The organism is Streptomyces minutiscleroticus (assembly GCF_014650875.1).
GTDB lineage: Bacteria > Actinomycetota > Actinomycetes > Streptomycetales > Streptomycetaceae > Streptomyces > Streptomyces minutiscleroticus.
The window spans coordinates 114,955-171,426 of record NZ_BMVU01000010.1; the positions used below are offsets into that span (position 1 = coordinate 114,955).

Consider the following 56,472-nt stretch of genomic DNA (forward strand, 5'->3'; position numbering starts at 1 on the left):
CCGGTCAGTTCCAGGTTCTCGCAGGTCACCGCCCGTACGCCGGTGCGTCCGCCGTGCAGCCGCATCGTGATGTCCTGCTCGCGCGGCGGCTCGGGCGGCGGGCCCGCCTCCTCGAACTTGCGCAGCCGGGTCTGCGCGGCGGCGTAGCGGGAGGCCAGCTCGTGGCTGACCGCCGCCGCCTGCCGCAGGTTCAGCACCAGCTTCTTCAGCTGGGCGTGCTTCTCGTCCCAGCGGCGGCGCAGCTCCTCGAAGCGCGCGAAGCGCTCCCGGCGCGCCTCGTGGTACGTGGCGAAGCCGCCGCCGTGCACCCAGGCGTCCGCGCCCGCGGGCCCCGGCTCCACGCTGACGATCCTCTCGGCGGCGCGGGCGAGCAGTTCGCGGTCGTGGGACACGAACAGCACGGTCTTGCGGGTCTCCCCGAGCCGCTCCTCCAGCCAGCGCTTGCCGGGCACGTCGAGGTAGTTGTCCGGCTCGTCCAGGAGCAGCACCTCGTCGGTGCCGCGCAGCAGCGCCTCCAGCACGAGCCGCTTCTGCTCGCCGCCGGAGAGCGTGCGCACCTGGCGCCACTGCGCCTTCTCGTACGGGACGCCGAGCGCGGCCGTGGTACACATGTCCCACAGCGTCTCGGCCTCGTAGCCGCGCACCTCGGCCCAGTCGGCGAGGGCCTGCGCGTACTGGAGCTGGGCGGTCTCGTCGTCGACGGTCATGATGGCGTGCTCGGCCCGGTCCACCGCCCGCGCGGCCTCCCTGATGCGGGGCGGCGCGACCGACACGAGCAGGTCCCGTACGGTCGTCTCGTCCCGTACGGACCCGACGAACTGCCGCATGACACCGAGGCCGCCGCTGACGGTGACGGTGCCGCCGTGCGGCTTCAGCTCGCTGGAGATCAGCCTCAGCAGGGTCGTCTTGCCCGCGCCGTTGGGCCCCACCAGGGCGACGGAGGTGCCCTCGCCCACCCGGAAGGACACGTCGCCGAGCAGCGTCCTCCCGTCGGGGAGGTGGTACTCGAGGTGTGCGGCTTCCAGATGTCCCATGGTCGGTCATTGTGGGCGGGCGGCCGGGCGCCCGGCAAACGGTTATGGGCTCCGGCCCGTCACCCGTTCCGTCCCGGGCCCGCCTTCCGTCCGCGTCGGCCCGCCGCCCTTTCGTTCCGGGCCCGCCACCCGTTCGCTCCGGGCCCGCCCGGTCCCCGGACGGTCTGCCGCGGCGGCCCCCGGGTAACCGGGGTCCATGACCGCACAAGCAGACGTCGACCTCACCGTCCCCGAGACCGGGCACTCCGTCGTCAGCCGCCTGCTGGGCCTGGACCGCCGGCTGTTCGAGGCGGTCGCGTCCCGGCACTGGCCGGGCGGCGACCGCGTCCTGCCGCGGCTCACCCGCGGCGCGAACCACGGCAAGCTGTGGTTCGCCACCGCGGCGGCGCTCGCGGCGACCCGCTCCCCCACGGCCCGCCGGGCCGCCGCCCGGGGCCTCGCCTCGCTGACGCTGGCCTCCGCCACCATCAACACGATCGGCAAGCGGTCGGTGCGCAGGCCGCGCCCGCTGCTCGACGCGGTCCCGCTGATCCGGCAGCTGAAGCGCCAGCCGGTCACCACGTCGTTCCCGTCCGGGCACTCGGCCTCGGCCGCGGCCTTCGCCACCGGCGTCGCCCTGGAGTCGCGCGGCCTGGGCGCGGCGGTGGCCCCCGTGGCGGCCGCGGTGGTCTTCTCCCGCGTCTACACGGGCGTGCACTACCCGAGCGACGTCGCGGTGGGCGCGGCGCTGGGCGTCGGCGCCGCCTTCGCGGTGCGCGTCCTGATGCCGGTGGGCGGGAGGCGGCGGCCGCCTGTGCCGGACCGGCGCGGCGCGGACGCGCCCGCGCTGCCGGACGGCGAGGGACTCGTCGTCGTGGTGAACCGCAGCGCCGCCGCGCCGGAGCGGGCCCGGGAGCTGCTGAAGGTCCTGCCGCGTGCGGAGAGCGTGGAGTGCGAGCCGTCCGAGGTGCGCGCCGCCCTGGAGAAGGCCGCGGCCCGCGCCCGGGTGCTCGGCGTGTGCGGCGGCGACGGCACGGTGAACACGGCGGCCGAGGTGGCGCTGCGGCACGGCCTGCCGCTCGCGGTGCTGCCCGGCGGCGCGCTGAACCGCCTCGCGCACGACGTGGGGGTGCGGGACGTGCGCGACCTCGTCACCGCCCTGCGCCAGGGGGAGGCCGTCCAGGTGCACGTGGGCCTCTTCTCCCCCGGCACCGGCGCGAGCAGGGCCGGTGGCGCGGGCACGGACGGTGTGAGCGGTCCGGGCGGGCCGGAGGGGTCGCCCGAGGTCCCGACGGTGACGGTCTACAGCCCGCTGTTCGCCCACTGACCGCGGGCCGGCGGCGACCGGCGGTGCCGGGCGGCACCCGGCGGCATCCGACGTCGTCCACATGGCAAGACGCCTATCTCATATTCCGGCACGGCCGCGTACCGTGGCGCCTGTCGCCGACCTCACGGCGGCGGGCGAGAGAAGGAGAACGGTCATGCCGAAGGAGACGGCCGTCTACACGCACGGCCACCACGAGTCCGTCCTGCGGTCGCACACCTGGCGCACCGCCGCCAACTCCGCGGCGTACCTCCTCGGCTCCCTGAAGCCCCACATGAAGGTCCTGGACGTCGGCTGCGGGCCCGGCACCATCACCGCCGACCTCGCGGAGCTGGTGCCGGACGGGCACGTCACCGGCGTCGACCGCGCGCCGGAGATCCTGGACAGGGCCCGGGCCACGGCGGCCGGACGCGGCCTGGGGAACGTCGACTTCGCGGTCGCGGACGTGCACGACCTGGACCACCCCGACGACACGTTCTGCGTGGTCCACGCCCACCAGGTGCTCCAGCACGTCGGCGATCCCGTACGGGCGCTGCGCGAGATGTACCGGGTCGTCAGGCCGGGCGGCTACGTGGCCGTCCGCGACGCGGACTACTCGGCGATGACCTGGTACCCGCAGTCCCCGGGCCTGGACGCCTGGCTGGACCTGTACCTGCGGGTCGCCCGGGCCAACGGCGGCGAGCCGGACGCCGGGCGGCGGCTGAGGTCCTGGGCCCTGGCGGCCGGGTTCACCGACGTCACGGCCACGGCGGGCACCTGGTGCTACGCCACCGAGGAGGAGCGGGCCTGGTGGAGCGGCCTGTGGGCGGACCGCACGGTCGCCTCGGCGTACGCGCGGCGCGCCACGGAGGGCGGCCACGCGACCGAGGCGGAGCTGCGGGCCGTCGCGCGGGCGTGGCGGGAGTGGGGCGGCCGGGAGGACGCGTGGTTCGCCGTCCTGCACGGCGAGATCCTCTGCCGCAAGCCGGCCTGACCGGCCCTGCGTGCCCGTCTCCGTGTCCGCCCCGATGGGCGCCCGTACCGCCCCCGGCCGGCGCGGACGCGAGGGGCCGCCGCCGGCCCGGACCGTACGCTCCGCCCGCCCGCACCCGGGCGAGGGCGGGAACGGCAGCGCGCCGGGACGGTGCCCGTGGGTTCCGTCCCGGCGCGCCCGTGACCGCTCGCCCGGCTCACCCGGTGCGCCGCCAGGCGGTCCGCCCGGCGGCTCACCCCCGCGGCAGCAGCGGACCCAGGGGGCCGAGGTCCAGGTTCAGGTCCTCGGGCCGCAGGCCGTAGCGTTCGCGCAGCTCCGTCATCCGGTCGTCGAGCAGCATCAGCGTCAGACCGATCCGCTCCTCCTGGTCCTCCGTCAGGTCCCCGGTGTCGAAGCGGCGCAGCGCCTGCCGCTCCATGAGCTGCCGCAGCAGTTCCACCACGGTCAGCACGAGCTTGACCAGGTCGCGTTCGACCGTGTCGGGTTCGAGCTCCACGCGCCTGCGGGGCCTCCCGCCGGCCGGCCCCGCCGCCACCACGCTCAGCGCTTCCCCCAGCGCGCCCACCGGCCCGCCCGGCGGTTCTCCGTGCGCCTCGGCCGGTTCCCCGGACGCGACCGACGGTTCTCCGTGCGCGCCCGCCGGCTCCCGCCCGGTCACCGGATCTCCGGCCACGGCGCGGGCACCTGCTCGTTCACCGAGCTGATCAGCGCGTTGAGGTCGATGCGCACGAGGTCGACGTCCGCGATGCGCAGGGTGAGGTCGCCGGTGATGACGACCCCGCCCGCGAGCAGCCGGTCGAGCAGGTCGACGAGCGCGACCTCCCGGTGTTCGACGACGGTCATCCGCCCGCCTCCCGTCCCCCGCCGGGTTCGTCGAGCCCGCTGAAGGAGTACGCGGCCCAGGGCCCGGTCAGCTCCACGCGCAGCCCCGGCTCCTCGCCCTTCGTGCGCTCCACCAGCTCCACGAACTCCTCCGCCGTCGCGCGCGGCACGAGGTAGGCGGCGTTGAGCACGTTGCGCCCCGAGGCCCCGGACAGCGCCGGGTTCTGCGGGGCGTGCAGCCGGGAGTCCTCCGCGCCCGCGGAGAGGGTGTCGTGCAGGCGCGTGGCGAACTTCTCGGCCCGCTCCCACAGCTCCTCGTGGGCGCTGCGCTGCCGGCGCCGCGCGAGCAGGTAGTCCCGCCCGCTGGCCGCCCGGGGCTGCGGCATCCGCCCGGTGGTGTCCTCCCGGGGCTCGGCGTAGATCTTCACGCCCCACTCGACCCGTCCGTCGAGCCGGTCGAGGAGCTGCCGGAAGGCGTCCGCGCGCTCCTCCAGCATGGTGCGGACGCCGCTGTCGTCGCGGAACACCGTGGCGAGGCGCAGCGGCAGCGGCGAGGTGACCTCGGTGAGCGCGTCGACCACGCTCTGGTGGGCGCGCGCCGTCCCGCTCAGCCAGTCCAGGTCCTCCAGGCGGGCCCGCAGCGGCTCCTCGGCGAAGTCCGCCTCGGGCACGTGGCTGACCACGGCGACCAGGTCGCCGTGGGCCAGCGGCTTCGGCGGCACGCCCGCGACCCCCGTCAGGTCCGCGGGCAGCGGCCTGTCGAACGGCCGGCACACGGCGTACACATAGCGCAGACCGGTCACGGCGCCTCCTCCCGCAGGCGCTCGCGCCCGCCTTCCAGTTCGGCCAGGCGAGCCCGCAGCTGGGCGTTCTCCCTGGCCAGTTCCTTGTCACTCGCGCGTGAGGACAGGGCCGGGTCGGACTCCCACCAGTCGATGCCCATCTCCTTCGCCTTGTCGACGGAGGCGACGACGAGGCGCAGCTTGATGGTGAGCAGTTCGATGTCGAGCAGGTTGATGCGGATGTCTCCCGCGATCACGACGCCCTTGTCCAGGACGCGTTCGAGGATGTCCGCGAGGTTGGCCCCGCCTTCCTGCCCGTACGATTCGGGGAGCCGCCCGGCCATGGTCATCGCCCGCTCCCCTGCCCGACGGCCTCGCGGGGTTCCTCCTCGGCCTCCCGCTCCTCGTCGTACGCCTCGTCCTCGTCGGCGTACTCGCCGGTGCCGTCGTCCTCGTACGCCTCCTCGTCCTCGTACGCCTCGCCGGCGTCCTCGTACGCGTCGTCGTCGTAGGGCTCGTCGCCCTCCGGCTCCTCCTCGCGGGAGTCCTCGGCGCGGCCGGCGTCCTCGCCCTCGTACGCGTCCGGCTCCTCGTCGTCGTACGCGTCCCCGGGCGCCTCCTCGGAGGAGTCCTCGGGCGCGTCCTCGTGCTCGGAGTCGTGCTCGTGCTCGGACTCCTCCTCCGCGACGGCGTCCTCGTGGCTGCGGACCACCTCGCCGTCGCGGATCTCGCCGCGCCAGCCGTCGCTCGCCTCGCCGCGCATCGTGACGAAGCGCGCGAAGTTCTTGAGGTCCAGGCGGGCCCGGCGGCCCTGCGCTCTCCAGATGTTGCCGGTCTTCTCGAACAGGCCCTTCGGGTAGTACTCGATGACCAGCAGCACCCGCGTCAGGTTCTCGGCGAGGGAGTGGAAGGTCACCACGCCCTTCGTCGTGCCCTTGGCTCCCTCGGAGGTCCAGGCGATCTTGTAGTCCGGGACCTGCTCGGTGGTGTGCGCCTTCCAGCTGCGGTTGGACCAGAAGACCTTCATCTGCCAGTCGGACGTGGTGTCGTCCGCTCGGCCGGCGCTCTTGACGCCCTTGGCGAAGGTGCTGAACTCCTGGTACTGCGTCCACTGGTCGTAGGCCGTGCGCAGGTCCACGCCGATGTCGATGAACTCGATGATGACGGTCGGCTTCTTGCCCGCGCCGCTCTTGCGGCCCTTGCCGCCCTTGCCGCCGAGCTGCTTGAAGGCGCTGACGACGCTGTCCTTGGCCCGTCCGGCGCCGACCTCCAGGGCGGCCCGCACCGGGCTCTTGCCCTCGACGAGCTTGCGGCCGCCGTCCAGGGCGAGTCCGGCGAAGCCGGGGCTGCGCCCCTCGGCGACGTCGTTCAGCTTGACGGTGGTCTCGCCGAGCTTGCGGCCGACGCCCATGAGCAGCCGCTGCGCCTGGGCCGCCAGGTAGTCCTGGGCCTCGGCCTTGAGCCGCTCGACGGCCTCGCTGTGGGCGACCTCGGAGAGCCCGCCGCGTCCGCCGGTCTCAGCCATCGTCGCCTCCCCTCGCTCGGCGGCGGGCCCGTCCGGCGGCGGCCGTCTTCTTGGCCGGCGCCTTCTTGGCCGCCTTCTTCGCCGCGCGCGGCGCGCCGTCGGCCGCCTTCCGGGCCGGCGCCTTGGCCGCCCTGGCCGTCTTCTTGGCCGGCGCCCTCTTGGCGGGCGGCCTCTCCCGTTCCTCCTCCGGTTCCGCGTCGGGGCCGTCGTCGTGGTACCCGGCCTCGTCGTCCCGGTCGTCCCGGTCGTCGTCGTAGGCGTCCTCGGGCTCCTCGTCGCGCCCCCGCCCGCCGCGGCGGGGACCCGGCACGTCGGGGACCACGCCCGCGATCCGGTCGCGCACCTCGGCGGTGCGCCCGTGCAGGCGGCCGGCGAGGGCCTCGACCTGGCGCTCGACGAGCGCCCCGGTCGCGGCCCTGCCGACCCCGCGCAGGTCCGTGCGGAGCTGGTCGCCCAGCTCCTTGAACTGCGGGTTGTTCTGCAGCTGGGTGGAGATCAGGTCCCCGATCGCTCTCGGGCTCAGCTGCAGCTTCTTCCCCGCCACCATGGTGCCGACGGCGAATGCCAGCTTCATCTTCTTGGTACGCCCGAGGACGTACCCGGCCCCTACCGCGAGGCCCAGTCCCAGTCGGTTCATGTCATCGTCCCGTTGCCCGTTCCCGTGCTTCTCTGCATGGCGATCTCCAGCCGGTCCAGGAGCTCGTCCTCCCTGCTGTCGAACTCGTCCTCGTCGATCTCGCCGGCCTCCAGCCGCTTCTCGAGGGCCGCCAGCTCCGCGCGTACCGCCCCCGGGTCGTAGTACAGGCGCTCGGCCTCGGCGAGCGCCTGTCTCACCGCCCAGAAGCTGCCGCGCACCGGTGCGAAGGGCAGCAGCAGGACCTCCGTGATGAGTCCCACGGCGGTCAGCGCCCCGCGCCGGCCTGCTCCACCGTCTCGGCCGGCTCCGCCGGGCCCGGCTCGACGAAGCTGTAGGGCGGCAGCGGCCCGTTGACCCGCAGTTCCAGGTGCGGGTTGGCGGCGCGGTGCGCCTCGACGGCGGCGAGGAACTCCTCGGCGGAGTCCCGCTTCACCAGGAACGACAGGTTGGCCAGCCAGCCGGTCGACTCCGCCCCGGTGCTCACGGCGTCGGCGGCCGGCTCCAGGGCGCGCAGCAGCTCGGCGCCGTCGTCGACCTCGTACTTCTGCACAGCGGCGACGACCATCTCGCCGAGGCGCATCTTCTCGTCGTGGCTGCCGCCGCCCGCCTTGCGGTTGGCCTCGGCGACCGCGCGGATCTCCGGGTTGTCCGCCATCACGCGGTGCAGCACGGCCTCTTCGTCGTGGCTGGCCTTGACGTTGTACTCCACCCGGCCGTCGAGCGCATGGAGCCGCTCGCGGTAGTGGTCGGCGCGCTCGGACAGGACGTCGAGGACGGCCTGGTCGTCCGGGGCCACGCTGCCGAAGCGCATGGGCAGCACCGCGCCGCCCGCGCCGGCCTCGGCCAGCACGTTCTGGTGGGCCAGCAGGTCCTTGCGCTTGGGGCGCAGGTTCTCGGGCGCGTCGCTGACCACGGCGGCCAGTCCGTCGCCGCGCAGGACGCGGATGGTGCGCGCCGGGTCGCCCACGCCGCCCATGCCCTCGGGGAGCGAGGGGTGCGACTCCGCCGCGATCCCGTAGACGTAGGTGCTCACTCCTGCTCCTCCTTCCGGCGCGAGGCCGTCTTACGGGCGCGCGGGCGGGACTCGCCCTCGTCACGGGCCTGCTGGAAGGCGCTGGAGATGGTCTCCGCGGCGCCGGACAGCGCGCCCTTGGACTTGCCGCGCGCCCCGGACTCCGTGATCTCGCCGACGAGGTCGGGGAGACCGGGGTTCTTGCGGGGGCCCGACTCCAGGTCGAGCCGGTTGCACGCCTCGGCGAAGCGCAGGTAGGTGTCGACGCTGGCCACGACGACACGGACGTCGATCTTCAGGATCTCGATGCCGACCAGGGAGACCCGCACGAAGGCGTCGATGACGAGCCCCCTGTCGAGAACGAGCTCCAGTACGTCGTACAGGCCGCTGCTGCCGCCCGATCCTCCGGTCTGTTGTGCCGGGACTACGGTCATACCGGCCAGTCCTCCTCGGTCTCTGACGCCCGCGCCTTCGGCGCGCGACGTCTTTGTCTGACGTCTTTGTCGGTGACGTTTTCGCGCAGGAGGGTCCGGGCGCCTAGCGCCGTGTGTCGGACCTTCCGCGCTCGTAGCGGCGGACGCGCCGGTACCCGGTGATCTCGCCCTGCGGGTCGAGGGTCACCTCGTAACTCGCCATCAGGCTCATCGTGTCGGGGACCCGGGCCAGTTCCAGGACCTCGACCTCGAGCGACCAGCCGTCCTCGGTGCGTTCGAACGTGGACACGGACTCCGCTTCCATGCCGGTGAGCTCGGTGAGCTGTGCGCGCGCCAGGCGCAGCACCTCCATCGGCTTCGGCGTGGCGGTTCCCGCGTCGTCCCGCTTCTCTTCCTCGGATGCTCTTCTGCGGGCTTGCGATGATTTCTGTGAATTCGATGTGTTGGTCATGGCCACCTCTCAACACCGTCTGGCCACACATGCGTTGACCAAACCTTGAAAGGTCGGTGGCTCAACCACGCACCGCTTCCAGCCTGCGCCGGGCCGGTCCGAGCGCGCGCCCGGCGCGCGGCAGTCCGGACCACGGCTCGGTCCGCGCCTGTTCGGCCGCGTCCGCTATCGTCCAGCGGCGTGCGGTGAGCCGGGGGTCGTCGAGCTGGTCCCAGGAGAGCGGGGCCGCCACAGGGGCGCCGGGCTTGGCCCGCACCGTGTAGGGGGCCACGGCGGTCTGCGCGTAGGCGTTGCGCTGCACGTCGAGGTAGAGCCGGTCACCGCGGTCCTTCTTGCGGGCCGCGGTGGTCAGCGTGTCGGGGTGGGCGGCGGCGAGCGTGTCGGCGACGTCCTTGGCGAACTCCCGCACCTCGTCGAAGGTCTCGCGTCCGTCGAGGGGCACCACGACGTGCAGCCCGCGCGAGCCGGTGGTCATCAGGCCGGAGGGCAGCCGGAGCTCGTCCAGCAGGGCTCCGAGCTGCCGGGCCGCCTCCCGTACGGTCTCGAAGTCGGCGCCGGGGGTCCCCCCGGGCCCTTCGGACACCGAGGAAGGGTCCAGGTCGAAGACGAGCCGGTCGGGCCGGTCGACGTCGTCCGCCCTCGACAGCCACCGGTGCAGGGTCAGGGCGGCCTGGTCGGCGAGGTAGACGAGGGTGGCGGTGTCGTCGCACACGGGGTGGACGACCGTGCCGCCCTCCTTGGGCACCTCCACCCGCCGGATCCAGTCCGGGTAGTGGTCCTGGACGTTCTTCTGCATGAAGCGCGGGCCGTCCAGGCCGTCCGGGTGCCGCTCCAGCATCAGCGGCCGCCCCTTCAGGTGCGGCAACATGAACGGCGCGATCTCCCGGTGGTAGGCGACGAGGTCGCCCTTGGTGTACTCGGGGGCCGCGCCGTCGGCCGGGAACAGCACCTTCTCGGGCCGGTGCACCTCCACCGTGCGGCGCCCGGCCCGCACCGTCCGCGCGCCGCTCATGCCGTTCCCCTTCCCGTGCCGCCGGCCGTCACCGCACGACCGCCTGCTCCACCAGCAGCCGCGCCGCCGCCGCGACCGACTCGGCGTCGATGCCCGCGGCGTGCAGCTGCTCCTCGGGCGACGCCGAGCCGGGCATGTTCCGCACGGCGAGGCGCACCAGGCGCGGCGCGGGCCCGCCGTCGGCGAAGGCCCCGGCGACGGCGTCGCCGATGCCGCCCTCCTCGCGGTGGTCCTCCACGGTGACCAGGCAGCCGGTGCGCTCGGCGGCCTCGCGCAGCGTGTCGCGGTCGACGGGCTTGACCGAGTACAGGTCGATCACCCGGACCGCGATGCCTTCCTGGGCGAGGGCGTCGGCGGCCTTCAGCGCCTCGTGCACGGTGACGCCCGCCGCGACCAGCGTCAGCCGGTCCTCGCCCGAGGAGCGCAGCACCTTGCTGCCGCCGATGGGGAACTCCTCGTCGGGGCCGTACAGGACGGGCATGCCGCCGCGCGAGGTGCGCAGGTAGCGGACGCCCTCCAGGTCGGCCATCGCGGCGACCAGCCTGCCCGTCTGGTGGGCGTCGCAGGGGTAGAGCACGGTGGAGCCGTACACCGAGCGGAACGTCGCCAGGTCCTCCAGGCCCATCTGGGAGGGCCCGTCCTGGCCGATGGAGACGCCCGCGTGCGAGCCGACGCAGTTGATCCCGGCGCCGCTGATCGCGGCCATCCGGACGAAGTCGTGGGCGCGGGTGAGGAACGCCGCGAACGAGGAGGCGTACGGCACCCAGCCGCGCGTCGACAGGCCCACCGCGCTGGCGACCAGCTGCTGCTCGGCGATGTAGGACTCGAAGAACCGCTCCGGGTGCGCCTTGGCGAAGAACTCGGCGCGCGTGGAGTCGCTCACCTCGCCGTCCAGGGCGACGACGTCGCCGCGGGCGCTGCCGAGGGCCGCGAGCGCCTGGCCGTAGGCGTCGCGGGTGGCGACGCTGTCGCCCCTCTCGTACCGCGGCAGCTCCAGGTGGCCGCTGCGCTCGGCGTGCAGGACGCGGGCGGCGGCGGGGCGCTGCACCTCGATGCGCAGGTCCCGCTCCCCGCCCAGCTCCCGGATCGCCTCCGCGGCGTCCTTGAGCGGCTTGCCGTGCAGGCCCTCCTTGTCCTCGGCGGCAAGGACGCCCTTGCCCTTGAGCGTGCGGGCGAGCACGACCGTGGGCTGGCCGGCGGTGGACGCGGCCTCCGCGTACGCGCGGTCGATCGCGTCGGCGTCGTGGCCGTCGATCTCGACGGTGTGCCAGCCGAACGCCTTGAAGCGGCGCGCGTAGGCGTCCAGGTCGTGGCCGTGCCGGGTGGCGCCGCGCTGGCCGAGCCGGTTGACGTCGACGATCGCGGTGAGGTTGTCGAGATTCTCGAAGGACGCCTGCTCGGCCGCCTCCCACACCGACCCCTCGGCCAGCTCACTGTCGCCGCACAGCACCCACACCCGGTGGCCGACCCGGTCCAGGCGTTTGCCGGACAGGGCGACGCCGACGCCGATGGGCAGGCCCTGGCCCAGCGAGCCGGTGGCCACCTCCACCCACGGCAGCCGCCGGGGCGTCGGGTGGCCCTCCAGGCGGCTGCCGGACTCGCGGAAGGTCAGCAGCTCGGCGTCGTCGATGGCGCCGGCCGCCTTGTACGTGGCGTACAGCAGCGGCGAGGCGTGGCCCTTGGAGAGGATGAAGCGGTCGTTGCCGGGGTGGTCGGGGCGGTCGAAGTCGTAGCGCAGGTGGCGGGCGAACAGCACGGCCACCAGGTCGGCGGCGCTCATGGACGACGTGGGGTGGCCGGAGCCCGCCGCGTCGGCGGCCCGGACGCTGTCGACGCGCAGCTGCTGGCCCAGCTCGGCGAGGTCGATGGGGTGGCGGTCGGTCATGAGGTTCCTTTCTGAGCGCTTTCGGGGCTTTCGGAGCCTTCGGGGGCCCCGCTCCGGCCGCCCCCGGGATGTGCGGCCGGGCCCCCCGGCAGGCGGGCCACCTCCGGTGAGGCGGACTCCAACGGGACCGACCAGGACCGGACGAGACCCAACTGCACGCCCTGGCGCGGCAGGACGGCGTCCAGCAGCCAGTCGGCGGTGACCCGGACCCGGTTGCCGGGCATCGCCGCCAGGTGGTAGCCGCGGGTGACGGCGCCGGCGAGCGGGCCGGACAGCTTGACGCCGAGCGGGTTCGCGGCGGCCTTCACACCGCCGAGGTCGACGACGAAGCCGAGGTCGCGGTGGCGGTAGACGCGGCGGGTGCCGAGGCCGAGGGAGGCCGCGACGTTGCGGGCGGCCACCTCGCCGTGCCGCCAGGCGTGCTGGGCGGTCATCGAGGTGTACTGGCCGGGCTTCTCCAGGTCGGGGACCGCGGCGGCGTCGCCGCACGCGAACACCTCGGGCCGGCCCGGCACCTGGAGGTAGGGGTCGACGAGGAGCCGGCCGCGCTCCAGCGGCCGGCCGAGTCCCGCCACGAGCGGATCGGGGCGGACGCCGACGCACCACACCAGCGTGCGCGTCCCGACGAACTCGCCGTCGCTCAGCCGCACCCCCTCCCGGGTCGCCTCCTCCACCGAGGTCCCGGTGCGCACCTCCACGCCCCGGCCGCGCAGCACCTGGTCGGCGGTGCGCGACAGGTGCTCGTCCAGCTCGGGCAGGAGGCGCGGCGCGATGTCCAGCAGCAGCCAGCGGGGCCGGACGCCCCGCCGCAGCGGCTTGTTCCGCACCAGCTCGTCGGTGAGCAGCTGGCCCTGCGCGGCGACCTCGGTGCCGGTGTAGCCGGCGCCGACCACCACGAACGTGCTGCGGGCCGCACAGCGCGCGGCGTCCTCCTCCGCCGCCGCGAGCTCGATCTGCCGGGTCACGTGGTCGCGCAGGTACAGCGCCTCGGGCAGTCCCCGGAAGCCGTGCGCGTGCTCGGCGACGCCGGGGACGGGCAGCAGCTTGTTGACGGCGCCGACGGCCACGACGAGCCGGTCGTAGCCGAGGGTGCCGGTGCCGCCCTCGGGGTCCGTGCAGCGCACGGTCCGCCCCTCCAGGTCGACGCGGTCGGCCTCGCCGAGGACCAGGCGCACGCGCGGCAGGGTGTCCCCCAGGGAGACGGTGACGCGGCGCGGCTCCAGCACCCCGGCGGCGACCTGGGGCAGCAGCGGCAGGTACAGGAAGTAGTCGGTGGGGTTGAGCAGGGTGATGTCGATCCTGCCCCGGGCGATGCGGGACAGGGTGCGGGCCGTGCGGTACCCGGCGAAGCCGGCACCGACGATCAGTACGCGGGGTCGACCCATGCTTCGGCCTCCGTCGAGGGCTCCATGACGAGTCTTCCGCGTCCCCCCGGGGGGTGCCGCCAAACGTCGGCCACGTTTCCGGGGGCGGCGCGGGGGTTACCCGGGCGCCGACCGTGCGCCCAGCCCCCGGAGGTGCCCCCCATGACCGAGTACGGCTATTTCCTGTCCACCGAGGAGTTCACCCCCCGGGAGCTGGTCGAGCAGGCCAGGATGGCGGAGCAGGCCGGTTTCCGGGCGCTGTGGATCTCCGACCACTACCATCCGTGGAACGGCGCGCAGGGCAGCAGCCCCTTCGTCTGGTCGGTGATCGGCGCGCTCTCCGAGGCGGTCTCGCTGCCCGTCCAGACGGCCGTGACCTGCCCCACCGTGCGCATCCACCCGGCCGTCGTGGCGCAGGCCGCGGCGACCAGCGCGGTGATGACGAACGGCCGGTTCCGGCTGGGCGTGGGCACGGGCGAGGCGCTGAACGAGCACGTCCTCGGCAACCCCTGGCCGCCCACGCACGTCCGCCTGGAGATGCTGGAGGAGGCCGTCCAGGTGATCCGCCGCCTCCTCACCGGCGAGGAGGTCAACCACCGCGGCCCGCACTACACCGTCGAGAACGCCCGTCTGTACACGGTGCCGGACGAGCCCGTGCCGATCGACGTCTCGGGCTTCGGCCCCAAGGCGACGGCCGTCGCGTCCCGCATCGGGGACGGCTACATCACGATGGCGCCGGACGAGGCGATGGTGACCCGGTACCGCAAGGGGGGCGGCGGCTCCAAGCCGGTGAGCGGCGGCCTGAAGGTCTGCTACGGCCCCGACCGGGACGAGGCGGTGCGCCGGGTCCACGAGCTCTGGTACAGCGAGCAGCTGCCCGGCGAGATGGGGCAGGTGCTGCCCTCGCCGCGCCACTTCGAACAGCTGCACGAACTGGTCACCGAGGACCGGGTGCGCGAGAACGTGGTCTGCGGGGACGACGTCGAGGCCCACGTCAGCGCGCTGTCCGCGTACGCCGACGCCGGCTTCGACCGCGTCTACGTCGGGCAGATCGGCCCCGACCAGCGCGACTTCTTCGACTTCTACCGCACGAAGGTGCTGCCGCAGCTGCCGTGACACCGCCGCGGGTGACGCGCCGGGGACCCGCTTCTCTCCGCGAAAGCGGGCATCCCGGCGCGTCGCGTACGCGCGTACGGCGGACGGGGCGGCGCGGCGGCCGTGACACTGGCCGCGGCCGGGACCGTCCGGTCGCGCAGGAGCCGAGGCCGGTGTACAAGGGGCCGCCCCTCCGCCGGCCCCGCACGTCGCCGTCCGTCACCGGTCCTGCGCGTGAGCCGTCCGTCGCCGGCCCGCGCGTACGCGGTCCGGCACCGGTCGCCGCGGCGGCCCGGACGCGCTCGCCGCGGGCTCAGTCCCGGGGGCGCGGGACCTCGGGGGCCATGTCCGGCTTCGGCGGGACCGGCGCGCCGGACGGGGTGACGGACGGCCCGGCGTCCGGCAGACCGGTGCCCGCGTCACCGGCGGCGCGGTCGCGTCCGCCGGGCCCGTGCCCGCCGGCCCCGTGCCCGCCGCGCGCCCGCCGCGGCAGCGGGCCGGAGGACCCGGGCCGGGCCGCGTTGCGCAGCAGGAACGCCGCGATGCCCAGCAGCACGGCGGTGACCACGGCGGCCGCCCAGCCGGGCAGGCCGAGCGCGAGCAGCAGCCCGACGGCGAGCGCGAGGGCGGCGCCCGCGTACAGGGCGGTGGCGCCGGACGCGGCGTACAGCGCGGCCGTGCGGCGCTGCTTGCGGCCCTGTTCGCGCAGCTCCTCGCGGACGGCGTCGCGGGCCGCGCGCGTCAGCGCCTCGACCAGTCTTCTGTCCGGTTGTTCGGGATGCGGTAAGCGGTCCATGGGCCGCGTCTACCCCGGCGGTGCACCCGGTAACGCCGGCCGCCCCGAGGGACGGAGGGCGTTCCCCCGAAACGATCACTTGGCCGAGCGGGGCCAACTAGGCTTCGCCGTATGGACATTCTGGGAACCACGCTGCGCATCTGCGTCGACGACCTGGAGACCATGGTCCCCTTCTACGAGAGGCTGGCGGGCGCCAGGGCCCTCCGCTTCGAGCGCGGCGGCGTCTCGGTCGCCGCGGTCGGCTGCTTCTTGCTGATGAGCGGTCCGCAGGCCGAGCTGGACGTGCTGCGCAAGGTCGCCGCGACCATCGCCGTTCGGGACGTCGACGAGGCCCGCGAGGTGCTCACCGAGGCCGGCGCGCAGGTACTGGCCGGGCCCGTGGCGACACCGGCGGGGCGCAACCTGATCGCGCTGCACCCGGACGGCAGCGTGTACGAGTACGCGGACCGGCGCGCGGACCGGTGAGGGCCGGGCGCCGGGCCGGTCGGGGCCGGGCGCCGGGCCGGTCAGAGCCGGGGCATGTCGGCCGTGAGCGCCCACCGCTCGTGGTCGCGCCAGGCGCCGTCGATGTACAGGAAGTCCGGCGAGTAGCCCTCCAGCCGGAAGCCGGCGGAGCGGGCCAGGGCGACGGAGGCCGCGTTGCCCGGCTGGACGTTGATCTCCAGCCGGTGCAGGCCGAGCGGGCCGAAGGCGTGCTCCACGACCAGCCCGAGCCCCTCGCGCATCAGCCCGCGCCCGGCCGCGTGCGCGAACGCGCCGTAGCCCAGCGCCCCGCACTGGAACGCGCCGCGCACGATGTTGTTGACGTTGACGAACCCGGCGATGGCGCCGCCGTCCCTCTCGCACACCAGGAAACCGGCCCGGGCCGGGTCCTCGATGAGCCGCCGGGCGTACTCGGCGTAGGCCTCGGCGCTCTGCGGCGGGAACAGCCACGGGTGGTGCAGCGCCTTGCTCTCCCGCGCCCGCGCGGTGAACTCGGCGCCGTCGTCGAGCGTGAAGGGACGGACGGCCACCCGCGGCCCCACGGCGAGGTACTGGTCGTTCTGCGGCATGCCGCCACAGTAGCCACCCGCCCGGACGCGGGCCCTCAGCGCAGCGCGGGCTCCCACAGCGTCAGGGTGCCCGCGTCCGCGTCCAGTTCCGCGGGCACCCCGAACGGGACGGTCAGCGCCCCTTCGCAGTGCCCGAAGCCGAAGTCCTCGGCGACCGGCACGCCGAGCGGGCCGAGCCGGTCGAGGAACACCCGCCGCAGCTCCTCGTACGGGCCGCAGTCCACCCAGGAGCCGAGCGCGATCCCGGCGACGCCGTCGAGCCAGTGCGAGCGCAGCAGCTGGGTGAGGATGCGGTCGAGCCGGTACGCCTCCTCGCCGACGTCCTCGATCATCAGCAGCCCGCCGCGGGCCGAGGGGCGGGCGTGCGGGGTGCCGAGGTCCGCGGCGAGCAGACTCACGCAGCCGCCGAGCGTGACGCCCCGGGCCCGGCCGGGCACCAGCGCGGTGCCCGGGGAGACGAGCGTGCGCACGGACTCCGGCTCGAACAGGGTGGCCCGCAGGTGCTCCTGGGCCCGCGCGTTCTTCAGGAAGTCGATGCCCGCGGCCATGGGGCCGTGCAGCGTGGCCAGGCCCAGGCGCACGGCGAACGCCTCGTGCAGGGCGGTGATGTCGCTGAAGCCGACGAACACCTTGGGCCCCGCGGCCCGCAGGGCGTCCCAGTCGAGGAGGTCCACCATCCGCTGGACACCGTAGCCGCCACGGGCGCACAGCACCGCGTCCACGGCCGGGTCGCACCAGGCCGCCTGGAGGTCGGCGGCCCGGTCGGCGTCCGTGCCCGCGAGGTAGCGGAAGCCGTCGTGCCGGTCCAGGACGTGGGGCGCCACGACCGGGTCCAGGTCCCAGCCGCGCAGGATGTCCAGGCCCGACTGGAGCCGCTCCTCGGGCACCGGGCCGCTGGGGGCGACGACGGCGACGCGGGCGCCGGGGGCGAGCCGCGCCGGGCGGGTCAGCTCTCTCACTTGGCGAGCTCCAGGGTGGGCAGACCGGGCACGTCGATGCCGAAGACCTGCGCGTACAGGGAGAGTTCGGACTCCAGGACCCGGACGACGGTCTCGGCGCGGCGGAAGCCGTGGCCCTCGCCCTCGAAGGCGATGTAGGCGTGCGGCACCCGCCGCTCCCGGTCCTCCAGGCGGGCCAGGAACCGCTCGCACTGGGCGGGCGGGCAGATCACGTCGTCGAGCCCCTGGAGCAGCAGGAACGGCGCGGTGATCCGGTGGGCGTGCTCGGCGGGCGAGCGCTCGCGGTAGCGTCCCGGCACCTGGGCGAGCGGCCCGACGAGCGACTCCAGGTACCGCGACTCGAAGTCGTGGGTCTCCCCCGAGCCCCAGGCCGTGAGGTCCAGGATCGGGTACAGGATCGTGCCGCAGGCGTAGACGTCGGTGGTGGTGAGGGAGGCGGCCGTGGTCCAGCCGCCGGCGCTGCCGCCGCGGATGGCGAGCCGGTCGCGGTCGGCCGTGCCCTCCTCGGCGAGCGCGAGCGCGACGGCCGCGCAGTCCTCGACGTCGACGACGCCCCACTGCTCGCGCAGCCGGTTGCGGTACTCCCGGCCGTGCCCGGTGGAGCCGCCGTAGTTGACCTCGGCGACGCCGATGCCGCGCGAGGTGAAGTAGGCGATCTCCAGGTCGAGGACGAGGGGGGAGCGGCTGGTCGGGCCGCCGTGCGCCCACACCACGTACGGCGGCAGCTCGTCGTCGGGGGCGACGTGCGCGGGGTGGTGCGGCGGGTAGACGTGCGCGTGGATCTCGCGCCCGTCGGGTCCGGCGAAGGTGCGGATCCGCGGTTCCGGGTAGTACGCGGGGTCCACCGGGTCGTCGTGCGCGGCGCCCACCACGCGGGCGCGGCCGGTGCGGGCGTCCAGCTCCACCACCTCGTAGGCGCTGCGCGGGCTGGCGCCGACGCCGAGGACGCGGGAGCCGTGCGCGGCGAGCGAGGCCGAGAACTCCGTCCAGGGCCCGGCCGCGTCGACGACCTCGCCGGTCTCCGGGTCGAGGATGCCGAGCGCGGTGGCGCCGCGCCCGTGCACGACGGCGACCAGGCCGTCGTCCAGCGGCGCGAACCAGCGCTGCCCGATCTTCCACAGCGGGCCGCCGAACTCCTCCTCGCGCGGGCACAGCGGCGCCCCGTCGCGGTAGAGGTTCCACCAGCCGGTGCGGTCGGAGGCGTACAGCAGGGAGCCGTCGGCCGCCCAGTCGGCCTGGGCGACGGACTCCTCGGGGCCGCCCGCGACCGTGCGGACGCCCTCCAGCACGCCGCCGCCTCTCACGTCGGCGACGAGGAGCTCCGTGCCGTCCCACGGCATGCGCGGGTGGTCCCAGGCGAGCCAGGCGGCGCGCCGCCCGTCGGGCGACAGGCGGGGCCCGGTGACGAAGCGGTGCCGTCCGTCGGTCAGCTCCCGCACGGCGCCGCGGTCCTCGGCGGCCGAGCCGTCCAGCGGGACGGCGGCCAGGACGCGGCGCACGTCGGCGGGCCCGTCCCCGGTGAACTCCTCCAGGACGCACCACACCTCCCCCGCCTCGGGACGGGGCACCGGGTCGACCCAGCGCAGGCCGCCGCCGACCGGGGACAGGGGGGTGAGCGGCCATGGACCGGCGCCGTCCGCGCCCGGCTCGTAGGCGTACAGCCGCTGGTCGGCGAAGTTCACGAAGACGACCAGCGGCCCCTCGTCGCGCGCGACGCCGGCCCAGGGCTGCCCGCCGTACTCGATGACGCGGCTGCGCACGTTCCACGGCGCGGGCAGCACCGCCTCCTCCGTGCCGTCGGTGCGCCGCCGCACCAGGGTGCGGCGGCCGCCCTCGGCGGGACGCGGCTCGGTCCACCACGCCTCCCCCCCGACGAACCCGACGTACTCGGGGTGCCCGTCGTGCGCGGCGGCGAGCCGGGCGTCGATGGGCGAGGGCCATGAACCGTAGGCCAGGGTCTGCACGATGTGCCCCACTCTCCTAAGCCGTGCGCAGGAAGCGGTCGAGGACGCGGACGCCGAAGTGCAGCGCCTCCACGGGGACGCGCTCGTCGACCCCGTGGAAGAGGGCCTGGTAGTCGAAGCCCTCGGGGAGCCGCAGCGGCGCGAACCCGTAGCCGGTGATGCCCAGCCGCGAGAACTGCTTGGCGTCGGTGCCGCCCGACATGCAGTACGGCACGACGTGGCCCCCGGGCGCGAACTCCTCGACCGCGGCCCGCATCAGCGCGAACGTGGGCGAGTCCACCGGTGCCTGGAGCGCCGTCTCGCGGTGGTGGTACTCCCACTCCACGTCCGGCCCGGTGAGCCGGTCAAGGGTCGCGCGGAACTCGTCCTCGCCGCCGGGCAGGAAGCGCCCGTCGACGTGGGCGACGGCCTCGCCCGGGACGACGTTGACCTTGTAGCCGGCGTCCAGCATGGTCGGGTTGGCGCTGTTGCGCACGGTGGGCGCGACGAGGGCGGCGGCGGGCCCGAGCTTGGCGAGCAGCGCGTCGACGTCGTCGAAGTCGGGGGCGACGCCGTACAGCGCGCAGAGCTCGGTCAGGGCCGCGCGGACGGTCGGGGTGAGCCGTACGGGCCACTCGTGGGCGCCGATGCGGGCGACCGCGGTGGCGAGACGCGTGACGGCGTTGTCCGGGTTCGCCTTGGAGCCGTGCCCGGCGCGGCCGCGCGCGGTCAGCCTCAGCCAGCCCGTACCGCGCTCACCGGCCGCGACGGGGTAGATCTCGCGCCCGCTGCCGTCGTGGAAGGTGAACGCGCCGGACTCGCTGATCCCCTCCGTGCAGCCCTCGAACAGCTCCGGGTGGGAGTCGGCGAGGAAGCCCGAGCCGTCCTCGGCGCTGGCCTCCTCGTCGGCGGTGAAGGCGACGACGACGTCCCGGCGGGGCCGCTTCCCCTCCCTCGCCCAGGCGCGCACGACCGCGAGGACCATCGCGTCCATGTTCTTCATGTCGACCGCGCCCCGGCCCCACACGACGCCGTCGCGCACCTCGCCGGAGAACGGGTGCACGCTCCAGTCCTCCGCCCGCGCCGGCACGACGTCCAGGTGGCCGTGGACCAGCAGCGCGTCGGCGGACGGGTCGGTGCCCTCGATCCGAGCGACGACGTTGGTGCGGCCCGGGGTGCGCTCCAGCAGGACCGGCTCCAGGCCGGCCTCCGCGAGCCGGGCCGCGGCGTACTCGGCGGCGGGGCGCTCCCGGCAGTCCCCGCCGCCGCGGTTGGTCGTGTCGATCCTGATGAGGTCGGAGGTGAACTCCACGACCTCGTCGAACGCGTCAGCCATACGTCTCCTCCACGGCGGCCGAGACGATCGTGGTGACCGCCTTGAACGTGCGGATGCCTTCGTACATGGTCGGGCTCGTGTACGCCACCTTCCGCTCCGCGACGCGGTCCACACCCGGCACCACGGTGGCCGCCATGGCCAGGTGCTCGGCGTCGAACTCCACCGCGACCGTGAACGGGCCGCCGCGCACCGGTGCGTGGCGCACCGCGAGCCGGGCGGCCTCCTTGGCGGCGGCCCGGATGTCGGCGGCGGTCCTGGCGGGCGTGCGGCACACGGCCGCGTACCGCGAGACGTGGTCCTTGACGGCGACCTTCAGCGCCTCGGGCGCGTAGCCGAGCGCGTCCTCGCAGGCGACGTCGTCGCCGGTGACGAGGACGACGGGCACGCCGTACTCGGCGACGACGTGCGCGTTGAGCAGGCCCTCGCTGGCCCGTACGCCGTTCAGCCACACGCCGGTGATCTGGTTGGCGAGGTAGGTGTGGGCGAGGACGCCCTCCATGCCGGCGCCCGCGTGGTAGCCGACGAACGCGACGCCGTCGACGTCGCCGTGCTGCACGCCCTCGACCATGGACAGCGCCTTGTGCCGGCCGGTGAGCATCTGCGCCCGTTCGTCCAGCCGCTCCAGGAGCAGATTGCGCATGGTCCAGTGCGCCTCGTTGACGAGGACCTCGTCGGCGCCCCCCTCGAAGAAGCCGGTCACGGCGGCGTCGACGTCGGAGGTGAACATCGAGCGGCACCGCTCCCACTGCGCGGTGCCCGGCAGCACGTCGGCGGGCCACGTCACGCCGGTGGCGCCCTCCATGTCGGCGCTGATGAGGATCTTTGCCATCCCCCAGTTCTACCGCAGACGCCCGGCCGCCCACAGGGCGGCGGAAGCACGGCCTCCCGCCTCCGGGACCCGGGCCACGGGCCCGCGCCTCCGGCCGCCCGCGCACCGGCCCCACCGGTCCCGCCGAGGGCTCGGCCCGGGCCGCGCACGGCAGCTCCCCCGTGTGCCACGGCTCGTACTGCGACCGCTGCCGTGTCGCCGCCCGCTCCTTTGACACCCCGGCGGCTCCGCCGGGGGCACCGGCTTCCGCGTGGCGGCGACACGGTGGCCCTCACGCGGGGCGGCCGGCGACCAGCCACTTCGAGGGCAGCTCGATGCGCGAGCGGTCCGCCGTGTGCTCCGTGGTGACCAGCGGCAGCCCGCCCGAGGCCAGGACGGTGAGCCCGGCGGCGCGCAGGTACTGCGGGACCGCGTCGTCGGCGACCTCGGCGGGCGCGATGCCGTGCCGGAGGATCGGCGCCAGCTTGGCGGGCGGCCCGCCGTCGCCCCGCGCGAGGTTGAGCAGCACCGGCCGCGCGGCCTCGGACAGTTCGAGCAGGAAGGCCCGGCCGCGCCCGCCCACCAGAACGGCCACGGTGTCGGCCACCGCCTGCCGGTCGTCTGGTTCGCACTGGTGCAGCACGCCGCGCATGTAGACGTTGGCGTCGCCCAGTTCGGCGTGGAGCGTCGCGGCCTCGTCCCCGTCCGCCGCGTCGAGCAGCCGGTACGCCGCCCGGCCCGCCGGGTCCGCGCGGCGCGCGCGCTCGAGCGCGGCGGCCGACAGGTCGGCGCCGACGACCCGTGGGAAGCGGTCGGCGAGGCGGCGGGTCTGGGTGCCGTTGCCGCAGCCGAGGTCGACGAGCGGCAGTCCGGGCTCCGTCAGGTGCGGCTCGAAGAGGGCGAGGTGGGCACCGACGGCGAGGGCGGGTTCGGTGTCCCAGAAGACGGCGCCCTGCTCCTCGGGGGCCTCCCGCCAGAAGCCCTCCCACGCTTCCCTGTATCTGCTCGTCACGCTCATGACCGGCTCCCCAGGACGCCACCGCCGCCCGCCGCGACCGGCGGGCGGTACCGCACGGGCAGTACGGTCTACCGCGCCCGGCACATGCCCACAAGGCATGCCGCGCGGACCTTCACGACCCGTCGACACGCCCACACCGTCCGGCCTTCCCCGCGCGCCCCACCGCCCGGCCGCCGCCGTACGGGAAGCACCCCGTCCGGTGGCTGCGGGAAGGGACGGGCCCGCCTGACACCCCGCGCGGAGACCGGCCCGCCCGGCGCCTGCACACGGAAACCGGTCCGTCCCGCACCTGCACACAGAAACCGGTCCGCTCCGCACCTGCGCACGGAGACAGCCCGCTCCCGGCGCCCGTGCGCGGGGGCCGGACGCCGGCTACCGCACCCGCGACCGCGGCAGTGCCAGCTCGAACCGGACCGTCTTGCCCGCCCCGGTTCGGCTGGCACCCCACTCCCGCGCCAGCGCGCTGACGACTCTCAGCCCGCGCCCGTACTCGTCCTCGGGCCCGGCGCTGAGCAGGGTGGGCAGGGTGTGGTCGTCGTCGTCCACCTCGCACAGCAGGGTGTCGCCGCGCACCAGCCGCAGGTCGACCGGGCCGCGGGAGTGGCGCACGGCGTTGGCGACCAGCTCGTCCACCATCAGCACGGCGTGGTCGGCGAGGGAGTCCAGGCCCCACACGCGCAGCCGCTCGCGGACGGCGGCGCGGGCGCGGCCCGCCTCGGCCGGGTCGGGCGCGAACCGCCACCGGGCGACGTGGTCCGGTCCGATGCCGTTGAGCCGGGCCATCAGCAGCGCCACGTCGTCCTTGCGGCCGCCGCGCGTGTTCAGCGCGCGGATGATCGTGTCGCAGGCGTCGTCCATGGAGGCGGCCGGGTGGGCGGCGGACTCGCAGAGCGTGGCGAGCCCGACGCCGATGTCCTCGCCGCGCACCTCGACCAGCCCGTCGGTGCACATCACCAGCCGGTCGCCGGCCGCCACCGGGACCCGTACGGACTCGAAGGGCACCCCGCCGACGCCGATCGGCGCGCCCGTCGGCAGCTCCAGCAGGTCGCTGTGCCCGTCCCCGGCGCGCACCAGCACCGGCGGGATGTGGCCGGCGTTGGCGAGCTCCACCTCCCCGGCGATCGGGTCGTAGACGGCGTACACGCAGGTCGCGAGGTAGTGCTCGCCGAGCCGCTGGGCGAGGTCGTCCAGGCTGCGCAGCAGCTGGGCCGGGGGCAGGTCCAGGGCCGCCATGGTCTGCACGGCGGTGCGCAGCTGCCCCATCATGGCCGCCGAGTTCAGGCCGTGGCCCATGACGTCGCCGACGACCAGCGCGGTGCGGGAGCCGGGCAGCTTCACCGAGTCGAACCAGTCGCCGCCGACCCTCCCGAGGAGCGTGCCCGGCAGATAGCGGGTGGCGATGTCGCACCCCGCCATGCGCGGCGCGATGTGCGGCAGCATGCTGTCCTGGAGGGTCTCGGCGACGCTCTCCTGGTACGTGTACATGCGCGCGTTGTCGAGCACGAGCCCGGCGCGGGCGGCCAGTTCGGCGCCGGTGACGCGGTCCATGTCGTTGAACTCGGGCCGCTCGCGGTGGCGCAGCAGGATCATGAAGCCCAGCACCACGTTGCGCGCCTTGAGCGGCACGACCAGCATCGAGCGGCCGGTGATCAGCGGCCGGATGTCCCGCTTCTCGAACTGCGAGGCGATCGCGTTGCCCATCTCCTCGCTGATGCGGGGCACCAGCACCGGCTCGCCGCTGGTCATGCACTGGAAGAACGGCGTGTGCGCGGGGAAGGGCATCGACTCGCCGACCGGCACGACGTCGTCCCAGCGGCCCGGCTCGTCGGTGTGCTCCACGGCCACCCGGTGCCACAGCGTGGTCTCGTCGGGCACGCCCTCGGGGAAGCCCTCGCCCGCGACGACCTGCTCGCGCAGATAGGTGCCGGCCACGTCCGTGAAGCGCGGCACGACGGCCCGGCTGACCTCTTGAATCGTCGCGGACAGGTCGAGCGAGGAGCCGATGCGCCCGCTGACCTCGTTGAGGAACTCCAGGCGCTCGCGGACCGCGGCGTACTCCAGGTCCTCCCCCTCGCCCCCGCCCGCGGCGTCCGAGGGGAGGGGGCGGCCCGCGGCCGCGGCCTCCTCGGCCCGCCTCCGGCGCGCGGCGCGCCCGGCCCGCCGCGGCACGCCCCAGTCGGGGGTGACGGGCACCCGGTGGTTCCGGCTGAACTCCAGGACCGGGTAGCCGAGTTCGAGGACCTGGGAGACGATGCGGGCGCTCTCGCCGACGCTCATGCTGGGCAGGATCTCGGGCAGCCGCCGGGCGAGCTCCTCGGCGCCGGGGAAGTCGGTGTGCAGGGCGAAGGCGGGCACGATGTGGCCGGCGTGCTCCTCGTCCGGGGCGCGCAGCGCGTCGGCGTCGGCGGCCAGCACCAGCAGCCGCTCGGACCCGGGGCCCACCAGCGGGTAGGCCCACCACAGCACGTCGGCGCGGTCCCGGTCCGGCACGGTGAGCCGGGCGCGGCCCGCCGCCGGGTAGGACAGCCGCCCGTCCAGGGAGGTCTCCAGGCCGGGGCCGAGCCCGTCGTAGGCGGTGTACTCCCCGGCGGGCGCGGGCTCGTCGTCCTCGGGCAGGGCGCCGGAGACGGGCAGCAGGTCGCCGGCCGCGCGGCCCACCGCCTCCTCCTTCGCGACGCCGAACAGCCGCCGGGCGCCCCTGCTCCAGTGCGAGACGAGACCGTCGCGGTCGACCACCACGACGGCGAGCGGGATGCGCCCGGCCGCGGCGGCGCCGTCGTCCGGGCGGCCTGTCGCGCCGGTCTCGGTGCCACGGTCCATGGGCCAGGCCCTCTCTGCACGGCTCCGCACGATCTGTACCGCCATCCCTCACGGTACGACCGGGTAGCGTCGCCATGTGCGTCAACCCGGGAATTGGCCCCCGGGGCGGCTCCGGCGCGCCCAGGGGGCTCGAGGCCCCCTTCGGACCCGCTGCTCCCTCAGCCCTCCGCCTCCTCCCGCCGGTCCTCGTGCCCGAGCTGGAGGTCGCGCTCCGTGCGGCCGCCGCCCGCCATCCGCAGCACGGTCGCCACGGGCGGATAGCCGGAGGCGATCACGGTGTACTCGCCGGAGGACAGGTCGACGAAGCGGAAGGTCCCGTCGGCGCCGGTGGTGTGCGAGCCGACGACGTTGCCCGCCGCGTCCAGCAGGGTCACCCGCGCGTCCTCGACCGGGCGGCCGCCGCCGCGCACGGTGCCGCGCAGCACGGCGCCGCCGGCCAGCTCGACGTCCTGCCGGGTCTCGCGGGCGGCCTGCACGGTGACGGGCAGCGCGGCCGGACGGAAGGCGGGCGCGCCGGCCGCGAGGGTGTACTCGCCGGCCACCAGCCCGGTGATCGTGTACCCGCCCCCGTGGCCGCTGCGGGTGGTGGCGACGACCTCGCCGTGCACGTCGGTGAGGGTGACGACGGCGTCGCGCACGGGGCTGCCGTCGGCGGCCAGGACGCTGCCGGCCAGGCGCCCGGCGCCGCCGAGCACCACGTCCAGCTCCACCGGCCGGTCGCCGACGGTGACGCCGACGGCCTGCGGCTGGTGGCCGCCGGCCGCAGCGATCAGGACGTACGCGCCGGGTCCCGGCGCCGCCAGCGCGTACCGCCCGTCCTCGCCGCCGGCGCCCCGTCCGGTCTGCCGTCCGGCGCCGTCGACGAGGGTGAGGGCGGCGCCGGGCACGGCGGTGCCGTCGGAGTGCCGCACCGTGCCGCGGACGGGCACGCCCCCGGTGTGCGCCGCGCGGGCCTGCGGGACCGGGGACTCGGCGGACTCGGCGGGCTCGGCACCGGTGGTGGGGGCGGAGTGGGACACCGGGGGTTTCTCCTTGAGGAAGCAGGCGATGAGCAGGCCGAGGGCGAGCACCGGCACGAGGTAGAGGAAGATGCGCGGCATGGCCTCGGCGTACGCGCGGCGGCATGGCCTCGGCGTACGCGCGGACGTAGCCGTCGCGCACGGCGGCGGGCAGGGCGTGGACGAGCTGCGGTGTGACGGACTCCGGGTCGGGCAGTCCGCTCGCGGCGGGCAGGTTCCGGGCGAGGGCGTCGGCGAGCCGGTCGGCGAGCAGCGTGCCGAAGACGGCGGCGCCGACGCTGCCGCCGATCTGCCGGAAGTAGGTGTTTGCGCTGGTGGCGGTGCCGAGGTCGGCGGGGCGCACGGAGTTCTGCACGGCGAGCACGAGGACCGGCATCACCATGCCGACGCCGGCGCCGAGCACGGCCGTCCAGACGCTGTAGTGCAGCCGGGGCGTGTCGGCGTCCAGGCGGGACAGCAGCCACATGCCGAGGGTGGCCAGGGCGCCGCCGAGGACCGGGGGGAGGCGGTGGCGGCCGGTGCGGCTGACGAACTGCCCGGAGACGATCGAGGCGAGGACGACGCCGCCCGTCATGGGCAGCATGAGCAGGCCGGACTCGGTGGCCGTGGCGCCGTCGACCATCTGCAGGAAGCTCGGCAGGTAGCCGGCCGCGCCGAACAGGGCGACGCCGACGACCAGGCCCACCAGCGCGGTGACGTTGAAGACGGAGTCGCGGAACAGCCGCAGGGGGACGACGGGTTCGGCCGCGAAGCGCTCGGCGAGCACGAAGAGCAGCGCGCAGACGACGGCGCCGGCGGCCAGGCCGAGGATCGTGCGGGAGCCCCAGGCGTACTCGGTGCCGCCCCAGCTGGTCAGCAGCACCAGGCAGGTGGAGGTGGCGGTCAGCAGCAGGGTGCCGGGCACGTCGAGGCGGGGCCGGGCGGCGGGCCGGGGGAGCTTGAGGACGACGGTGACGACGGCCAGGGTGAGCAGGCCGAAGGGCACGTTGACGTAGAAGCACCAGCGCCAGGAGAGGTGGTCGGTGAAGTAGCCGCCGAGCAGCGGTCCGGCGACCGAGGCGAGGCCGAACGCGGCGCCGACGAGGCCCATGTAGCGGCCGCGCTCCCGGGGCGGCACGATGTCCGCGATGATCGCCTGTACGCCGATCATGAGTCCGCCCGCGCCGACGCCCTGCAGGGCGCGCCAGGCGATGAGCTGGTCCATCGTGGACGCCCGGCCGGCCAGCGCGGAGCCGGCGACGAAGACGACGATGGCGAACTGGAAGACGCCCTTGCGGCCGTAGAGGTCGCCGAGCTTGCCGTAGACGGGCAGGCCGACCGTCGAGGTGAGCAGGTAGGCGGTGATCGCCCAGGACATCCTGTCCAGGCCGTGCAGCTCGCCGACGATCCGCGGCAGCGCGGTGGCGACGATCATCTGCTCCAGGGCGGCGAGCAGCAGCGCGAGCATGAGCCCGCAGAAGACCAGGCGCACCCGGCGGGGCCCGAGTCCGGGGACCGGTGCGGCGGCCGGGTCCGCCGGCGCGGCGGGAGGCGCGGCGCCGGCTCCGTCCTCGGGGGGCGCGGCGGTCCGCTCGTCCCGCACCTCGGTGATCCCGCCCACGTCCCGCTCCCCTCGTCGCGCCTGCCGCACCGTTCCCGCGTTGTGCGACAACGGGCGGCGGGCGCGAGGGGTTACGGCGGTCCGCCTCCGCTCCGAGTGATCCACTCGAATCGGTGAGAGGGGCAACGATCCCTGGGGACCCGGCTCCAACGTCCTCCGGGGGCCCGGCCCTTGAAAGCCCTGCGGGCTACTTCTCCACCTCGGTGGCGAGGCGGGCGAGCACCGCGTCGTAGATGCGGGCGAGGCCCTTGGGCGCGAAGGTCTTCTCGAAGAAGCCGCCGATGCCGCCGGCGCCGTTCCACACGGTGGTGACGGCGACCCTGGACCTCCCCTCGCCGGCCGGGGTGACCCGCCAGGTGGTGACCATGGAGGAGTTGCGGTCCTTCTCGACGAGTTCGCCGTCGGTGGGCTCGGACACCTCCAGCAGGCAGTCGCGCACGCGCTTGCTGGTGGCCTGCAGCTTCCAGTGGACGAGCGTGCCCTCGCCGTCGCCGCCCTCGCGCACCTCGTACTCGCTGAACTGCTCCGGCAGGAGCCTCGCGCGGGTGCCGCTGTAGTCGGCCAGGGCGTCGAACACGTCGTCCGGCGGCGCCGCGACGATCCGCTCCGTGGTGGCCTCGACCTGCGCCATTCGTTCCTCCTGCACGTGGGTTGCCGCTGGTTCACGGCCAGCCAACCACCCGGCGGGCCGGGCGCCCAAATCGGGGGGCGCGCGGTGGGGTCGCACGATCAAGGGAACATGTGTTCTATTGTGTGGCCAGTGCTAGCGAGGAGGCGTCATGCGCTGGGAGAACCTCACGGCGGAGTCCGGCCGCGGCCGGGCCGCGGACACCGCGCTCTTCGGCGCGGACGCGGTCACGACCCGCACGTTCGACACCCCGGAGTTCCGCGGGATCACCTTCCACGAGGTGCGCGCCCGCTCGGTCGTGAACCGGGTGCCGGGCGCCTCGCGCATGCCCTTCGAGTGGACCGTGAACCCCTACCGCGGCTGCTCCCACGCCTGCGTCTACTGCTTCGCCCGCAAGTCCCACAGCTATCTGGACCTGGACACCGGCCTCGGCTTCGACAGCCAGATCGTGGTCAAGGTCAACGCGCCCGAGCTGCTGCGCCGCCAGCTGGCCTCGCCGCGCTGGCAGGGCGAGCACATAGCCATGGGCACCAACGTGGACTGCTACCAGCGGGCCGAGGGGCGCTACCGCCTGATGCCCGGCATCATCGCGGCGCTGCGCGACCACGCCAACCCCTTCTCCCTGCTCACCAAGGGCACCCTGGTCCTGCGCGACCTCGACCTGCTGAAACAGGCCGCCTCCGTCACCGAGGTCGGCGTCTCCGTCTCCGTCGGCTTCACCGACCCCGCCCTGTGGCGCACCGTCGAGCCGGGCACGCCCGCCCCGGAGCGGCGCCTCGACGTCGTCCGCACGCTCGCCGGGCACGGCATCGGCTGCGGGGTGCTGATGGCCCCGGTGATCCCGTTCCTCAGCGACGGCCCGGAGCAGCTGCGCGCCACCGTGCGGGCGATCGCGTCCGCGGGCGCCACCTCCGTGACACCGCTGGCGCTGCACCTGCGGCCCGGCGCCCGCGAGTGGTTCATGAGCTGGCTGGGGCGGCACCACCCGCACCTGGTGCACCGCTACGAGCGCCTGTACGCGGGCGGCGCGTACGCCCCGAAGTGGTACCAGCGCCGGATCACCCGTCAGGTGCACGAGCTGGCCCAGGAGTACGGGATGGGGCCCGCGCGCCCGGGAGCGGCGCGCCGCCTGCCCGAGCCGGAGCCGGAGCACACCACGCCGGAGCGGACGCAGCTCACGCTGCTCTGAGGGGCCGTCCGCGGGAGCCCTTCCGGCGGGATGCGGGCGCTGCTACCGGCGGGACGCGGGCGCCACTGACCCATTCAGGTCGACACTGCGCGGAAACACCCCTTCCGGCCGCCCTTTCGGGAACGATTCGGCTAAGGCCGTGGCAGGCACGGCCCACCCCCGTCCCTGAGAGGCGACATGCCGCGACCCACCGGGGAGCGCTCCCCGGCCCACCGGCCCGCGAAGGCCGGCACCCCCGCTCCGCGCGTCCGGCCGCGGCTCCCCGCGCGCGGACGCGCGGCCGTCCTGTGCGCCGCCGCCGTGGCCGCCGGGACGCTCGTGTCCGCGCCGGCCGCCGGCGCCGCGCCCGCGCCCCGTACCGCCCCCGCCGCCTCCGCGCCGTCGCTCGCCTGGGAGAAGTGCGGCACCAAGGCTTACCCGACCCTCCAGTGCGCGTCCCTGAAGGTGCCGCTCGACCACGCGCACCCGCACGGCCGGCAGATCACGCTGGCCCTCTCCCGCGTCCCGCACACCGCGCGGACCTACCAGGGTCCCCTCCTGGTCAACCCGGGCGGCCCCGGCGGCAGCGGCCTGGCGCTCGCGGGCTTCGTCGCGTCGTCGCTGCCGAAGGCGGTCGCGGCGCAGTACGACGTCGTCGGCTTCGACCCGCGCGGCGTCGGCGGGAGCCGGCCCGCGCTGGACTGCCGCCCGGGCCACTTCGCCCCGGTGCGCCCCGACTCCGTGCCGAGCACCCCCGCCCTGGAGAAGGCCGGCCTGGAGCGCGCCCGCGCCTTCGCGAAGGCCTGCGCCGAGCGCCACGCGGACCTGCTGCCGCACATGAACACGGTCGCCTCCGCCCGCGACCTGGACGCGATCCGCGGCGCCCTGGGCGCCCCGGAGATCAGTTACCTGGGCTACTCGTACGGCACCTACCTGGGCGCGGTCTACGCCGACCTGTACCCGCGGCGGGTGCGGCGCCTGGTCCTCGACTCCGTCGTCGACCCCTCCGGCGTCTGGTACGACGCGAACATCCAGCAGGACCACGCCTTCGGCGACCGCCACCGCGCGTTCCTGGCCTGGGTCGCCGGGCACGACGCCGCGTACGGTCTGGGCACCGACCCGGCGCGCGTGGAGGACGAGTGGTACGCGATGCGCGCGGCCCTCGCGAGGAAGCCGGCCGGCGGGAAGGTCGGCGCGGCGGAGCTGGAGGACACGTTCCTGCCCGGCGGCTACTTCAACGGCTACTGGCCGCACCTGGCCGAGGCGTTCGCGGCGTACGTGCGGGACAAGGACGACGCGCCGCTGGTCCAGGCGTACGAGAACTTCGGCGCCGTCGACGCGGCCGGCGACAACGGCTACAGCGTCTACACCGCGGTGCAGTGCGGTGACACGGCCTGGCCGCGCGACTGGAACAAGTGGCGCGCCGACGCGTGGGCGGTGCACGCCAAGGCGCCGTTCATGACCTGGAGCAACACCTGGTACAACGCGCCGTGCGCGTTCTGGCCGACGGTCCCGGCGCGTCCGGCGCCGGGCGCGGCCGACCTCGCCGACGCCGACCTGCCGCCCGCCCTGCTGTTCCAGGCGACCGACGACGCCGCCACCCCGTACCGGGGCGGCGCCTTGATGCACCGGCTGCTGCGCGGTTCGGGCCTGGTGGTCGAGGAGGGCGGCGGCAACCACGGCATCACGCTCGCCGGGAACGCCTGCCTGGACGGGCACCTGGCGGCGTACCTGACCGACGGCACGGTGCCGCGCGGCGACGGCGAGGCCGACGCGGTCTGCCCGGCCCTCCCGGCCCCGAAGCCACTGGCGCCGGAGACCGCCGCCGAATCCGCCCCGCCGGAGCCGTCGGACTCCCGGGGCGCACGCCTCCACGGCCTGCTGGGCCCGCGCGGCTGAGCCCCGCCGCCGCGCGGTCGTCGCGTCCGGACCGCCGGGCCCCGGTCCGGACGCGACCGCCGCCGGAGCCGTGGTCCGCCATGGCCCCCCATGACCGAACCCTCCCCGCAGTCCCCGCCGTCCGGCCCGACCCGCATCCCCGCCCCCGAGGGCGTCGCCCCCGCCGCCGCCTACTCCCACGTCGTCCTGGGCACGGGCCGCCTCGTGGCCGTCTCCGGGCAGCTGCCCCTCGACGAGGACGGCGAGCTGGTCGGCCCGGGCGACCCGGAGGCCCAGGCCCGCCAGGTCTTCGAGAACCTGAGGCGCTGTCCGGCCGCGGCGGGGGCCACGTTCGACGACGTGGTCAAGCTGACCTACTTCGTGACGGACATGGCCCACATGCCCGCCGTCCGCGCGGCCCGCGCCGCCCACATCCCCGCCGACCGCCTCCCGGCCTCCTCGGCCGTCCAGGTCGCCGCCCTGGTCTCCCCCCGGTTCCTGCTGGAGGTCGAGGCGTTCGCGGTGGTGCCGGAGCGGTGGGCGCCGCCGGCCCGGCACGGTGCGGCGGGGGCGCTACTCCCCCGTCCCCGGGGGCGGCAGTCTGCGCAGGGCCTCCGCCGCCGCCACCGCGAGGCTGGGGTGGGCCAGGGCCCGGTCCAGGACCGGGCGGGCGCGTTCGTCGGCGAGGGCGCCGAGCCCCTCGACGCACGCCAGGGCGACCCGGCGGTAGGGGTCGTGCGGGTGGAGCCTGCGGGTCAGCGTGGTGATCAGCGCGGGCACGGACTCCGGGGCGCGCAGCCGCACCAGGAGCCGCACCGGGTACAGGGCGTAGGCGACGCGCAGTTCGTTGGTGGCGAGGGCGGCGGCCGCGCGGGCGGTGCGCGGGTCGCCGAGCCGGGCCAGCGCGTACGCGGCGGCCGCGCAGCGTTGCGGGTCGCGGTGGTTGAGCAGGAGGACGAGCGCCTCGAAGGCGCGCCGGTCCCCCGCGAGCCCGAGCCGGACGGCGGCCAGCTCCCTGGCCCACAGCGGCTCCCCGGGAGCCGTGAGCACAGCGGCCAGTTCGTCGGGGTCCTCGGTCGCCGCGAGCCGCTCGTACGCCGGCGCCGCCGCGCCCTGCGCCTCCCGCTGTATACGCTCCGTGAGCACGCGCAACTCTTCGTCCATGGGAGGAGCCTAGGGCCATGGTCCGGCCGCGGGACCTACATCACAAACTCGGGGTACTGGCGCGCTCGTTACCCGCGGGTTAAGCTCAGACGAGCGAGTTACCCGCTCGCTTTCCCTTCGCTCGCAGCGGCCTGGTGACGCAGCCGCCGCGAGTGCCGTCGGTCCGGTGCCCCGTGCACCGCTTCACGGCCCGGCCCCGGGACAGGGCCGGTCGGACACCGCCGCTCCCCGGGTGTGTGCGCACCCGCGGACGGCACCGGGCGTACGCGCTCGCCGCCCCGGCGGCGCCCGCGCCCCTTTCCGCACCCGGTGCGCCCGTCGGCGCACCGGGGCGCGTCCCCAGTCGTCACCCTCATCTGGAGTCCCGCGATGGTCACTCCCCTGTCCGACACCCCCCTGTCCCCGCTGAAGACGGTCGCCGTCGTGGGCCTGGGCACCATGGGCACCGGTATCGCCGAGATCCTCGTCCGCGCCGGCCGCGAGGTCGTCGGCATCGACGTCAGCGAGACCGCCGCCGCCCGCGCCGCCACCGCCCTGGAGGCCGCCCTGGAGCGGGCCGTGGGCCGCGGGCGCCTCACCGGGCGGGAGCGCTCCGACGCCCTGGCCCGCTTCCGCACCGCCACCGACCTGAAGGCCGCCTCGGGCGCCGACCTCGTGATCGAGGTGGCCCCCGAGTCCTACGAGGTCAAGCAGCAGATCTTCCGCGCCCTCGACGACGTCGTGCGCCCGGAGACCGTCCTGGCCACCGGCACCAACGCCCTGTCCGTGACGCGTCTGGCCGCCGACTCGGCCCACCCCGAGCGCGTGCTGGGCCTGCACTTCTTCAACCCCGCGCCCGCCATGAGGCTGGTCGAGGTCGTCTCCTCCGTGCTGACCGCGCCCGAGGCCGTCGCCGCCGTCACCGACCTCGCCCTGGAGCTGGGCAAGGAGCCGGTCGCCGTCGGCGACCGCCCCGGCTTCGTCGCCGACGGCCTGCTCTTCGGCTACCTCAACCAGGCCGCCGCGATGTACGAGGCCAAGTACGCCTCCCGCGAGGACATCGACGCCGCGATGCGGCTCGGCTGCGGCCTGCCGATGGGCCCGCTCGCGCTGCTCGACCTGATCGGCATCGACACCGCGCGCACGGTCCTGGACGCCATGTACGCCGCCTCGCACGACCGGCTGCACGCGCCCGCGCCGATCCTCGGGCAGCTCGGCGAGGCGGGCCTGACCGGCCGCAAGGCGGGCCGCGGGTTCTACACGTACGAGGCGCCGGGCAGCGCCGCCGTCGTGCCGGACGCGCTCACCCCGGCCGCGGACGGCGCCGCGGGCCCCGTCCGCGCCGTCCGCACCGTCGGCGTCGCCGGCTCCGGCACCATGGCGTCCGGCATCGCCGAGGTCTTCGCCAGGGCCGGGTACGGGGTCGTGCTCGCCGCGCGGACCGAGGACAAGGCGCGGGCCGCCAAGGGCCGCGTCGGCAAGTCGCTGGCGCGCTCGGTGGACAAGGGCCGCATGAGCTCCGAGGACGCGGCCCGCGCCCTGGACCTGATCGTCCCGGCCGACTCCTACGAGACCTTCGCCGACGTCGACCTGGCCCTGGAGGCGGTCGCGGAGGACCTGGAGGTCAAGCGGCGGCTGTTCGCGGCGTTCGACGAGGTCTGCAAGCCGGGCGCGATCCTGGCGACCACGACCTCCTCGCTGCCCGTCGTCGCCTGCGCCCGCGCCACCTCGCGCCCGCAGGACGTGATCGGCATGCACTTCTTCAACCCGGCGCCGGCGATGAAGCTCGTCGAGGTGGTCCGCACCGTGCTGACCGGGGACGAGGCGCACGCCACGGTCCGCGACCTGTGCGCGCGGCTGCGCAAGCACCCCGTGGACTGCGGCGACCGGGCCGGCTTCATCGTGAACGCACTGCTGTTCCCGTACCTGAACAACGCGGTGAAGATGGTCCAGGAGCACTACGCCACCCCCGACGACATCGACGCCGCGATGCGGCTCGGCGGCGGGTACCCGATGGGCCCCTTCGAGCTCCTGGACGTGGTCGGCCTGGACGTCTCGCTCGCCATCGAGAAGGTCCTGCACCGCGAGTTCCGCGATCCGGGCCTGGCACCGGCGCCCCTGCTCGAACACCTGGTGGCCGCGGGCTGCCTCGGCCGCAAGACGGGCCGCGGCTTCCGTGAGCATGCCCGCCGCTGAGCCGTACGGCGAGGGACCGGACGACCGGTCCGCCGGCCGCGGGGGCTGGGGCGGGCTGCTGGACCCGGCGGCCGCCCCGCCGCCCCCGGCGGACGGGGGCGGTCCGGGCCGCGCGCGGCCGGCCGCGCGCATGCAGTACGTTCGGGGCATGTCCCAGCCCGCCAAGTCCTCCCGTACCACCGCCACGTCCGACGTTCCGGAGACCGCCGCGGGCAGCCGCGCCGCCGCGCAACGGCTCAAGATGCGCCGCGAGCTGGCGGCCGCGGCCATGGAGCTGTTCGCGACCAAGGGCTACGAGGCGACGACCGTGGACGAGATCGCCGCCGCGGCGGGCGTCGCCCGCCGCACCTTCTTCCGGCACTTCCGCTCCAAGGAAGAGGCGATCTTCCCGGACCACGACGACACCCTGGTCCGCGCCGAGGCGGTGCTCAACGCCGCCCCCGCCCACGAGCACCCCCTCGACACCGTGTGCCGCGGTATCAAGGAGGTCATGCGGATGTACGCCGCGCAGCCCGAGATCTCCGTCTCCCGCTACAAGCTCACCCGCGAGGTCCCCACGCTGCGCGAGGCGGAGATCGCCTCCGTGGCGCGCTACGAGCGCCTCTTCACCCGCTATCTGCTGGGCCACTTCGACGAGAACGCGCACCACGACGACGGCAACTACGACCCGCTGCTGGCCGAGGTCGCCGCCTCCGCCGTGGTCACGGCCCACAACCACGTGCTGCGGCGCTGGCTGCGGGCCGGTGGCCAGGGCGACGTGGAGGCGCAGCTGGACCACGCGTTCGCCATCGTGCGCAAGACGTTCGGCACGGGCATCGGCGCGGGCCGGACGACCGCCGCCCGGCCCGCCGCCACCGCCTCCGCCCACGGCGAGGTGCTGGTGACGGTGGCGCGCACGGACGCCCCGCTCGACGAGGTCATGCGCACCATCGAGGAGGCCCTGCGCGACCGCTGAGCCCTGCCCGCGCGGGCACCGCGCCCGGGAGCGGGCGGTGTGAGGACGGCCACCCTTCGGGGTGGCCGTTTCGGCATGTCAGGGGCCGTTTCATCCCCTGATTCGATCGATCATCGCTCATCTGTGACGGCCGGATGACAAGTGAGAGAAATTGTTGGCACTCGGTGCCTTGTCATGTGACACGGGGTGCCATACGTTGAGGGTGTCCGGGCGGCCGGCGTGCAGAGACCCTTCGTACGCCGGTTGTCCCCGCAAGCCGTTCCCGGCACCGTCCGGGGCACCACCGGCCCGCGCGCCCGGACGCCTGCGTCACAGGCACCCTTCCGCGCCACAACGCGCACAGCAGCACCACCTTCGCCGAACCGACGGCACGCCCCGCACCCGCAGCACCACCCCGACGCAACCCTCGGGCGTCCTCCCCGGACGCCTCCCCCGCTCCCGGCCCCGGCCGGGGCGGGGGGAGATCCCATTCGCCGGAGGCAACACCGTGAAGGAAATCCTGGACGCGATCCAGTCGCCGGACGCCACGTCCGCCGACTTCGCCGCGCTGCCGCTGCCCGACGCCTACCGCGCCGTCACCGTGCACAAGGACGAGACGGAGATGTTCGCCGGGCAGCCCACCCGGGACAAGGACCCGCGCAAGTCGCTGCACCTGGACGAGGTGCCGGTCCCCGAACTCGGCCCGGGCGAGGCCCTGGTGGCCGTGATGGCCTCCTCGGTCAACTACAACTCGGTGTGGACGTCGATCTTCGAGCCGCTGTCCACCTTCGGCTTCCTGGAGCGCTACGGCCGGCTCAGCGAGCTCACCAGGCGCCACGACCTGCCGTACCACATCATTGGCTCCGACCTCGCGGGCGTCGTCCTGCGCACCGGCCCGGGAGTGAACTCCTGGAAGCCCGGTGACGAGGTCGTCGCCCACTGCCTGTCGGTCGAGCTGGAGTCCTCCGACGGCCACAACGACACGATGCTCGACCCCGAGCAGCGCATCTGGGGCTTCGAGACCAACTTCGGCGGCCTGGCCGAGATCGCGCTCGTGAAGTCCAACCAGCTGATGCCCAAGCCGGACCACCTCAGCTGGGAGGAGGCCGCGGCCCCCGGACTGGTCAACTCCACCGCCTACCGCCAGCTCGTCTCGCGCAACGGCGCCGGCATGAAGCAGGGCGACAACGTGCTGATCTGGGGCGCGAGCGGCGGCCTGGGCAGCTACGCCACCCAGTTCGCGCTGGCCGGCGGCGCCAACCCCGTCTGCGTGGTGAGCAGCCCCCAGAAGGCGGAGATCTGCCGCTCCATGGGCGCCGAGGCGATCATCGACCGCAACGCCGAGGGCTACCGGTTCTGGAAGGACGAGCGCACCCAGGACCCCAAGGAGTGGAAGCGCTTCGGCAAGCGCATCCGCGAGCTCACCGGCGGCGAGGACATCGACATCGTCTTCGAGCACCCCGGCCGCGAGACCTTCGGCGCGTCCGTGTACGTCACCCGCAAGGGCGGCACGATCACCACCTGCGCCTCCACCTCGGGCTACCTGCACGAGTACGACAACCGCTACCTGTGGATGTCGCTGAAGCGGATCATCGGCTCCCACTTCGCCAACTACCGCGAGGCGTGGGAGGCCAACCGCCTCATCGCCAAGGGGAAGATCCACCCGACGCTCTCCAAGGTCTACGCCCTCCAGGACACCGGGCAGGCCGCGTACGACGTGCACCGCAACCTCCACCAGGGCAAGGTCGGCGTGCTGTGCCTCGCGCCCCGCGAGGGCCTGGGCGTGCGCGACGCGGAGAAGCGCGCGCGGCACATCGACGCCATCAACCGCTTCCGGAACGTCTGAGGCCGGGCATGAGCGAACGTCGGACCGGTCCCGCCGCGGGCGGGGACCGCAGGGAGAAGGACCGGCCGTGGCTGATGCGCACGTACGCCGGCCACTCCACCGCCGAGGCGTCCAACGAGCTGTACCGGCGCAACCTCGCCAAGGGGCAGACCGGCCTGTCGGTCGCGTTCGACCTGCCGACGCAGACCGGCTACGACCCCGACCACGTCCTCGCCCGCGGCGAGGTCGGCCGGGTCGGGGTCCCGGTCTCGCACCTCGGCGACATGCGCCGCCTCTTCCAGGACATCCCCCTGGAGCGGACGAACACCTCGATGACCATCAACGCCACCGCCATGTGGCTGCTGGCGCTCTACCAGGTGGTCGCCGAGGAGCAGGGCGCGGACATCACCGAGCTGTCGGGGACGACGCAGAACGACATCGTCAAGGAGTACCTGTCGCGGGGCACGCACGTCTTCCCACCGGGCCCCTCGCTGAGGCTGACGACGGACATGATCGCGTACACGGTGTCCCACATCCCGAAGTGGAACCCGATCAACATCTGCAGCTACCACCTCCAGGAGGCCGGCGCCACGCCGGTCCAGGAGATCGCGTACGCGATGTCGACGGCGATCGCCGTCCTGGACGCCGTCCGCGACTGCGGGCAGGTGCCCCCGGAGCGGATGGGCGACGTGGTCGGGCGCATCTCGTTCTTCGTGAACGCCGGTGTCCGGTTCGTCGAGGAGATGTGCAAGATGCGCGCCTTCGGCCGCATCTGGGACCGCGTCACCCGCGAGCGCTACGGCATCGAGGACCCCAGGCAGCGGCGCTTCCGCTACGGCGTCCAGGTCAACTCCCTGGGCCTGACCGAGGCGCAGCCGGAGAACAACGTCCAGCGGATCGTGCTGGAGATGCTGGCCGTGACGCTGTCGAAGGACGCCCGCGCCCGCGCCGTGCAGCTGCCCGCCTGGAACGAGGCGCTGGGCCTGCCCCGCCCCTGGGACCAGCAGTGGTCCCTGCGCATCCAGCAGGTCCTGGCGTACGAGAGCGACCTGCTGGAGTACGAGGACATCTTCGACGGCTCGCACGTCGTCGAGGCGAAGGTGGCGTCCCTGGTCGAGGAGGCCACGGCCGAGATGGGGCGGATCGAGGAGATGGGCGGCGCCCTGGCCGCCGTCGAGTCGGGCTACCTGAAGTCGCGGCTGGTCGCCTCGCACGCCGAGCGCCGGGCGCGCATCGAGTCCGGCGAGGAGAAGATCGTCGGCGTCAACGTCCACGAGACGACCGAGCCGAGCCCGCTCACGGCCGACCTGGACACCGCGGTCCACACCGTCGACCCGGCGGTGGAGGCGCAGGTCGTGGAGGCGCTGCGCCGCTGGCGCGACACCCGCTACCAGCCGCCGTTCAACCACCCGCGCCCCTGCAGGGCGCTGGAGCGGCTCAAGGAGGCGGCGCGGGGCACGGAGAACCTGATGGAGGCCACGCTGGAGTGCGCCCGCTCCGGCGTCACGACCGGCGAGTGGGCCGGGGCGCTGCGCGAGGTGTTCGGCGAGTACCGGGCGCCCACCGGCGTCTCCTCCGCCCCGGTCGCGGTCGCCGCCGAGGAGGGCACGGCGCTGGCCGCCGTCCGCCGCAAGGTGGACCTGACCGCCCGCGACCTGGGCGTGGGCAAGCTGCGCTTCCTGGTCGGCAAGCCGGGTCTGGACGGGCACTCCAACGGCGCCGAGCAGATCGCCGTCCGCGCCCGCGACGCCGGGTTCGAGGTGGTCTACCAGGGCATCCGGCTCACCCCCGAGCAGATCGTGGACGCCGCCCTCGCCGAGGACGTGCACGCGGTCGGCCTGTCGGTCCTGTCCGGCTCGCACGCGCGGCTGGTGCCGGACGTGCTGGATCGGCTGCGCGGGGCCGGTGCGGCGGACATCCCCGTGATCGCCGGCGGGATCATCCCGAACGCCGACGCCGGCCGGCTGCGGGCCGCCGGAGTGGCCGCCGTCTTCACCCCGAAGGACTTCGACATCACCGGAATCATCGGCCGTATCGTCGACGAGATCCGGAAAGCGAACAAGCTCGACCCCCTGGAGGTCCCCGCATGACCAGCCCTGTTCCCCAGGTGAACCGCCTTCGCCCGCGGCGCTCCTGCCTCGCGGTGCCCGGCAGCAACCCCCGCTTCCTGGAGAAGGCCCAGGGCCTCCCCGCCGACCAGGTCTTCCTCGACCTGGAGGACGCCTGCGCCCCGCTCGCCAAGCCCGAGGCGCGGCACACCGTCGTGAAGTTCCTCAACGAGGGCGACTGGACCGGCAAGACGCGGGTCGTGCGCGTCAACGACTGGACGACCGAGTGGACGTACCGCGACGTGGTCACGGTCGTCGAGGGCGCGGGCCCGAACCTGGACTGCATCATGCTGCCGAAGGTGCAGGACGCCCAGCAGGTCGTCGCCCTGGACCTGCTGCTCACCCAGATCGAGAGGACGATGGGCTTCGAGGTCGGCCGTATCGGCATCGAGGCGCAGATCGAGAACGCCCGGGGCCTGAACAACGTCAACGAGATCGCCCAGGCCTCCCCGCGCATCGAGACCATCATCTTCGGCCCGGCCGACTTCATGGCCTCCATCAACATGAAGACGCTGGTCGTCGGCGAGCAGCCGCCCGGCTACCCGGCCGACGCCTACCACTACATCCTGATGAGGATCCTGATGGCGGCCCGCGCCAACGACCTCCAGGCGATCGACGGCCCCTACCTCCAGATCAAGAACGTGGACGGCTTCCGCGAGGTCGCCGGGCGCGCCGCGGCCCTCGGCTTCGACGGCAAGTGGGTGCTGCACCCGGGCCAGGTCGAGGCGGCCAACGAGGTCTTCTCGCCCTCCCAGGAGGACTACGACCACGCCGAACTGATCCTGGACGCGTACGAGTACCACACGTCCGAGGCGGGCGGCAAGAAGGGCTCCGCGATGCTCGGCGACGAGATGATCGACGAGGCCAGCCGCAAGATGGCGCTGGTGGTCGCGGGCAAGGGCCGCGCCGCCGGCATGAAGCGCACCAGCGAGTTCCACGCCCCGGAGGCCTGAGCGGCATGCAGTTCGGACGCACCTACGAGGAGTTCGAGGTCGGGGCCGTCTACAAGCACTGGCCCGGCAAGACGGTCACCGAGTACGACGACCACCTCTTCTGCCTGCTGACCATGAACCACCACCCGCTCCACATGGACGCGAACTACGCCGAGGGCACGACCGACTTCGGCAGGAACGTGGTGGTGGGCAATTACGTCTACTCGCTGCTGCTGGGCATGTCCGTCCCGGACGTCTCCGGCAAGGCGATCGCCAACCTGGAGGTCGAGTCGCTCAAGCACGTGGCGCCGACCTTCCACGGCGACACGATCTACGGCGAGACGACCGTCCTCGGCAAGACCCCGTCGAGGTCGAAGGACGACCGCGGGATCGTGCACGTCGAGACCAGGGGCTACAAGCAGGACGGCACGCTGGTCTGCGTGTTCCGCCGCAAGGTGATGGTGCCCACCGAGACGTACGTCGAGAAGCGCGGCGGCGAGCAGCCCGGCAGGCCCCGGCCTGCCGAACCCACGAGGAAGGCGGAGGAGCAGCCATGACCCGACTCGCGCGGACCGCCGGTCTGACCGACGTCCAGCAGGAGATCCTGTCGACCGTCAGGGACTTCGTCGACAAGGAGATACTCCCGGTCGCCACCGACCTGGAGCACCGCGACGAGTACCCGCAGCGCATCGTCGACGGCCTCAAGGAGCTGGGCCTGTTCGGCCTGATGATCCCCGAGGAGTACGGCGGCCTGGGAGAGTCCCTGCTCACCTACGCGCTGTGCGTGGAGGAGATCGCGCGCGGCTGGATGTCCGTCTCCGGCATCATCAACACCCATTTCATCGTGGCGTACATGCTCAAGCAGCACGGCACGCAGGAGCAGAAGGACCACTTCCTGCCCCGGATGGCCACCGGCGAGGTGCGCGGCGCGTTCTCCATGTCGGAACCGGCGCTGGGCTCCGACGTCTCGGCGATCACCTCCAGGGCCGTGAGGGACGGCGACGAGTACGTCCTGAGCGGCCAGAAGATGTGGCTGACGAACGGCGGCTCCTCGAATCTGGTGGCCGTGCTGGTCCGAAGTGACGAAGGACACCCCGAGGGCACGCCGCCCCACCGGTCGATGACCACCTTCCTGGTCGAGAAGGAACCCGGCTTCGGCGAGGTCCGCCCGGGCCTGACCGTCCCCGGCAAGATCGAGAAGATGGGCTACAAGGGGGTCGACACCACCGAGCTCGTCATGGACGGACTACGCATTCCGGCCAATCGTGTCCTGGGGGGCACCACCGGCCGAGGGTTTTACCAAATGATGGACGGAGTGGAGGTGGGGCGCGTGAACGTGGCGGCGCGTGGCTGCGGCGTCGCACAGCGTGCCTTCGAGCTGGGGATTTCGTACGCGCAGCAGCGCCGGACCTTCGGCAAGCCCATCGCGCAGCACCAGGCCATCCAGTTCAAACTGGCTGAAATGGCCACCAAGGTCGAGGCCGCCCATGCCATGATGGTGAATGCTGCACGCAAAAAGGACTCCGGGGAGCGAAACGACCTCGAGGCAGGGATGGCGAAGTACCTCGCCTCCGAGTACTGCAAGGAGGTCGTGGAGGACGCCTTCCGGATCCACGGCGGCTACGGCTTCTCGAAGGAGTACGAGATCGAGCGTCTCTACCGGGAGGCCCCGATGCTGCTGATCGGCGAAGGTACCGCCGAGATCCAGAAAATGATCATCGGACGCAGGCTGCTCGAGGAGTACAGGTTCCAGGGTTAGATGTCCGCTTTCGGGGTGTTTTCTCCGAGAAGAAGATCACACCCCGCCAGCGCTTCCCGGACGTCGACTCGGCTTCCTGGCTTGCCCAGTTGCGGCCCGCGCCCGGTACGATCCCGGGAAAGCCGCCGTCCCCCGTTCCAGCGCGGCATCATCCGCTACGAAGGTCATCCATGCCCCACAGCCAAACCTCTGCACCACGCGACAGCCTGGTCGGCACACGCCTCGCGCGCGGAGCATCGCCGTGGCTCCTTCCGACCGTCGCTACCGCAGCACTCAGCCTCGCCCGGGCGCGCCGTTCCGGCGCCGCCAAGGCGGTGGCCGTGCCCGCCACCGCACTCGCGGCGGGCATGCTGTGGTTCTTCCGCGACCCCGAGCGCGAGATCGCCCCGGGCCGGGTCATCTCGCCCGCCGACGGTGTGGTGCAGAGCATCATGCCGTGGAAGGACGGCCGCACCCGCGTCGCGATCTTCATGAGCCCCCTGAACGTCCACGTCAACCGCGCGCCGCTGGCCGGCACGGTGACGTCCGTCGAGCACATCCCCGGCGGGTTCGTTCCGGCGTTCAACAAGGAGAGCGAGAACAACGAGCGCGTCGTCTGGCACTTCGACACCGAGCTCGGCGACATCGAGATGGTCCAGATCGCCGGCGCGGTCGCGCGCCGCATCGTGCCGTACGTGCCGCAGGGCACCAAGGTCGAGCAGGGCGAGCGGATCGGTCTGATCCGCTTCGGCTCGCGCGTCGACATCTACCTCCCCGAGGGTGTCGAGGTCGACGTCGAGGTCGGTCAGAAGACCGTGGCTGGGGTGACTCGCATTGACCGTGATTGATCCAGAGCCCCGGACCGGCTGGGCGCCGGACGCGGTCGAGGACGACGAAGAGGAGGAGATGCCGCTCTCGCTCCGCCTCTCGATAGCGGACACCCTCACGCTGGGCAACGCCACGTGCGGGTTCATGGCGGTGTACTTCACCACCACCGGCATCCTGATCCCGCACCTCACGGGCAGCCAGGAGACGGGCATGGCCCGCCACAGCGCGGCCACCGCCGTGATCCTCATGCTGTGCGCGGCGGTCTTCGACCTCTTCGACGGCCTGGTCGCGCGCAAGCTGCGGTCGTCGCCGATGGGCGCGGAGCTGGACAACCTCTCCGACCTGATCAGCTTCGGCCTGGCCCCGGCGTACTTCGTCCTCGTGTACGGCATGGTCGCCGACGACGCGCACCAGCGGGTCGCCGCACTGGGCGCGGTCGTGGTGCTGCTGGCCGTGGTCCTGCGGCTGGCGCGGTTCTCCTGCGTGACGGTGAAGGACGGCACCTTCCAGGGCATGCCGAGCCCGTTCGGCGCCCTGACGGTCGTCTCGATCGTCCTGCTGGAGCTGCCCTTCGTGGCCACGCTGCTGGCCATCTTCGGCACCGCCTGGCTGATGGTGAGCCGGGTGGAGTACCCCAAGCCGCGCGGCCGCCTCGCCGTGGCGATGCTCTCCTGGATCGTGCTGAGCATGGGCCTGCTGGCGGCGTGGGCGTTCGACGCCCCGAGCGGCCAGCTGCTCCTGCAGACCGGCTGCGCGCTGCAGCTGGTCATGGGCGCGGTCATCCCGCTCTTCGCGACCGCGCGCCGCGTGAACAACTTCCGCGACAACCGGCGCGAGGCCCGGGCGGCCCAGCTGCCCTAGCGGTGACAGCGGTCGTACGACGCGCGGGAAGGCCCCGGACCGAACGGTCCGGGGCCTTCCCGCGTACCGGGGCCTTCCCGCGTACCAGGGCGCGTGCGGCCGGGCTCACGCGCCGGGGGTGTACTCCTCCGCCACCGCCGACGCCCCGGGCTCCCTCACGACCTTCATGCCGCCCGTGACGGCCTTGTCCGGCCGGAGGATGACGCTCTCCTTCGAGGAGGGCGCGTCGGGGTCGCCGAAGTCCTGCCTCACCCCGAAGCCCGTGTCGTAGGCGTCCATCGCCAGCAGGGCCCTGTCGACGCCCTCGCGGGTGAGGTCCTTGTCCGCGCAGGCCCTGCGCAGCGCCTCGCCGAAGACGGACGCCGCCGTCCAGCCGGCGACGACGCCGTTGTCGAGGGTGTCCTTCGGATACGCCTTCCGGTAGTCGGCGACCAGCTTGCGCGCCTGCGGGGTGTCCGCGCCGATCGGCAGCGACGGCGAGGCCACGTAGTAGTTCCTCGCCAGGGCCGGGGCCGCCTGGGTGGCGAGCAGCTGCGGCGCGAACGCCGAGTTGTTGCCGATCACCGGCACGTCGAAGCCGCCGGCCGCGGCGACGCCGACGAGCGAGGCCGCCTGCCGCGGGCCCGCGCTGACCACGATCGCCTTCACTCCGGCCTTCCTGAGCGCGGCGACCTGGGCGGTCATGTCGTTGTCGGTCGGTTTGACCTTCTGCTCGACGACGGTGAGCCCGGAGACCCGCGCCATGTGCCGGGAGCCCTCCAGGGCGCTCTCGCCGTAGTCGCCCTCGAAGTACACGTGCCCGATCCGGTCGCCCCTGCCGATCCCCTTCTCCTTCACGAGGAAGTCGATGGCGTTGATCGTCTCGACGTCGTAGGTGGAGCCGACGACCCGTACGTACGGGCTGCCGAGCAGGGAGTGGGCCCACCCCTGCGGCAGCACCAGGCCCTTGTCCCCGCCGTCGATGCGCTGCCGCACGGCGGCGACGAACGGCGAGCCGATGAACTGCGCGAAGCCCAGCACCTCCGGCTCCAGCTCGGTGTACGCGGCGACGGCCCTCTGCGGGTCGTAGCCGTGGTCGCGGACGGCGAGCGCCACCTTGTAGCCGCACACGCCGCCCTCTGCGTTCAGCTGCCTCACGTACAGCTGCTGGGCCTGGGTGACGCTCTTGCCGAGGGTCGCGTACACGCCGGTCATGTCGGTGAGGGCGCCGAGCGTGAGGGTCTTGCCGGAGACACCGTCCCCGGTCCTCACCCCGCCGGCGGCGGTCCTCCCGCCTGCGCCGTCCGTGCCGCCCTCGGCCTTGGAGCTGCAGCCGGACAGCACGAGCAGCGCGGCGAGCGCTCCCGCGGCGGTCCTGGCCGCGTACGCCCGTGCCGTACGCGGCGCGTGTGGGGTGCCCGTGTTCATCGTTCCTCCGCTGGACGTGGCGCCGCGTGCGGCGCCTGACGGGATCTGGCGCGGCGCCGGGCGGCCACCCTGACCAGGCCGCCCGGCAGGAAGAGCACCACCGCCACGACGGCGGCGCCGTACAGGTACCGGGACGCCTCGCCCGGCGCGATCCCGCCCGTGCCCGGGGCCGAGACCAGGGGCAGCGCGTCGCTGTACCGGGTCAGCAGCTGCGGCAGCAGGGAGACGAAGAACGCGCCGAGGACCGCGCCCGCGACCGAGCCGAGGCCGCCGATCACGATCATGGCGAGGTACTCCAGGGACAGCGCGATGCCGAAGTGGTCGGGCACGGTCCGCCGGAAGACGAGCGCGAGCAGGACGCCCGCGAGCCCGGCGTACATCGACGACAGCACGAAGACGGCCGCGCGGTGGCGGGCCACGGGCACCCCCATGACGCCGGCGGCGACGCGGTGGTCGCGGATGGCGTTCATGGCGCGTCCGGGCCGGCCGCGCAGCACGCCCCGGGCGAACAGCGCGCAGCCGAGCAGCAGGGCGAGGCCCAGGTACCAGAGCTTCTCGACGGCGCCGAACGGCACGGAGGCGACGACGAGCCCGCTGTCGTCGAAGGTGAGGCCGAACAGGGTCGGCGGCGGCACGTCGCGGCCGTTGAAGCCGCCGGTCAGCTCGCGGGCGTTGAACAGCGCGTGCTGCCCGATGAAGATCAGCGCGAGGGTGGCGATGCCCAGGTAGGCGCCGTGCAGCCGCCCCGCGATGGGGCTGAACAGACCGCCCGCGGCCCCGGCGGCCAGCACGGCGAGCACGGCCGCGAGCCAGCCGGGCAGGCCCAGCCCGACGAGTCCGTCGGAACCGTCGGCGGCGAACACGCAGTAGCCGTACGCGCCGATCGCGAGGAAGAACGCGTGGCCCATGGAGAGCTGGCCCGTCGCACCGGTCAGCAGGGTGAGGCCGATGGCGCCGATCGCCGCCGCCATCGCGAACAGCCCGGCCTGGAGCCAGAAGCGGTCCAGGTAGAACGGCAGGGCGAGGGCGAGCACGGCGGCGGCCGCCCAGGCGTACGGACGGGTGCGGGCGCGGATGGGCGCGGCGGACCCGCGGTGCGGCGCGGGGGCCGGACGCCGGCCCGGCGGGGTCGCGGTGTCGTCGCGGACGGCCTCAGACACGGGCGAGCTCCTTCGTGCCGAACAGCCCGGCGGGCCTCACGAGCAGGACGGCGGTCATGACGAGGTAGGGGGCCAGGTCACCGAGACCCCGGCCGAGGAAGGTCAGGTCGCCCTGGTAGCCGGTGGCCAGCGACTCGGTGACCCCGACGAGCAGGCCGCCGACCAGGGCGCCGGTGGTGGAGTCCAGGCCGCCGAGGATCGCGGCGGGGAACGCCTTGAGCGCCGCGAGCGAGGTGGCCCGCTCCAGGCCGGGCGTCGGGAAGACGGTCAGGAACAGCGCGGCGACGGCCGCGAGTCCGCCCGCCACGGCCCACGCGCCGAGCGAGACCCGCCCGAGGCGTACGCCCATCAGGGCGGCCGTCTCCGCGCTCTCGGCTGCGGCCCGCATCGCCACGCCCCAGGACGTGTACCGGAAGGCCAGCAGGAAGGCGGTGATGAGCAGGGCGGCGGCCGTGAACGCGGCGACGCGCGTGTGGGCGAGGGAGAGGGGCCCGAGGGTGAGGACCGCGTCGCCCCAGGGGTCGCCGAGGGCGAGCACGTCCGTGCCGATGCGGCGGGTCAGCTCGGTGGTGAGCAGGATGTCCACGCCGATGGTGACGATGGCGAGGACGCTGTGGTCGGAGCCCCGGTAGCGCCGCATCACCAGGAACTCCACGGCCGCGCCGACGGCCGCGGCGCCCGCGACGCCCGCCAGCAGGGCGGGCCAGAAGCCGATGTCGTCGTGGAGGACGGCGGTGACGTAGCCGCCCGCGAGCAGCAGCGAGGCGTGCGCGAAGTTGACGACCTCGGTGGCCCGGAAGACGACCACGAAGCCGAGCGCGATCAGCGCGTAGACGGAGCCGAGGGCGACGCCGTTGAGGAGGAGTTCGGCGAGAGTGCTCACGCGCCGGCCCCCTCACCGCGCGGACCGCCGTCCCGGCCGGCGGGGCCGGTCTCCTCCCGTTCGCCCAGGTAGGCCCGGACGACCGCCGGGTCGTTCTGGACCTCGGCGGATGTGCCGCCGGCGATCCGGCGTCCGAAGTCGAGTACGGTCACCGCGTCCGCGAGCCGCATCACCACCCCCATGTCGTGTTCCACCAGCACGATCGAGATGCCGAGGCTGTCGCGGACGCCCGCGATCACGGCGGCCGTGCGGCGCCGCTCGTCGGCGGTCATGCCCGCCACCGGCTCGTCCAGGAGCAGCAGCCTCGGCTCCGCGCACAGCGCGCGGGCGAGTTCGGCGAGCTTCTGCCGCCCGTACGGCAGGGAGCCCGCGGGCCGGTCCAGGCAGTCGCCGAGGCCGACGAAGGCGGCGATCTCGCGGACGCGGGCGCGGTGCGCGCGCTCCTCGCGGGCCGCCGACGGCAGCCGCAGCCCCGCCGCCAGGAAGCCGGTCCGGGTCAGCCGGTGCCGGCCGAGGAGCAGGCTGTCCTCGACCGTGGCGCGCGGCGGCAGCGCCAGGTTCTGGAAGATGCGGGCGACGCCGAGCCCGGCGATGCGGTGCGGCGGCAGCCCGGTCAGCTCGTGCTCCCCGAAGCGGACGCTGCCCGCTCTCGCCCGGTAGACGCCGGACAGGACGTTGAAGCAGGTCGACTTCCCGGCCCCGTTGGGGCCGATGAGGGCGTGCACGGTGCCGGGGGCGACCGTGAAGCCGACGGCGTCCAGCGCGGTGAGGCCGGCGAAGCGGACGGTCAGGTCCCGGACGCGGAGCGGGGGGACGCCGGGGGCCGTTCCCGGGGACGCGCCCGCGGACCGCGTGCCGTCCGCGCCGTCCGCGGCCACGGGCCTCACCCCTCCCACCGCGACAGGGCGGGCAGCGCGCCCCGCGGCCGCGGGGCGGCGGCCGCCGCGTCCTCGTCGACCACGCCCAGGTAGCGGCGCCGCACCTCGTCGGAGGCGGCCAGTTCGTCCGCCGGCCCGGACAGCGTCACCTCGCCCACCTCCAGGACGTACGCGCGGGAGGCCAGGCGCAGCGCCAGGGCGGCGTTCTGCTCGACGAGCAGCACCGAGGTGCCCTGCTCGTTGATCTCCCGCACGGTGTCGGCGATCCGCCGGGCCGTCAGCGGGGCCAGGCCCAGCGACGGCTCGTCCAGGAGCAGCACCTTCGGGGCGGCCATCAGCGCGCGGGCCACCGCGAGCATCTGCTGCTCGCCGCCCGACAGCAGGCCGGCCCGCTGCCGGCCGCGTTCGGCCAGGACGGGGAAGAGCTCGTGGGCGCGGCGCAGCGCCGCGGCCCTCGCCGGGCGTCCGCCGCGGGCGCCGAGCAGCCCGGCGCGCAGGTTGTCCGCGACCGTCATCCGGGCGAACACCCGCCTGCCCTCCGGCGACTGGGACACCCCGGCCGCGACCACCCGGCCGGGCCCGAGCCCGTCCAGGCGCCGGCCGTCCAGCGTCACGGTGCCGCCGGTGACCGCCCCGCCGTGGAAGGGCAGCGTGCCGCTGACCGCCCGCAGCAGCGTGGACTTGCCCGCGCCGTTGCCGCCCAGGACCGCCACCACGGTCCCTTCGGGCACCTCCAGGGACACCCCGCGCACCGCGCGCACGGGTCCGTAGCCGACCGACAGATCCCGTACGCACAGACCGGACCCGCCCATGGCGTTCCCCCTCTCCTCGTCCGTCTCCTCGTCCGTCGTGGCGCTCACGACAGCACCCGGCCGGAGCGCCCGTCCACGGGGCGGCGGCGAAACGCTGCGGGTGCCCAGCGGGCGCGGGCGGGTGTTGTGCGCGCGCACAACACCGCGTGTCAGGGGCCTGTGCGGCGCGGTGGGCGCATGGCATCCTCCGGGCCATGGCAGCGCGCGGAAGGCGTACGGGCGACGACTGGAAGCTGCTCACGGAGGCCTGCGGGGCCCTGCTGGAGCGGCTGCCGGAACTCGTCGACGAGCACCTGCGCGGACTCGTCGGACACTCCCCCTTCTACGGCCACTTCCTGCCCTACGACCAGCAGTGGCGGGAGGCGGAGGACGCGATGCGGATCGGCATCGAGACGATGATCGCGCCGCGGGACTCGCCCCGGCTCGACCTGGAGTGCGCGGAGGCGAAGGGACGGCGGCGGGCGCAGCAGGGCATGCCCCTGGAGCTGCTCGTGCACGCGTACCGCAGCGCGGGCTACCTGGTGTGGGACGCGCTCCTCGAGGGCGCGGCCGGGCGCGAGCCGGCGCGGCTGGCGGCGCTGATGCGGTCGGCGACGACGGTGTGGACGGCCATCGACGAGCAGGCGGCCGCGGCCACCGAGTCGTACCGGACGACCGAGCTGGAGCTGCGGCGGCGCACGGACGAGCAGGTGCAGGCGCTGCTGGACGCCCTGCTGGAGGACAGGCGGACGCCCGGGCTCGCGGCGCGCGCGGCGGCCGGGCTCGACCTGCCCGAGCACGGGCCGTACGCGGTGGTGGTGCTGCGGGCGGAGCGCCGGGAGCCGTTCCACGGACCGGTGCGCGGGGCCGGGTACCGGTTCCTGTGGCGGATGCGGGCCGACTCCGAGGTGGGCGTGGTGGCGCTGGGCCCCGACCAGGGCCTGGACGGTGTGGCCGCGCTGCTCGACGGGTGGTGCGCGGGCCCCGGCGGCATCAGCCCCGTGGTCCGCGGGCTGGCCGAACTGGGCCTGGCCCGGCGGCTGGCCGAGCTGGCGCTGCGGACCTGTCCGCCGGACGCGGCCAAGGTGGTGCGCCTGGACCAGCGGATGCCGACGGCGCTGGTGGTCAGCCAGCCGGAGCTGGCGGACCGCCTGGTGACGGAGGTGTTCGGCGCCCTGCTGGAGCTGGAGCCCGCCGACCGCGCGGTTCTCCTGGAGACCCTGGAGGTCTGGCTGACCTGCGAGGGCTCGGCGGGCCGGGCCGCCGGCCGGCTGTACTGCCACCGCAACACGGTCTTCAACCGCCTGCGCCGCCTGGAGCAGCTGACGGCCCGTTCCCTGGCCAGACCGCGGGACCTGACCGAGATGACGCTGGCGCTGGACGCCTACCGGCTGCGGGCGGCGGGGTGAGGCGTCCCGGCGGAGAGGGCACCGGGGAGCGGCCGGCCGGTCCCCCGTGCTCCCCGGCTACCTCAGCCAGTCCCCGGCGATCCGCTCCGCCACGTCCTCCAGGATCGGGCCCGCGTCCGCGATGCAGCGGGCGACGTCGGGCTCGGCGTCCGTGAGCGGATAGGCGCGGCGGATGCCGGCGCGCTCCAGGGCCTCGGGCGGCAGGGCGAGGCGGCCGCAGACCGCGACGACCTCCCTGCCCGCCGCGCGGGCGGCCGCCGCGACGCCGGCCGGCGCCTTGCCGTGCAGGGTCTGCTCGTCGAGCGACCCCTCGCCGGTGATCACGAACGTGGCCCGCTCCAGGGCGGGCGCGAACCCGAGGACGTCCAGCATGACCTCGATGCCGGGCCGGAAGGCGGCGCCGAGGCCGATCAGGGCGCCGTAGCCGATGCCGCCGGCGGCGCCCGCGCCCGGGGCGGCCGCGTGCCGGGCCGCGGCCGGGCCGAGCGTCCGCTCCAGCACCGCCGCGTAGTGGGCCAGCGCCGCGTCCAGCTCCGCCACCTCGTCGGGCGAGGCGCCCTTCTGCGGCCCGTAGACGGCGGCGGCGCCCTTCGGGCCGGTCAGCGGGTTGTCGACGTCGCCGGCCAGGACCACCTCGACCCCGGCGAGCCGGGCATCGAGGCCGGACAGGTCGGCGGTGGCGAGGTCGCGCAGTCCGCCGCCGCCGGGGGCGACCGGCTCGCCGTCCGCCTCCAGGAAGCGGGCGCCCAGGGCGGACAGCATCCCGGCGCCGCCGTCGGTCGTGGCGCTGCCGCCCACGCCGAGGACGATCGTGCGCGCCCCGGCGTCCAGCGCGGCCCGCAGCAGTTCCCCGGTGCCGTACGTGGAGGCGGTGAGCGGGGCGAAGACGCCCGCGGGCAGCCGCTGGAGCCCGCTCGCCTCGGCCATCTCCACCACGGCCGTGCCGTCGCGCAGCGCGAACGCCGCCGTGACCTCGTGGCCCAGCGGTCCGGCGACCCGCCGCTCGTGCCGCTCGAAGCCGGCCGCGACCGCCGCGGCGACCGTGCCGTCACCGCCGTCGGCGACCGGCAGCGCCTCCACCGCCACCCGCGGCACGACGCGGCGCAGCCCCGCGGTCACCCGCTCGGCGACCTGCACGGCCGTCAGCGATCCCTTGAACTTGTCCGCCGCGATCAGCACCCGCGGGGTCCGGTCCCCTGCAGCGTCCGCCACCTTGCACTCCCCTTGCTTCCGGGCCTTGCGCACGTCAAGGCAGTCGCGCCGGTGCGACCTTAACCGCAGGAGGGTGCCGCTGCCCAGGGCGGCCGGCGTCCCCGGACGGCCACCCGCGCGGTCGACGGAGCGGGCGGCGCGGGCCGGAATTCGGTACACCGGGTGTATGACCCCTCAGGGCACCGAACTCGCCGACCGCGTCCTCGGCGGCTGGCTGGGCCGGATCGCGGGCAACATGCTCGGCAAGCCGGTCGAGCGGGGCGACCACTGGACGCGGGAGCGCATCGACCACTATCTGCGGCAGGCCTCGGCGCTGCCGCTCACCGACTACCTGCCCGCGCCCGCGGACGACGCCGCCGCGGCCGGGCTGCGCCCCGAGTGGCGGCAGTGCGTGCGCGGGCGCGTCCGCGGAAGCTGCCGCGACGACGACGTGGACTACGCGATCCTCGGCCTGGACCTGCTGGAGACGCACGGCTTCGGCTTCAGCACCGAGCAGGTGGGCGAGCTGTGGCTGCTGCGGCTGCCGTACCTGCAGACCTTCACGGCGGAGCGGGTCGCGTACCGCAATCTCGTGGACGGCCTCAAGCCGCCGCTGACCGCGACGTACGACAACCCCTACCAGGAGTGGATCGGCGCCCTGATCCGCGCGGACGTGCACGGCTGGACGCACCCCGGCGACCCGCGCCGGGCGGCCGCCCTGGCCCGCCGGGACGCGGTGCTCTCCCACACCGGCAACGGCGTGTACGGGGCGATGTGGGCGGCGGCGCTGATCGCGGCGGCGTTCACCGCGCCCACGGTGCGGGACGCGGTTCAGGCGGCGCTCGCGGTGGTCCCGGCGGGCTGCCGGCTCGCCCGCACCGTACGGCGGGCGGCGGCCCTGCACGAGTCGCGGCTGGGCTGGGAGGAGACGCTGACCACGCTCGCCGCGGAGACGGCGGGCCTCGGCTGGATCCACACGGTCCCGAACGCCGCCGTCCTCACCGCCGGACTCCTGTACGGCGACGACGACTTCACCCGCACCCTCGCGCTGACGGTCCGCGGCGGCCTGGACACCGACTCCAACGGGGCGACCGCGGGGTCGGTGGCGGGCGTGCGGTGCGGGGCGGCCGCGATCCCGCCGCAGTGGCGCGACCCGCTCCAGGACACGGTCCGCAGCGCGGTGTTCGGCTTCGACGGGGTGCGGATCGGCGAACTGGCCGAGCGCACGGTCGCGTTGGCGGGGTCCGCCGAGCGGTGACCGATGACCGCGGCCCCGGCGGCGTCGCCCCGGAACGGCCGCACGGCCTGGTTAGGCTGCGGGAATGACCACTCCTGATCCTGACTACGCCACGTACATCGCGGGCCTGCCCCGTGTCCTGGTCGGCGCCGCCGTGCTCTTCCGCGACGCCGGGGGCCGCGTGCTGCTCGTCGAGCCGAACTACCGCGAGGGGTGGGCGCTGCCGGGCGGCACCGTCGAGTCGGACGACGGCGAGACCCCGCGCCAGGGCGCCCACCGCGAGACGGTGGAGGAGATCGGCCTCGACGTGGAGCTGGGCGGGCTGCTCGCGGTCGACTGGGTGCCGGGCACCGCGCGCCCGCCGATCGTGGCGTACCTGTACGACGGTGGCGTGCTGACGCAGGAGCAGCTGAAGTCGATCAGACTCCAGGAGGAGGAGCTGCTCTCCTGGCGCCTGGTGCCGCGCGAGGAGCTGGCGGACCACCTGCGGGGCTCGCTGGGCCGCCGGGTGCTCGCCGCGCTGGACGCCGTGGAGCGCGGCACGGGCACGGTGGAGCTGGCGGACGGGTACCCGGCGCGCTGACGGCGGGGCCCCCGGGCGGCCGGGCGCCGGCGGGACGCGCGGATATCCGTTCGCCGCCCGCGCCCGCCCCGCCTACCCTCGGGCCCATGAAGAAGCCCCTCGTCGCCCTGCTCACCGGTGCGGGCGTCTCCACCGACTCCGGCATCCCCGACTACCGCGGGCCCGACGGGCTGTGGCGGCGGGACCCGGAGGCCGAGAAGCTGGTGACGTACGAGTACTACATGGGCGATCCGGAGATCCGCCGGCGCTCGTGGCGGATGCGGCGGGACAGCCGCGCGCTTTGGGCCGAGCCGAACGCCGCGCACCGGGCGGTCGCCGACCTGGAGCGCTCCGGGGTCCCGGTACGGGTGATCACGCAGAACGTGGACGGGCTGCACCAGCTCGCCGGCCTGTCCGCCCGCAAGGTGCTCGAACTGCACGGCAGCGCGCGGAGTGTCGTATGCACGAACTGCCGTGCCCGCGGCTCCATGGAGGACGCCCTCGCACGGGTCGACGCCGGCGAGGACGACCCGCCGTGCCTGGAGTGCGGCGGCGTCCTGAAGCCGGCCACGGTGATGTTCGGCGAGCGCCTCGACCCCGTGGTGCTGGGCGAGGCCGTCGCGATCACCAAGGCCTGCCAGGTCTTCTTCGCGGTCGGCAGCAGCCTCCAGGTGCAGCCGGCGGCGGACCTCGCGGGCCTCGCCGCCGACCACGGCGCGCGTCTGGTCGTCGTCAACGCCGAGCCCACCCCGTACGACGACCGCGCCGACGAGGTCGTGCGCGAGCCGATCGGGACGGCCCTGCCGAGGCTGCTGGCCGGACTCGCCGCGTAGCGCGGTCCAGGGTCCGGCGGTCCGGCCGCTCAGCGGTCCGGCGGTCCGGCGCTCTAGAAGAGCGCGTCGGCCGGGACCGGGCCGTGCGGGCCGGACGACGGGGCGGTGCGGCGTTCGAGGTCCAGCAGGCGCCGTTTGCGGTCGAGGCCGCCGCCGTAGCCGGTCAGGCCGCCGTTCGCGCCGACGACGCGGTGGCAGGGCACGACGATGCCGACGGGGTTGCGGCCGTTGGCGAGGCCGACCGCGCGGGAGGCGCCGGGACTGCCGAGGGCCGCGGCCAGCTCGCCGTAGGTGCGGGTCTCGCCGTACGGGATGCGCCGGAGCTGCTGCCAGACGGCGCGCTGGAAGGGCGTGCCGGTCAGGCGGAGCTCCAGCGTGAAGTGCGTCAGCTCGCCCTCGAAGTAGGCGTTCAGCTGCTCGACCGCCGCGCCGAAGGGCGTGTCGTCGGGCGCGCCGAAGGTCTCCTCCGCGGGCCGGTGGCGCTGGTCGGTCATGTAGAGGCCGCACAGGACGCCGTCGTCGGCGACGAGGGTGAGCGGTCCGTACGGGCTGTCGGTCACGGTGTGCTGTCGCATCGGGTTCTCCTGAGGTCCTGGTCAGTGCGCCGGGAGGAAGTTGACCGGGTGGTCGTCGGTCGCCCACAGGTACTGCACGGCGTACGCGCGCCAGGGGCGCCAGGCCGCGGCGCGGGCGGTGAGCGCGGCCGGGGTGGAGGGCAGGTCCAGTCTGCGCGCCGCCCGCCGGACGCCGAGGTCGGTGGGCAGGAAGGCGTCGGGGTCACCGAGGGCGCGCATCGCGATCGTGTCGGTGGTCCAGGGGCCGAAGCCGGGCAGGGCGAGGAGGCGGGCGCGGGTCTCCGCCCAGTCGCTCCCCGCGCCCAGGCGGAGCGTGCCGCCGGCGAGCGCGTCCACGAGCGAGGTGAGCGTGGCGCGCCGGCTGCGGGGCAGTGCGAGGGTCCCGGGGTCGAGGGCGGCCAGCTCCTGCGGGGAGGGGAAGAGGTGGGTGAGGCCGCCCTCGGGGTCGTCGACCGGTTCGCCGTGGGCGGCGACCAGGCGGGCCGCGTGGGTGCGGGCCGCGGCGGTGGAGACCTGCTGGCCGAGGACCGCGCGGACGGCGAACTCGGCCTCGTCGACGGTCCGCGGCACCCGCCGCCCGGGCGCCTTGTCGACGAGCGGCGCGAGCACCGGGTCCGTGCGCAGCTGCTCGTCGACGGCGACGGGGTCGGCGTCCAGGTCGAGCAGGCGGCGGCAGCGGCTGATGGCGACGGTGAGGTCGCGCGGGTCGCTCAGGGTGAGCCGGCAGGCGATGTGGTCGGGGCGCGGGGCGAGTGCGACGATGCCGTGCCCGTGGGGCAGGCGCAGGGTGCGGCGGTAGGCGCCGTCGGACCACTCCTCCACGCCGGGTACGGCGGTGGCGGCGAGGTGGCCGAAGAGGTTGTCCGGGTGGAGCGGGGCCCGGAACGGCAGCCGCAGCGTGAACGCGCCCGGCGCCGGGGCCGCGTCGCCCCGGCCGGGGGCCCGGGTGCGCAGCTCGCCGGGGGTGAGGCCGAAGACCTCGCGGACGGTGTCGTTGAAGGTGCGCACGGAGGCGAAGCCCGCCGCGAAGGCGATGTCCGCCATGGGCAGTGCGGTCGTCTCGACGAGCAGGCGCGCGGTCTGCGCGCGCTGGGCGCGGGCGAGTGCGAGGGGGCCCGCGCCCAGTTCGGCGAGGAGCTGGCGCTCGATCTGCCGGGTGCTGTAGCCGAGCCGCGCGGAGAGGCCGGTCACGCCCTCGCGGTCGACGACGCCGTCGCCGATGAGCCGCATGGCGCGGGCGACGAGGTCGGCGCGGTGGTTCCACTCCGGCGAGCCGGGGCTGGTGTCGGGGCGGCACCGCTTGCAGGCACGGAATCCGGCCCGCTGGCAGGCGGCGGCGCTCGGCAGGAAGGTCATGTTCTCCGGTTTCGGCGGCACCGCCGGGCAACTGGGCCGGCAGTAGATGCCCGTGGTGCGGACCGCGGTGAAGAACCAGCCGTCGAAGCGGCCGTCCCTGGACCGGACGGCCCGTACGCAGCGCTCGGTGTCGGTGTGCATTCCGTTCCGCATGCCGTCCAGCATCGTGCACGGTCAGCGGCTTGGCTGGCGGGAATCCGACATGTACGTGGGCGCCCGCCGCCCGGCGGCGCCCCGTACGCCCCGTCCGCCGCGCATCCGGCGTACGCGG

Annotated in this window: 50 protein-coding genes and 3 pseudogenes (1 of these 53 only partly in view); 20 read left to right on the forward strand and 33 right to left on the reverse strand. The window is 74.6% G+C overall.

Annotated features, from left to right (window positions below):
• Positions 1-1,034, reverse strand: the 5' portion of a protein-coding gene (locus IE271_RS13705; RefSeq protein ID WP_190190543.1) for an ABC-F family ATP-binding cassette domain-containing protein. Its footprint begins 586 nt before the window's first position; only the first 1,034 of its 1,620 coding nucleotides appear in the window; the start codon lies at positions 1,032-1,034; its stop codon lies beyond the left edge, outside the window.
• A gap of 196 nt (positions 1,035-1,230) precedes the next feature.
• Between IE271_RS13705 and IE271_RS43585 the strand changes: the two are divergent.
• Together IE271_RS43585 and IE271_RS13715 are read left to right on the forward strand one after the other, a co-directional pair.
• Positions 1,231-2,223 (forward strand): annotated as a pseudogene (locus IE271_RS43585) (phosphatase PAP2 family protein); the annotation flags it as partial.
• Between the two features lie 271 nt (positions 2,224-2,494).
• Positions 2,495-3,310, forward strand: coding sequence for a class I SAM-dependent methyltransferase (locus IE271_RS13715; RefSeq protein WP_190190545.1), 816 nt, complete (start codon positions 2,495-2,497; stop codon positions 3,308-3,310).
• Between the two features lie 232 nt (positions 3,311-3,542).
• On the opposite strand, the gene IE271_RS13720 is transcribed toward IE271_RS13715, so the two are convergent.
• From IE271_RS13720 to IE271_RS13780, 13 genes are all read right to left on the reverse strand, one after another.
• Positions 3,543-3,806, reverse strand: a complete 264-nt coding sequence (locus IE271_RS13720; protein ID WP_308435179.1) for a gas vesicle protein K — start codon at positions 3,804-3,806, stop codon at positions 3,543-3,545.
• 158 nt (positions 3,807-3,964) lie between these two features.
• A complete protein-coding gene (locus tag IE271_RS13725) occupies positions 3,965-4,153 on the reverse strand; it encodes a gas vesicle protein (protein ID WP_190190546.1) in 189 nt (62 codons plus the stop codon).
• On the reverse strand, positions 4,150-4,935 hold the full coding sequence (locus IE271_RS13730; protein ID WP_190190547.1) for a GvpL/GvpF family gas vesicle protein: 786 nt from the start codon (positions 4,933-4,935) through the stop codon (positions 4,150-4,152). Before IE271_RS13730 ends, IE271_RS13725 begins: the two co-directional genes overlap by 4 nt.
• On the reverse strand, positions 4,932-5,264 hold the full coding sequence (locus tag IE271_RS43320; protein WP_190190548.1) for a gas vesicle protein: 333 nt from the start codon (positions 5,262-5,264) through the stop codon (positions 4,932-4,934). Before IE271_RS43320 ends, IE271_RS13730 begins: the two co-directional genes overlap by 4 nt.
• On the reverse strand, positions 5,261-6,439 hold the full coding sequence (locus tag IE271_RS13740) for an SRPBCC family protein (RefSeq protein WP_190190549.1): 1,179 nt from the start codon (positions 6,437-6,439) through the stop codon (positions 5,261-5,263). The genes IE271_RS43320 and IE271_RS13740 overlap by 4 nt, the downstream gene beginning before the upstream one ends.
• Complete coding sequence (locus tag IE271_RS13745) at positions 6,432-7,076, reverse strand: DNA primase (protein ID WP_190190550.1); 645 nt, start codon at positions 7,074-7,076, stop codon at positions 6,432-6,434. The genes IE271_RS13740 and IE271_RS13745 overlap by 8 nt, the downstream gene beginning before the upstream one ends.
• Positions 7,073-7,336 carry a gas vesicle protein GvpG gene (locus IE271_RS13750; RefSeq protein WP_190190551.1) on the reverse strand — a complete coding sequence of 88 codons (264 nt, stop codon included), beginning with the start codon at positions 7,334-7,336 and terminating at the stop codon, positions 7,073-7,075. The genes IE271_RS13745 and IE271_RS13750 overlap by 4 nt, the downstream gene beginning before the upstream one ends.
• A gap of 5 nt (positions 7,337-7,341) precedes the next feature.
• Positions 7,342-8,109 carry a GvpL/GvpF family gas vesicle protein gene (locus tag IE271_RS13755; RefSeq protein WP_190190552.1) on the reverse strand — a complete coding sequence of 256 codons (768 nt, stop codon included), beginning with the start codon at positions 8,107-8,109 and terminating at the stop codon, positions 7,342-7,344.
• Positions 8,106-8,522, reverse strand: a complete 417-nt coding sequence (locus IE271_RS13760; protein ID WP_190190553.1) for a gas vesicle structural protein GvpA — start codon at positions 8,520-8,522, stop codon at positions 8,106-8,108. The genes IE271_RS13755 and IE271_RS13760 overlap by 4 nt, the downstream gene beginning before the upstream one ends.
• Positions 8,523-8,625: 103 nt before the next feature.
• Positions 8,626-8,973, reverse strand: a complete 348-nt coding sequence (locus IE271_RS13765) for a gas vesicle protein GvpO (protein ID WP_190190554.1) — start codon at positions 8,971-8,973, stop codon at positions 8,626-8,628.
• 61 nt (positions 8,974-9,034) lie between these two features.
• Positions 9,035-9,985 (reverse strand): non-homologous end-joining DNA ligase, encoded by a 951-nt coding sequence (gene ligD, locus IE271_RS13770; protein ID WP_190190555.1) that lies wholly within the window; start codon positions 9,983-9,985, stop codon positions 9,035-9,037.
• A 28-nt stretch (positions 9,986-10,013) separates the two neighbouring features.
• The gene (locus tag IE271_RS13775; protein ID WP_190190556.1) at positions 10,014-11,870 is read right to left on the reverse strand and encodes a transketolase; all 1,857 of its coding nucleotides are present in this window, start codon (positions 11,868-11,870) and stop codon (positions 10,014-10,016) included.
• Positions 11,867-13,255: an NAD(P)/FAD-dependent oxidoreductase gene (locus tag IE271_RS13780; protein ID WP_190190557.1), complete on the reverse strand. Its 1,389-nt coding sequence runs from the start codon at positions 13,253-13,255 to the stop codon at positions 11,867-11,869. The genes IE271_RS13775 and IE271_RS13780 overlap by 4 nt, the downstream gene beginning before the upstream one ends.
• Before the next feature lie 141 nt (positions 13,256-13,396).
• On the opposite strand from IE271_RS13780, the gene IE271_RS13785 reads away from it, so the two are divergent.
• Complete coding sequence (locus tag IE271_RS13785) at positions 13,397-14,350, forward strand: LLM class F420-dependent oxidoreductase (protein WP_190190558.1); 954 nt, start codon at positions 13,397-13,399, stop codon at positions 14,348-14,350.
• A 292-nt stretch (positions 14,351-14,642) separates the two neighbouring features.
• Here the strand turns inward: IE271_RS13785 and IE271_RS13790 are convergent, their stop codons facing one another.
• The gene (locus tag IE271_RS13790; protein WP_190190559.1) at positions 14,643-15,125 is read right to left on the reverse strand and encodes a phage holin family protein; all 483 of its coding nucleotides are present in this window, start codon (positions 15,123-15,125) and stop codon (positions 14,643-14,645) included.
• Positions 15,126-15,236: 111 nt separating this feature from the next.
• Between IE271_RS13790 and IE271_RS13795 the strand changes: the two genes are divergently transcribed.
• Entirely contained in the window at positions 15,237-15,590 is a 354-nt protein-coding gene (locus tag IE271_RS13795) for a VOC family protein (RefSeq protein WP_190190560.1), read from the forward strand.
• A 41-nt stretch (positions 15,591-15,631) separates the two neighbouring features.
• On the opposite strand, the gene IE271_RS13800 is transcribed toward IE271_RS13795, so the two are convergent.
• The 9 genes and pseudogenes from IE271_RS13800 to IE271_RS13840 all read right to left on the reverse strand — a co-directional run bounded on the left by IE271_RS13800 (position 15,632) and on the right by IE271_RS13840 (position 28,311).
• Positions 15,632-16,177: a GNAT family N-acetyltransferase gene (locus IE271_RS13800; RefSeq protein ID WP_190190561.1), complete on the reverse strand. Its 546-nt coding sequence runs from the start codon at positions 16,175-16,177 to the stop codon at positions 15,632-15,634.
• Positions 16,178-16,212: 35 nt separating this feature from the next.
• Positions 16,213-17,136: a S66 peptidase family protein gene (locus tag IE271_RS13805; RefSeq protein ID WP_190190562.1), complete on the reverse strand. Its 924-nt coding sequence runs from the start codon at positions 17,134-17,136 to the stop codon at positions 16,213-16,215.
• On the reverse strand, positions 17,133-19,112 hold the full coding sequence (locus IE271_RS13810; RefSeq protein ID WP_190190563.1) for a dipeptidyl-peptidase 5: 1,980 nt from the start codon (positions 19,110-19,112) through the stop codon (positions 17,133-17,135). The genes IE271_RS13805 and IE271_RS13810 overlap by 4 nt, the downstream gene beginning before the upstream one ends.
• Before the next feature lie 4 nt (positions 19,113-19,116).
• Positions 19,117-20,415, reverse strand: a complete 1,299-nt coding sequence (locus tag IE271_RS13815) for a M20/M25/M40 family metallo-hydrolase (protein WP_190190564.1) — start codon at positions 20,413-20,415, stop codon at positions 19,117-19,119.
• Positions 20,408-21,244, reverse strand: a complete 837-nt coding sequence (locus tag IE271_RS13820) for a M55 family metallopeptidase (RefSeq protein WP_190190565.1) — start codon at positions 21,242-21,244, stop codon at positions 20,408-20,410. Before IE271_RS13820 ends, IE271_RS13815 begins: the two co-directional genes overlap by 8 nt.
• A gap of 271 nt (positions 21,245-21,515) precedes the next feature.
• Positions 21,516-22,241 (reverse strand): class I SAM-dependent methyltransferase, encoded by a 726-nt coding sequence (locus IE271_RS13825; RefSeq protein WP_190190566.1) that lies wholly within the window; start codon positions 22,239-22,241, stop codon positions 21,516-21,518.
• 372 nt (positions 22,242-22,613) lie between these two features.
• Positions 22,614-25,061: an ATP-binding SpoIIE family protein phosphatase gene (locus tag IE271_RS13830; RefSeq protein ID WP_190190567.1), complete on the reverse strand. Its 2,448-nt coding sequence runs from the start codon at positions 25,059-25,061 to the stop codon at positions 22,614-22,616.
• Between the two features lie 158 nt (positions 25,062-25,219).
• Positions 25,220-27,680, reverse strand: a pseudogene (locus IE271_RS13835) (MFS transporter).
• A 187-nt stretch (positions 27,681-27,867) separates the two neighbouring features.
• Positions 27,868-28,311, reverse strand: a complete 444-nt coding sequence (locus IE271_RS13840) for an SRPBCC family protein (protein ID WP_190190568.1) — start codon at positions 28,309-28,311, stop codon at positions 27,868-27,870.
• 148 nt (positions 28,312-28,459) lie between these two features.
• On the opposite strand from IE271_RS13840, the gene IE271_RS13845 reads away from it, so the two are divergent.
• The 3 genes and pseudogenes from IE271_RS13845 to IE271_RS13855 all read left to right on the forward strand — a co-directional run.
• Entirely contained in the window at positions 28,460-29,497 is a 1,038-nt protein-coding gene (locus IE271_RS13845) for an Rv2578c family radical SAM protein (protein ID WP_190190569.1), read from the forward strand.
• A gap of 177 nt (positions 29,498-29,674) precedes the next feature.
• On the forward strand, positions 29,675-31,375 hold the full coding sequence (locus IE271_RS13850; RefSeq protein WP_190190570.1) for an alpha/beta hydrolase: 1,701 nt from the start codon (positions 29,675-29,677) through the stop codon (positions 31,373-31,375).
• Positions 31,376-31,465: 90 nt separating this feature from the next.
• Positions 31,466-31,882 (forward strand): annotated as a pseudogene (locus tag IE271_RS13855) (RidA family protein); the annotation flags it as partial.
• A gap of 45 nt (positions 31,883-31,927) precedes the next feature.
• Here the strand turns inward: IE271_RS13855 and IE271_RS13860 are convergent.
• Positions 31,928-32,518 (reverse strand): adenylosuccinate lyase, encoded by a 591-nt coding sequence (locus IE271_RS13860; RefSeq protein WP_190190571.1) that lies wholly within the window; start codon positions 32,516-32,518, stop codon positions 31,928-31,930.
• A 369-nt stretch (positions 32,519-32,887) separates the two neighbouring features.
• Between IE271_RS13860 and IE271_RS13865 the strand changes: the two genes are divergently transcribed.
• From IE271_RS13865 to pssA, 9 genes are all read left to right on the forward strand, one after another.
• Positions 32,888-34,693, forward strand: a complete 1,806-nt coding sequence (locus IE271_RS13865) for a 3-hydroxyacyl-CoA dehydrogenase family protein (protein ID WP_190190572.1) — start codon at positions 32,888-32,890, stop codon at positions 34,691-34,693.
• Positions 34,694-34,823: 130 nt separating this feature from the next.
• Complete coding sequence (locus tag IE271_RS13870; RefSeq protein WP_190190602.1) at positions 34,824-35,648, forward strand: TetR family transcriptional regulator; 825 nt, start codon at positions 34,824-34,826, stop codon at positions 35,646-35,648.
• 487 nt (positions 35,649-36,135) lie between these two features.
• Positions 36,136-37,473 (forward strand): crotonyl-CoA carboxylase/reductase, encoded by a 1,338-nt coding sequence (ccrA, locus tag IE271_RS13875; RefSeq protein ID WP_190190573.1) that lies wholly within the window; start codon positions 36,136-36,138, stop codon positions 37,471-37,473.
• An 8-nt stretch (positions 37,474-37,481) separates the two neighbouring features.
• Positions 37,482-39,542, forward strand: coding sequence for an ethylmalonyl-CoA mutase (locus IE271_RS13880; protein ID WP_190190574.1), 2,061 nt, complete (start codon positions 37,482-37,484; stop codon positions 39,540-39,542).
• Entirely contained in the window at positions 39,539-40,513 is a 975-nt protein-coding gene (locus IE271_RS13885) for an HpcH/HpaI aldolase/citrate lyase family protein (RefSeq protein WP_190190575.1), read from the forward strand. Before IE271_RS13880 ends, IE271_RS13885 begins: the two co-directional genes overlap by 4 nt.
• A 5-nt stretch (positions 40,514-40,518) precedes the next feature.
• Positions 40,519-41,049: a MaoC family dehydratase gene (locus IE271_RS13890; RefSeq protein WP_190190576.1), complete on the forward strand. Its 531-nt coding sequence runs from the start codon at positions 40,519-40,521 to the stop codon at positions 41,047-41,049.
• Entirely contained in the window at positions 41,046-42,251 is a 1,206-nt protein-coding gene (locus tag IE271_RS13895; protein ID WP_190190577.1) for an acyl-CoA dehydrogenase family protein, read from the forward strand. The genes IE271_RS13890 and IE271_RS13895 overlap by 4 nt, the downstream gene beginning before the upstream one ends.
• Positions 42,252-42,421: 170 nt before the next feature.
• Positions 42,422-43,078 (forward strand): phosphatidylserine decarboxylase, encoded by a 657-nt coding sequence (locus IE271_RS13900; protein ID WP_190190578.1) that lies wholly within the window; start codon positions 42,422-42,424, stop codon positions 43,076-43,078.
• A gap of 58 nt (positions 43,079-43,136) precedes the next feature.
• The gene (gene pssA, locus IE271_RS13905; protein ID WP_190190603.1) at positions 43,137-43,919 is read left to right on the forward strand and encodes a CDP-diacylglycerol--serine O-phosphatidyltransferase; all 783 of its coding nucleotides are present in this window, start codon (positions 43,137-43,139) and stop codon (positions 43,917-43,919) included.
• Between the two features lie 105 nt (positions 43,920-44,024).
• Here pssA and IE271_RS13910 read toward each other — a convergent pair whose 3' ends face one another.
• From IE271_RS13910 to IE271_RS13930, 5 genes are all read right to left on the reverse strand, one after another.
• On the reverse strand, positions 44,025-45,326 hold the full coding sequence (locus IE271_RS13910) for an ABC transporter substrate-binding protein (protein WP_190190579.1): 1,302 nt from the start codon (positions 45,324-45,326) through the stop codon (positions 44,025-44,027).
• Positions 45,323-46,486, reverse strand: a complete 1,164-nt coding sequence (locus tag IE271_RS13915; RefSeq protein WP_373308758.1) for a branched-chain amino acid ABC transporter permease — start codon at positions 46,484-46,486, stop codon at positions 45,323-45,325. The genes IE271_RS13910 and IE271_RS13915 overlap by 4 nt, the downstream gene beginning before the upstream one ends.
• Positions 46,479-47,369, reverse strand: a complete 891-nt coding sequence (locus IE271_RS13920; protein ID WP_190190580.1) for a branched-chain amino acid ABC transporter permease — start codon at positions 47,367-47,369, stop codon at positions 46,479-46,481. Before IE271_RS13920 ends, IE271_RS13915 begins: the two co-directional genes overlap by 8 nt.
• Positions 47,366-48,160 (reverse strand): ABC transporter ATP-binding protein, encoded by a 795-nt coding sequence (locus IE271_RS13925; protein WP_190190605.1) that lies wholly within the window; start codon positions 48,158-48,160, stop codon positions 47,366-47,368. Before IE271_RS13925 ends, IE271_RS13920 begins: the two co-directional genes overlap by 4 nt.
• A gap of 92 nt (positions 48,161-48,252) precedes the next feature.
• Positions 48,253-49,059, reverse strand: a complete 807-nt coding sequence (locus tag IE271_RS13930; protein ID WP_190190606.1) for an ABC transporter ATP-binding protein — start codon at positions 49,057-49,059, stop codon at positions 48,253-48,255.
• 194 nt (positions 49,060-49,253) lie between these two features.
• Here IE271_RS13930 and IE271_RS13935 point away from each other — a divergent pair, with 194 nt between their 5' ends.
• Positions 49,254-50,447 carry a PucR family transcriptional regulator gene (locus IE271_RS13935; RefSeq protein WP_190190581.1) on the forward strand — a complete coding sequence of 398 codons (1,194 nt, stop codon included), beginning with the start codon at positions 49,254-49,256 and terminating at the stop codon, positions 50,445-50,447.
• Between the two features lie 57 nt (positions 50,448-50,504).
• Here the strand turns inward: IE271_RS13935 and IE271_RS13940 are convergent, their stop codons facing one another.
• Positions 50,505-51,626 (reverse strand): glycerate kinase, encoded by a 1,122-nt coding sequence (locus IE271_RS13940; RefSeq protein ID WP_190190607.1) that lies wholly within the window; start codon positions 51,624-51,626, stop codon positions 50,505-50,507.
• 199 nt (positions 51,627-51,825) lie between these two features.
• Here IE271_RS13940 and IE271_RS13945 point away from each other — a divergent pair, with 199 nt between their 5' ends.
• The 3 genes from IE271_RS13945 (at position 51,826) to IE271_RS13955 (ending at position 54,270) form a co-directional block, all read left to right on the forward strand.
• The gene (locus IE271_RS13945) at positions 51,826-52,896 is read left to right on the forward strand and encodes an ADP-ribosylglycohydrolase family protein (RefSeq protein ID WP_190190582.1); all 1,071 of its coding nucleotides are present in this window, start codon (positions 51,826-51,828) and stop codon (positions 52,894-52,896) included.
• 64 nt (positions 52,897-52,960) lie between these two features.
• The gene (locus tag IE271_RS13950; RefSeq protein WP_190190583.1) at positions 52,961-53,458 is read left to right on the forward strand and encodes an NUDIX domain-containing protein; all 498 of its coding nucleotides are present in this window, start codon (positions 52,961-52,963) and stop codon (positions 53,456-53,458) included.
• 86 nt (positions 53,459-53,544) lie between these two features.
• Entirely contained in the window at positions 53,545-54,270 is a 726-nt protein-coding gene (locus IE271_RS13955) for an SIR2 family NAD-dependent protein deacylase (protein WP_190190584.1), read from the forward strand.
• Positions 54,271-54,323: 53 nt separating this feature from the next.
• Here IE271_RS13955 and IE271_RS13960 read toward each other — a convergent pair whose 3' ends face one another.
• Together IE271_RS13960 and IE271_RS13965 are read right to left on the reverse strand one after the other, a co-directional pair.
• Positions 54,324-54,845, reverse strand: coding sequence for a methylated-DNA--[protein]-cysteine S-methyltransferase (locus IE271_RS13960; RefSeq protein WP_190190585.1), 522 nt, complete (start codon positions 54,843-54,845; stop codon positions 54,324-54,326).
• 21 nt (positions 54,846-54,866) lie between these two features.
• Positions 54,867-56,342: an AlkA N-terminal domain-containing protein gene (locus IE271_RS13965; protein ID WP_190190608.1), complete on the reverse strand. Its 1,476-nt coding sequence runs from the start codon at positions 56,340-56,342 to the stop codon at positions 54,867-54,869.
• Between the last annotated feature and the right edge of the window lie 130 nt (positions 56,343-56,472).

Coding starts and splice junctions, on each gene's coding strand:
- IE271_RS13945 (WP_190190582.1), top strand. CDS start 51,826: ATGACCCCTCAGGGCACCGAACTCGCCGACCGCGTCCTCGGCGGCTGG.
- IE271_RS13800 (WP_190190561.1), bottom strand. CDS start 16,177: ATGCCGCAGAACGACCAGTACCTCGCCGTGGGGCCGCGGGTGGCCGTC.
- IE271_RS13890 (WP_190190576.1), top strand. CDS start 40,519: ATGCAGTTCGGACGCACCTACGAGGAGTTCGAGGTCGGGGCCGTCTAC.
- IE271_RS13865 (WP_190190572.1), top strand. CDS start 32,888: ATGGTCACTCCCCTGTCCGACACCCCCCTGTCCCCGCTGAAGACGGTC.
- pssA (WP_190190603.1), top strand. CDS start 43,137: ATGCCGCTCTCGCTCCGCCTCTCGATAGCGGACACCCTCACGCTGGGC.
- IE271_RS13895 (WP_190190577.1), top strand. CDS start 41,046: ATGACCCGACTCGCGCGGACCGCCGGTCTGACCGACGTCCAGCAGGAG.
- IE271_RS13845 (WP_190190569.1), top strand. CDS start 28,460: ATGCGCTGGGAGAACCTCACGGCGGAGTCCGGCCGCGGCCGGGCCGCG.
- IE271_RS13930 (WP_190190606.1), bottom strand. CDS start 49,059: ATGGGCGGGTCCGGTCTGTGCGTACGGGATCTGTCGGTCGGCTACGGA.
- IE271_RS13830 (WP_190190567.1), bottom strand. CDS start 25,061: ATGGACCGTGGCACCGAGACCGGCGCGACAGGCCGCCCGGACGACGGC.
- IE271_RS13795 (WP_190190560.1), top strand. CDS start 15,237: ATGGACATTCTGGGAACCACGCTGCGCATCTGCGTCGACGACCTGGAG.
- IE271_RS13725 (WP_190190546.1), bottom strand. CDS start 4,153: ATGACCGTCGTCGAACACCGGGAGGTCGCGCTCGTCGACCTGCTCGAC.
- IE271_RS13885 (WP_190190575.1), top strand. CDS start 39,539: ATGACCAGCCCTGTTCCCCAGGTGAACCGCCTTCGCCCGCGGCGCTCC.
- IE271_RS13935 (WP_190190581.1), top strand. CDS start 49,254: ATGGCAGCGCGCGGAAGGCGTACGGGCGACGACTGGAAGCTGCTCACG.
- IE271_RS13775 (WP_190190556.1), bottom strand. CDS start 11,870: ATGACCGACCGCCACCCCATCGACCTCGCCGAGCTGGGCCAGCAGCTG.
- IE271_RS13960 (WP_190190585.1), bottom strand. CDS start 54,845: ATGCGACAGCACACCGTGACCGACAGCCCGTACGGACCGCTCACCCTC.
- IE271_RS13815 (WP_190190564.1), bottom strand. CDS start 20,415: ATGGCTGACGCGTTCGACGAGGTCGTGGAGTTCACCTCCGACCTCATC.
- IE271_RS13900 (WP_190190578.1), top strand. CDS start 42,422: ATGCCCCACAGCCAAACCTCTGCACCACGCGACAGCCTGGTCGGCACA.
- IE271_RS13840 (WP_190190568.1), bottom strand. CDS start 28,311: ATGGCGCAGGTCGAGGCCACCACGGAGCGGATCGTCGCGGCGCCGCCG.
- IE271_RS13950 (WP_190190583.1), top strand. CDS start 52,961: ATGACCACTCCTGATCCTGACTACGCCACGTACATCGCGGGCCTGCCC.
- IE271_RS13910 (WP_190190579.1), bottom strand. CDS start 45,326: ATGAACACGGGCACCCCACACGCGCCGCGTACGGCACGGGCGTACGCG.
- IE271_RS13850 (WP_190190570.1), top strand. CDS start 29,675: ATGCCGCGACCCACCGGGGAGCGCTCCCCGGCCCACCGGCCCGCGAAG.
- IE271_RS13880 (WP_190190574.1), top strand. CDS start 37,482: ATGAGCGAACGTCGGACCGGTCCCGCCGCGGGCGGGGACCGCAGGGAG.
- IE271_RS13745 (WP_190190550.1), bottom strand. CDS start 7,076: ATGAACCGACTGGGACTGGGCCTCGCGGTAGGGGCCGGGTACGTCCTC.
- IE271_RS13860 (WP_190190571.1), bottom strand. CDS start 32,518: ATGGACGAAGAGTTGCGCGTGCTCACGGAGCGTATACAGCGGGAGGCG.
- IE271_RS13965 (WP_190190608.1), bottom strand. CDS start 56,342: ATGCACACCGACACCGAGCGCTGCGTACGGGCCGTCCGGTCCAGGGAC.
- IE271_RS13780 (WP_190190557.1), bottom strand. CDS start 13,255: ATGGGTCGACCCCGCGTACTGATCGTCGGTGCCGGCTTCGCCGGGTAC.
- IE271_RS13765 (WP_190190554.1), bottom strand. CDS start 8,973: ATGACCAACACATCGAATTCACAGAAATCATCGCAAGCCCGCAGAAGA.
- IE271_RS13790 (WP_190190559.1), bottom strand. CDS start 15,125: ATGGACCGCTTACCGCATCCCGAACAACCGGACAGAAGACTGGTCGAG.
- IE271_RS13760 (WP_190190553.1), bottom strand. CDS start 8,522: ATGACCGTAGTCCCGGCACAACAGACCGGAGGATCGGGCGGCAGCAGC.
- IE271_RS13715 (WP_190190545.1), top strand. CDS start 2,495: ATGCCGAAGGAGACGGCCGTCTACACGCACGGCCACCACGAGTCCGTC.
- IE271_RS13820 (WP_190190565.1), bottom strand. CDS start 21,244: ATGGCAAAGATCCTCATCAGCGCCGACATGGAGGGCGCCACCGGCGTG.
- IE271_RS13825 (WP_190190566.1), bottom strand. CDS start 22,241: ATGAGCGTGACGAGCAGATACAGGGAAGCGTGGGAGGGCTTCTGGCGG.
- ligD (WP_190190555.1), bottom strand. CDS start 9,985: ATGAGCGGCGCGCGGACGGTGCGGGCCGGGCGCCGCACGGTGGAGGTG.
- IE271_RS13785 (WP_190190558.1), top strand. CDS start 13,397: ATGACCGAGTACGGCTATTTCCTGTCCACCGAGGAGTTCACCCCCCGG.
- IE271_RS13870 (WP_190190602.1), top strand. CDS start 34,824: ATGCAGTACGTTCGGGGCATGTCCCAGCCCGCCAAGTCCTCCCGTACC.
- IE271_RS13955 (WP_190190584.1), top strand. CDS start 53,545: ATGAAGAAGCCCCTCGTCGCCCTGCTCACCGGTGCGGGCGTCTCCACC.
- IE271_RS13740 (WP_190190549.1), bottom strand. CDS start 6,439: ATGGCTGAGACCGGCGGACGCGGCGGGCTCTCCGAGGTCGCCCACAGC.
- IE271_RS43320 (WP_190190548.1), bottom strand. CDS start 5,264: ATGACCATGGCCGGGCGGCTCCCCGAATCGTACGGGCAGGAAGGCGGG.